48 protein-coding genes and 4 pseudogenes are annotated in these 53,161 nt (G+C 68.9%); 31 read left to right on the forward strand and 21 right to left on the reverse strand.

All coding sequences use genetic code 11. The features are described from left to right. The 6 genes from H7I87_RS04825 to fdxE all read right to left on the reverse strand — a co-directional run. Window positions 1-683, reverse strand: a 683-nt coding sequence (locus tag H7I87_RS04825; protein ID WP_264002598.1) for a PPE family protein, incomplete at its 3' end; no start/stop codon positions are given. Then, on the reverse strand, window positions 611-1,084 hold the full coding sequence (locus H7I87_RS28940; RefSeq protein WP_308205913.1) for a PPE domain-containing protein: 474 nt from the start codon (window positions 1,082-1,084) through the stop codon (window positions 611-613). The genes H7I87_RS28940 and H7I87_RS04825, both read right to left, overlap by 73 nt. A 99-nt stretch (window positions 1,085-1,183) precedes the next feature. Beyond that, window positions 1,184-1,471, reverse strand: coding sequence for a PE/PPE C-terminal domain-containing protein (locus H7I87_RS29305; RefSeq protein WP_033711287.1), 288 nt, complete (start codon window positions 1,469-1,471; stop codon window positions 1,184-1,186). Continuing rightward, window positions 1,384-2,526, reverse strand: coding sequence for a PPE family protein (locus tag H7I87_RS29125; protein ID WP_443677346.1), 1,143 nt, complete (start codon window positions 2,524-2,526; stop codon window positions 1,384-1,386). Before H7I87_RS29125 ends, H7I87_RS29305 begins: the two co-directional genes overlap by 88 nt. Next, the gene (locus tag H7I87_RS29130; RefSeq protein ID WP_372512407.1) at window positions 2,496-2,651 is read right to left on the reverse strand and encodes a PPE domain-containing protein; all 156 of its coding nucleotides are present in this window, start codon (window positions 2,649-2,651) and stop codon (window positions 2,496-2,498) included. Before H7I87_RS29130 ends, H7I87_RS29125 begins: the two co-directional genes overlap by 31 nt. Window positions 2,652-3,174: 523 nt before the next feature. Continuing rightward, complete coding sequence (gene fdxE / locus H7I87_RS04845) at window positions 3,175-3,369, reverse strand: ferredoxin FdxE (protein WP_003876470.1); 195 nt, start codon at window positions 3,367-3,369, stop codon at window positions 3,175-3,177. 271 nt (window positions 3,370-3,640) lie between these two features. On the opposite strand from fdxE, the gene H7I87_RS04850 reads away from it, so the two are divergent. Continuing rightward, window positions 3,641-4,804: a cytochrome P450 gene (locus tag H7I87_RS04850; RefSeq protein ID WP_019732454.1), complete on the forward strand. Its 1,164-nt coding sequence runs from the start codon at window positions 3,641-3,643 to the stop codon at window positions 4,802-4,804. Between the two features lie 43 nt (window positions 4,805-4,847). Here H7I87_RS04850 and H7I87_RS04855 read toward each other — a convergent pair whose 3' ends face one another. Both H7I87_RS04855 and eccB read right to left on the reverse strand, forming a co-directional pair. Beyond that, a complete protein-coding gene (locus H7I87_RS04855) occupies window positions 4,848-9,017 on the reverse strand; it encodes a type VII secretion protein EccC (protein WP_003877884.1) in 4,170 nt (1,389 codons plus the stop codon). Beyond that, entirely contained in the window at window positions 9,014-10,531 is a 1,518-nt protein-coding gene (eccB, locus tag H7I87_RS04860) for a type VII secretion protein EccB (RefSeq protein ID WP_003876467.1), read from the reverse strand. Before eccB ends, H7I87_RS04855 begins: the two co-directional genes overlap by 4 nt. Before the next feature lie 426 nt (window positions 10,532-10,957). Between eccB and malQ the strand changes: the two genes are divergently transcribed. The 5 genes from malQ to H7I87_RS04885 all read left to right on the forward strand — a co-directional run bounded on the left by malQ (window position 10,958) and on the right by H7I87_RS04885 (window position 16,977). Beyond that, entirely contained in the window at window positions 10,958-13,099 is a 2,142-nt protein-coding gene (gene malQ, locus H7I87_RS04865; RefSeq protein ID WP_063967179.1) for a 4-alpha-glucanotransferase, read from the forward strand. A gap of 25 nt (window positions 13,100-13,124) precedes the next feature. Further along, on the forward strand, window positions 13,125-14,018 hold the full coding sequence (locus H7I87_RS04870; protein ID WP_063967180.1) for an LLM class F420-dependent oxidoreductase: 894 nt from the start codon (window positions 13,125-13,127) through the stop codon (window positions 14,016-14,018). After that, window positions 14,015-14,485 (forward strand): nuclear transport factor 2 family protein, encoded by a 471-nt coding sequence (locus H7I87_RS04875; protein ID WP_033712509.1) that lies wholly within the window; start codon window positions 14,015-14,017, stop codon window positions 14,483-14,485. Before H7I87_RS04870 ends, H7I87_RS04875 begins: the two co-directional genes overlap by 4 nt. A 346-nt stretch (window positions 14,486-14,831) precedes the next feature. After that, complete coding sequence (locus H7I87_RS04880) at window positions 14,832-16,574, forward strand: molybdopterin-dependent oxidoreductase (protein ID WP_019733149.1); 1,743 nt, start codon at window positions 14,832-14,834, stop codon at window positions 16,572-16,574. Window positions 16,575-16,686: 112 nt separating this feature from the next. Then, complete coding sequence (locus tag H7I87_RS04885; protein WP_009977078.1) at window positions 16,687-16,977, forward strand: hypothetical protein; 291 nt, start codon at window positions 16,687-16,689, stop codon at window positions 16,975-16,977. On the opposite strand, the gene H7I87_RS04890 is transcribed toward H7I87_RS04885, so the two are convergent. Continuing rightward, the gene (locus H7I87_RS04890; RefSeq protein WP_023899884.1) at window positions 16,958-17,413 is read right to left on the reverse strand and encodes a type II toxin-antitoxin system Rv0910 family toxin; all 456 of its coding nucleotides are present in this window, start codon (window positions 17,411-17,413) and stop codon (window positions 16,958-16,960) included. The genes H7I87_RS04885 and H7I87_RS04890 overlap by 20 nt on opposite strands. 73 nt (window positions 17,414-17,486) lie before the next feature. After that, entirely contained in the window at window positions 17,487-18,047 is a 561-nt protein-coding gene (locus H7I87_RS04895; protein WP_003876460.1) for a hypothetical protein, read from the reverse strand. Window positions 18,048-18,278: 231 nt separating this feature from the next. Here H7I87_RS04895 and H7I87_RS04900 point away from each other — a divergent pair, with 231 nt between their 5' ends. Continuing rightward, the gene (locus tag H7I87_RS04900) at window positions 18,279-20,132 is read left to right on the forward strand and encodes a DUF4407 domain-containing protein (protein ID WP_063967181.1); all 1,854 of its coding nucleotides are present in this window, start codon (window positions 18,279-18,281) and stop codon (window positions 20,130-20,132) included. Between the two features lie 231 nt (window positions 20,133-20,363). Here the strand turns inward: H7I87_RS04900 and H7I87_RS04905 are convergent, their stop codons facing one another. After that, a complete protein-coding gene (locus H7I87_RS04905) occupies window positions 20,364-20,651 on the reverse strand; it encodes an ANTAR domain-containing protein (protein ID WP_003876458.1) in 288 nt (95 codons plus the stop codon). 287 nt (window positions 20,652-20,938) lie between these two features. Beyond that, window positions 20,939-22,171 (reverse strand): CaiB/BaiF CoA transferase family protein, encoded by a 1,233-nt coding sequence (locus H7I87_RS04910; protein ID WP_033719973.1) that lies wholly within the window; start codon window positions 22,169-22,171, stop codon window positions 20,939-20,941. Window positions 22,172-22,433: 262 nt separating this feature from the next. Here H7I87_RS04910 and H7I87_RS04915 point away from each other — a divergent pair, with 262 nt between their 5' ends. Genes H7I87_RS04915 through H7I87_RS04950 form a run of 8 tightly spaced genes read left to right on the forward strand, consistent with a single transcriptional unit; the run spans window position 22,434 to window position 31,156 of the window. Further along, window positions 22,434-23,306, forward strand: coding sequence for a mycofactocin-coupled SDR family oxidoreductase (locus tag H7I87_RS04915; RefSeq protein ID WP_019732374.1), 873 nt, complete (start codon window positions 22,434-22,436; stop codon window positions 23,304-23,306). Window positions 23,307-23,310: 4 nt separating this feature from the next. After that, on the forward strand, window positions 23,311-24,303 hold the full coding sequence (locus H7I87_RS04920; RefSeq protein ID WP_033726973.1) for a thiamine pyrophosphate-dependent dehydrogenase E1 component subunit alpha: 993 nt from the start codon (window positions 23,311-23,313) through the stop codon (window positions 24,301-24,303). A gap of 11 nt (window positions 24,304-24,314) precedes the next feature. Continuing rightward, window positions 24,315-25,325, forward strand: a complete 1,011-nt coding sequence (locus H7I87_RS04925; RefSeq protein WP_033726974.1) for an alpha-ketoacid dehydrogenase subunit beta — start codon at window positions 24,315-24,317, stop codon at window positions 25,323-25,325. Next, a complete protein-coding gene (locus tag H7I87_RS04930) occupies window positions 25,318-25,554 on the forward strand; it encodes a biotin/lipoyl-containing protein (RefSeq protein ID WP_023861697.1) in 237 nt (78 codons plus the stop codon). The genes H7I87_RS04925 and H7I87_RS04930 overlap by 8 nt, the downstream gene beginning before the upstream one ends. A 50-nt stretch (window positions 25,555-25,604) precedes the next feature. Then, a complete protein-coding gene (locus tag H7I87_RS04935) occupies window positions 25,605-26,477 on the forward strand; it encodes an enoyl-CoA hydratase-related protein (RefSeq protein ID WP_033726975.1) in 873 nt (290 codons plus the stop codon). A gap of 9 nt (window positions 26,478-26,486) precedes the next feature. Beyond that, window positions 26,487-28,010, forward strand: a complete 1,524-nt coding sequence (locus tag H7I87_RS04940) for an acyl-CoA synthetase (protein ID WP_033726976.1) — start codon at window positions 26,487-26,489, stop codon at window positions 28,008-28,010. Window positions 28,011-28,028: 18 nt separating this feature from the next. Then, window positions 28,029-29,414 (forward strand): aromatic ring-hydroxylating oxygenase subunit alpha, encoded by a 1,386-nt coding sequence (locus tag H7I87_RS04945; RefSeq protein ID WP_063967182.1) that lies wholly within the window; start codon window positions 28,029-28,031, stop codon window positions 29,412-29,414. Continuing rightward, window positions 29,411-31,156: an FAD-binding protein gene (locus tag H7I87_RS04950; protein ID WP_033712519.1), complete on the forward strand. Its 1,746-nt coding sequence runs from the start codon at window positions 29,411-29,413 to the stop codon at window positions 31,154-31,156. The genes H7I87_RS04945 and H7I87_RS04950 overlap by 4 nt, the downstream gene beginning before the upstream one ends. A gap of 32 nt (window positions 31,157-31,188) precedes the next feature. Here the strand turns inward: H7I87_RS04950 and H7I87_RS04955 are convergent, their stop codons facing one another. Then, window positions 31,189-32,040, reverse strand: coding sequence for an enoyl-CoA hydratase-related protein (locus H7I87_RS04955; RefSeq protein WP_003877871.1), 852 nt, complete (start codon window positions 32,038-32,040; stop codon window positions 31,189-31,191). A gap of 356 nt (window positions 32,041-32,396) precedes the next feature. On the opposite strand from H7I87_RS04955, the gene H7I87_RS04960 reads away from it, so the two are divergent. Beyond that, window positions 32,397-33,764, forward strand: coding sequence for a DEAD/DEAH box helicase (locus H7I87_RS04960; RefSeq protein WP_033719975.1), 1,368 nt, complete (start codon window positions 32,397-32,399; stop codon window positions 33,762-33,764). An 8-nt stretch (window positions 33,765-33,772) separates the two neighbouring features. Here H7I87_RS04960 and H7I87_RS04965 read toward each other — a convergent pair whose 3' ends face one another. Further along, entirely contained in the window at window positions 33,773-34,348 is a 576-nt protein-coding gene (locus tag H7I87_RS04965) for an SAM-dependent methyltransferase (protein WP_019734396.1), read from the reverse strand. 96 nt (window positions 34,349-34,444) lie between these two features. Between H7I87_RS04965 and H7I87_RS04970 the strand changes: the two genes are divergently transcribed. Continuing rightward, window positions 34,445-35,050 (forward strand): TetR/AcrR family transcriptional regulator, encoded by a 606-nt coding sequence (locus tag H7I87_RS04970; RefSeq protein ID WP_023899889.1) that lies wholly within the window; start codon window positions 34,445-34,447, stop codon window positions 35,048-35,050. A gap of 36 nt (window positions 35,051-35,086) precedes the next feature. Here the strand turns inward: H7I87_RS04970 and H7I87_RS04975 are convergent, their stop codons facing one another. After that, window positions 35,087-36,853 (reverse strand): N-acyl-D-amino-acid deacylase family protein, encoded by a 1,767-nt coding sequence (locus H7I87_RS04975; RefSeq protein WP_033711230.1) that lies wholly within the window; start codon window positions 36,851-36,853, stop codon window positions 35,087-35,089. Between the two features lie 184 nt (window positions 36,854-37,037). On the opposite strand from H7I87_RS04975, the gene H7I87_RS04980 reads away from it, so the two are divergent. Continuing rightward, window positions 37,038-37,709, forward strand: a complete 672-nt coding sequence (locus H7I87_RS04980; protein ID WP_033726977.1) for a TetR/AcrR family transcriptional regulator — start codon at window positions 37,038-37,040, stop codon at window positions 37,707-37,709. Window positions 37,710-37,914: 205 nt separating this feature from the next. Beyond that, complete coding sequence (locus H7I87_RS04985; RefSeq protein WP_033726978.1) at window positions 37,915-38,562, forward strand: cutinase family protein; 648 nt, start codon at window positions 37,915-37,917, stop codon at window positions 38,560-38,562. 33 nt (window positions 38,563-38,595) lie between these two features. On the opposite strand, the pseudogene H7I87_RS04990 reads toward H7I87_RS04985, so the two are convergent. Further along, window positions 38,596-39,495 (reverse strand): annotated as a pseudogene (locus tag H7I87_RS04990) (SDR family NAD(P)-dependent oxidoreductase). Between the two features lie 730 nt (window positions 39,496-40,225). On the opposite strand from H7I87_RS04990, the gene H7I87_RS04995 reads away from it, so the two are divergent. The 3 genes from H7I87_RS04995 (at window position 40,226) to H7I87_RS05005 (ending at window position 42,322) form a co-directional block, all read left to right on the forward strand. Then, entirely contained in the window at window positions 40,226-41,035 is an 810-nt protein-coding gene (locus tag H7I87_RS04995; protein ID WP_033726979.1) for an RNA polymerase sigma factor SigF, read from the forward strand. Between the two features lie 134 nt (window positions 41,036-41,169). After that, the gene (locus tag H7I87_RS05000; RefSeq protein ID WP_033726980.1) at window positions 41,170-41,805 is read left to right on the forward strand and encodes a hypothetical protein; all 636 of its coding nucleotides are present in this window, start codon (window positions 41,170-41,172) and stop codon (window positions 41,803-41,805) included. 25 nt (window positions 41,806-41,830) lie between these two features. Continuing rightward, entirely contained in the window at window positions 41,831-42,322 is a 492-nt protein-coding gene (locus tag H7I87_RS05005) for a DUF2231 domain-containing protein (RefSeq protein ID WP_011725164.1), read from the forward strand. A gap of 11 nt (window positions 42,323-42,333) precedes the next feature. Here H7I87_RS05005 and H7I87_RS05010 read toward each other — a convergent pair whose 3' ends face one another. After that, window positions 42,334-42,810, reverse strand: coding sequence for a nitroreductase family deazaflavin-dependent oxidoreductase (locus H7I87_RS05010; protein WP_033726981.1), 477 nt, complete (start codon window positions 42,808-42,810; stop codon window positions 42,334-42,336). Window positions 42,811-42,993: 183 nt separating this feature from the next. Here H7I87_RS05010 and H7I87_RS05015 point away from each other — a divergent pair, with 183 nt between their 5' ends. From H7I87_RS05015 to H7I87_RS05055, 9 genes and pseudogenes are all read left to right on the forward strand, one after another. Next, entirely contained in the window at window positions 42,994-43,728 is a 735-nt protein-coding gene (locus H7I87_RS05015; RefSeq protein ID WP_033726982.1) for a TetR/AcrR family transcriptional regulator, read from the forward strand. Beyond that, window positions 43,725-44,954: a cytochrome P450 gene (locus H7I87_RS05020; RefSeq protein ID WP_033726983.1), complete on the forward strand. Its 1,230-nt coding sequence runs from the start codon at window positions 43,725-43,727 to the stop codon at window positions 44,952-44,954. The genes H7I87_RS05015 and H7I87_RS05020 overlap by 4 nt, the downstream gene beginning before the upstream one ends. After that, entirely contained in the window at window positions 44,948-45,895 is a 948-nt protein-coding gene (locus H7I87_RS05025) for an SDR family oxidoreductase (RefSeq protein ID WP_033726984.1), read from the forward strand. Before H7I87_RS05020 ends, H7I87_RS05025 begins: the two co-directional genes overlap by 7 nt. Before the next feature lie 70 nt (window positions 45,896-45,965). Further along, a complete protein-coding gene (locus H7I87_RS05030) occupies window positions 45,966-47,195 on the forward strand; it encodes a M24 family metallopeptidase (RefSeq protein WP_033726986.1) in 1,230 nt (409 codons plus the stop codon). A 129-nt stretch (window positions 47,196-47,324) separates the two neighbouring features. Continuing rightward, on the forward strand, window positions 47,325-48,410 hold the full coding sequence (locus H7I87_RS05035; protein WP_033711221.1) for an IS630 family transposase: 1,086 nt from the start codon (window positions 47,325-47,327) through the stop codon (window positions 48,408-48,410). Further along, window positions 48,410-49,471, forward strand: a pseudogene (locus H7I87_RS05040) (M24 family metallopeptidase). The gene H7I87_RS05035 and the pseudogene H7I87_RS05040 overlap by 1 nt, the downstream one beginning before the upstream one ends. After that, window positions 49,392-49,966 (forward strand): annotated as a pseudogene (locus tag H7I87_RS05045) (DUF222 domain-containing protein). Before H7I87_RS05040 ends, H7I87_RS05045 begins: the two co-directional pseudogenes overlap by 80 nt. After that, the gene (locus H7I87_RS05050) at window positions 49,950-50,174 is read left to right on the forward strand and encodes a hypothetical protein (RefSeq protein ID WP_033711218.1); all 225 of its coding nucleotides are present in this window, start codon (window positions 49,950-49,952) and stop codon (window positions 50,172-50,174) included. Before H7I87_RS05045 ends, H7I87_RS05050 begins: the two are co-directional and overlap by 17 nt. Before the next feature lie 139 nt (window positions 50,175-50,313). After that, window positions 50,314-50,526 (forward strand): hypothetical protein, encoded by a 213-nt coding sequence (locus H7I87_RS05055; protein ID WP_033711216.1) that lies wholly within the window; start codon window positions 50,314-50,316, stop codon window positions 50,524-50,526. 147 nt (window positions 50,527-50,673) lie between these two features. Here H7I87_RS05055 and H7I87_RS05060 read toward each other — a convergent pair. From H7I87_RS05060 to H7I87_RS05075, 4 genes and pseudogenes are all read right to left on the reverse strand, one after another. Continuing rightward, a pseudogene (locus H7I87_RS05060) lies at window positions 50,674-51,121 on the reverse strand (hypothetical protein). Continuing rightward, entirely contained in the window at window positions 51,085-52,176 is a 1,092-nt protein-coding gene (locus tag H7I87_RS05065; protein WP_076221080.1) for a hypothetical protein, read from the reverse strand. The pseudogene H7I87_RS05060 and the gene H7I87_RS05065 overlap by 37 nt, the downstream one beginning before the upstream one ends. Further along, window positions 52,177-52,470 carry a hypothetical protein gene (locus H7I87_RS05070; RefSeq protein ID WP_033711214.1) on the reverse strand — a complete coding sequence of 98 codons (294 nt, stop codon included), beginning with the start codon at window positions 52,468-52,470 and terminating at the stop codon, window positions 52,177-52,179. Window positions 52,471-52,808: 338 nt separating this feature from the next. Beyond that, window positions 52,809-53,015 carry a hypothetical protein gene (locus tag H7I87_RS05075; RefSeq protein WP_033711212.1) on the reverse strand — a complete coding sequence of 69 codons (207 nt, stop codon included), beginning with the start codon at window positions 53,013-53,015 and terminating at the stop codon, window positions 52,809-52,811. Window positions 53,016-53,161 lie beyond the last annotated feature (146 nt).

Below are 53,161 nucleotides of genomic sequence, written 5' to 3' on the forward strand. Positions count from 1 at the left end.
GTCTGGCCGGTGAGCAGGAACCAGATCTCCGAGAGCGGATCGGTGCTGGTGGTCGAGGCCGCCGTGGTGGCCGCCTTGGTCGCCGTGGTCGAACTCGACGCCGGCTGGGCCAGCGACTGCAACGCCTTGGTGGTGTTGGTCGAGGTGGAATTGGCCGTCGCAGTGCTGACCGCCGCACTCTGGGCAGCCTGCCCCGACGGATTGGTCACCTGCGGCGCCTTCTGAAACGGCGTCACCTTACTCGCCGACGCCGACTGCCCCGCATAGCTATACATCGCCGCCGCATCCTGGGCCCAATACTCCCCATACTGCGCCTCCAACTGCGCAATCAACGGCGTGTTCTGCCCCAACACATTCGTCGCCTGCAACTGCGAGACCTGCATCCGATTCGCCGCAATCAACGGCGGCGGCACCGACGCCGCCAACGCCGCCTCATACGCCGCCGCCGCCGCCCGCGCCTGGCTGGCCGCCTCCTCAGCCTGCGCCGCCGTCGTACTCATCCACCCCACATACGGCGCCACCGCCGACGCCATCGACGCCGACGCCGACCCCAACCACTCCTCACTGGCCAGCGCCGTGACCACCTTGTCATAACTCAACGCCGCCGCATTCAACTCCGCCGCCAACGAACTCCACGCCGACGCCGCAGCCACCAACGAACCCGACCCCGGACCCGAATAAATCCGCGCCGAATTGAACTCCGGCGGAAACGNTCATAACTCAACGCCGCCGCATTCAACTCCGCCGCCAACGAACTCCACGCCGACGCCGCAGCCACCAACGAACCCGACCCCGGACCCGAATAAATCCGCGCCGAATTGAACTCCGGCGGAAACGCCCCATAATCCACCACGAATGGCCCCTTAATCTGTGACGTGCGAATCGATGCGTCGAGTTGCTGAAGACGGTAATGCGCTGGTGGCGGCCCCTTCGCCGGCCGGCGCGACGCTGGAGTGCTGCCGCGGTGCCGGGCCGGCCGTGGGGGCCGGCGGTTGCACCCCGCCCGTTGGCCCCGCCGCCTCCGCCAACACCGGGATTGAGCTGCGTAAACGAGCCCGGGCAGCAACCGGGTCGCGGCGCGCACCGGAACGCGGCGTCGGCGCCGGGCGGCCCGGGTGCGGGCGCGCCGGGAATAAAATCCGCCCGCGGGTAAAGGTGATGGCGTTCATGTGCGGTGGCGTCCTCATCCGGCCGAGGGTGGGCGGGTCAGGACGCTGTAGCGGAAGCCGTATTTGTTGACATAGCCCGCGGCCGCGCCGCGCCGGCCCAGCGCCCCCACCGGCATGCCGCGCAACAACCCGTTGGCCGCACCCCCCGGGGCCCCACCGGCCGCCGCCTGCACCGCGCTGCCCTCCTCGGAGACCGCCGGGCTGACCGCCGAGGTCAACGTCGCCCACTGCTGAGGCACCGACAACGCCCCCACCCGNCCCGCGCCGGCCGAGATCGCGCTGACATGGCTCGCCCCGCCCACACTGCCCAGNTTGCCCAACCCCAAGCTGGCGAACTGCGGCGTCGGATACCACGCACCCCCGGCACCCGCCGTGCTACCACCGGGACCCGACACCAGCTGCTGGGCGATCGATGACCAGAAGCTGGTGATGCCGTNTTGCCCAACCCCAAGCTGGCGAACTGCGGCGTCGGATACCACGCACCCCCGGCACCCGCCGTGCTACCACCGGGACCCGACACCAGCTGCTGGGCGATCGATGACCAGAAGCTGGTGATGCCGTTGGAGAAATAGGCAAGACCGGTGTTCTGNTTGAGCATCACCGTGTAGAAGCTGGGATTGAGGCCCAGCCAGTTGTTGGTCGGAGTCGGCAGGCCGGACTGCTGCAGGTTCTGCAACGCGCTCGTGAGCCAGGTGAACGGCCCNGGCTGCGANGCGGTCGTCGTCGACGCCTGCGCCACCGCCTGGGAACCGGTGGTCACCGCCTGTGAGGTCGCCAGCTGCGAGCTCGCCTGCGCCGCGGTCTGTGCGCTGTTGCCGGCCGGTTCGGCCGCCGCCTGAGCCACCGCGGCGGCCTGGTCGGATTCGCCCTCGGGTGCGGTCGTATTCGGCGGTGCCGCAAAGGGACTCAACGTCGACGCAGNCTGCGACGCCGCCGCATACCCATACATCGCCGCAGCATCTTGAGCCCACATCTCCATGTACTGCGCCTCAGTGGCCGCGATCGCCGGCGTGTTCTGCCCAAAGAAATTCGTCGCCACCAACGTCGCCAACAACACCCGATTCGCCGCAATCACCGGCGGCGGCACCGTCATCGCAAACGCCGCCTCAAACGCCGCCGCCGCCGCCCGACCCTGACTAGCCGTCTCCTCAGCCTGGGCCGCCACCGCACTCAACCACCCCACATACGGAGTAATCGCCGACACCATCGACAACGACGCCGGACCCACCCACGGCCCACTGGTCAACTCCGCAATCACCGAGTGATAACCACTGGCCGCAATCCCCAACTCCGCGGCAACCTCATCCCACGCCGCCGCCGCAGCCATCAACGGCCCCGACCCCGGACCCGCATACATACGACCAGAATTGATTTCGGGCGGTAACGCTCCGAAGTCNTGGCCGCAATCCCCAACTCCGCGGCAACCTCATCCCACGCCGCCGCCGCAGCCATCAACGGCCCCGACCCCGGACCCGCATACATACGACCAGAATTGATTTCGGGCGGTAACGCTCCGAAGTCAAACACCGTGTCGTCCTCCTCAGTCGGCCGTGATCGCAGGCGATCTCGGCTGGCGCATGGGAATCAGTGGTGGCCGTGGTCACGGCTCTGTAAGCGACGCCACCGGTCGGTCGCTGCCCCCGGAACCAGCCCGCGGCAGGAGCGGTCCGCCCCCCATCGGTCTAGCCGGCCGGCGCATGCTGACCAAGTGGCTGCGTCCGCAAAGGTGGTGGGCCACCACGCTTCTGCGACGTCTGGTCAGGAACGACATGCACCTTCTGCCTCGGCCAATCCCGTCATCAGCAACCGAGCGACAGCCCGTTTGTGTGCCCGAACTGCCGCTCGGCACTGAGATTAGTTCGTTATGCGGCGAACTCCGACACGCAAAGGCATCTGTTCATCAATGGCCAGCCACTGTTCATTCCCGGTCGGCAGGAGTTCATACGGGGCAACGGATTGTTCATTTTCCGTTTGCCTTCGACGGGCCTCGCGACCGGCGTTGTGGTCAGTCTTCTTCGAGAATCAGCGCCATTTCCGGGCAGGAGGCGACGCCGTCCCGGGTCGCTTGCTCGTCTTCGGGTTTGACCTCGTGCTCGGCCAGAATCGAGTAGCCGGACTCGTCGATGGGAAAAAGGTCCGGGTCGACGGCGTAACACTGCGCGTGGCCCACACATTTGGACTGCTCCAGACGAACCCTCACGGGCCTTCCTCCTTTGGCGAGCTTCGGCGAGCTTTGGCGAGCCGATCGGGACTTTGCGAACGACTGACAATGCGCTTGGCGCTCCGATATCGGCGCCCGATATCGATGTCCGATATCAAGGTTAGTCGGCCGGTAAAGTGGCGAAGGTGTTTGGCCGACCCGGACCGGGTGCGCGAATGCCTCGAATTGGTTCGGGCAGGCGAATTCGTGTTGGGTTGCCGCGCAGGCAATATGGACATGCACCCCGACAGATGACCGGAGATCCGAGCGCATGAGCGAAGGCCAATACGGCACCTTCCACCTACCCCGGCTGGATTTTGCCACGTTGCCGATGAGCGTCGATCGCGGTCTGGGGTGGAAGACGTTGCGCGACGCCGGACCGGTGGTGTTCATGAACGGCCACTACTACCTCACCCGCCGGGAGGATGTGCTGGCGGCGCTGCGCAACCCGAAGGTGTTCTCGTCGACGGTGCTGCAGCCTCCCGGGCATCCGCTGCCGGTGCTGCCGTTGGCATTTGACCCGCCGCAGCACACCCGCTATCGCAAAATCCTGCAGCCGTATTTCAGCCCGCACGCGCTGAGCAAGTCCCGGCCGGTGCTGGAGCGCCATGCCGCAGAGATGATCGCCGCGCTGGCCGACCGTGGCGAGTGCGAAGTGATGGCGGATTTCGCGCACCTGTATCCGTTCCAGGTGTTCATGGACCTCTACGGCCTGCCGCTGCAGGATCGCGACCGCCTGCTCGACTGGAAAAACGCCGTCGTCGGCGAGAAGCCGTTCGTCACCCAGTCCGACGTCGAGAAGTCCGAGCAACTGCTGGCCTATCTCGCGGACGCGATCGCCCAGCGCCGGCAGCACCCCGGCACCGACATGCTGTCGCAGGTGATGAGCGGCGAGGGCAACTTCACCGACATCGAATTGCTGGGAATGAGCCACCTGCTGATCCTGGCCGGGCTGGACACCGTAACCGCGGCGATCGGTTTTTCGCTGTTCGAGCTGGCGCGCCGGCCGCAGCTGCGCAAGGAACTTCGCGACAACCCAAAGCAGACAAGGGTTTTCATCGAAGAGATCGTCCGCTTGGAGCCGTCGGCGCCGGTGGCCCCGCGGATCACCACCGAATACGTCGAAGTGGGCGGCATGACGTTGCCACCGGGCACCTCGGTGCGGTTGTGCATGGCCGCGGTCAACCGCGACGACAGCGACTCGATGTCCACCAATGAACTGAACATGGACGGAAAAGTGCACCGGCACTGGGGTTTCGGTGGCGGCCCGCATCGCTGCCTGGGATCGCACCTGGCCCGCATCGAGCTGACCGTGGTGGTCGCCGAGTGGCTCACCCAGATCCCGGATTTCGAGCTGCCCGACGGCTACGAGCCGGTGATCAATTACCCCTCAAAGAGTTTCGCGCTCAAGGAGTTGCCGCTGCACTGGGGCTGAAAAGACCCGCCCCGGTGCAGCGGCACCGTCCCTGCTTGCCGAACTACTTGCGGAATTCGGTCGCGGCGACCTGAACGAACACGCCGGTGTCCTCGGCCATCAGCAGGCCACGGCCGCGGGGCAGCGGACCGCCCTTCATCTTGCCGCGGATGAATCCCTCGTCGGGGTCGGCGTCCATCACCAGCAGCGGCGCGTTGGCCTGGGCCAGCGCCCGCAGCATCGGGTCGCTGCCGGCCGAAGACCACCCACCGAAGGTGCGGGTGACGATGACGTGCAGGCCGACGTCGGCGGCCCGGGTCACCCAGGGCGCGGCCTTGTGCAGCGGCGAGTCGAATCCCGCCGGCAGCTGCTGGATGTCGTCGACGATCAGGAAGATCTCCGGCCCGCTCCACCAGTTGCGCGACAGCAGCTCCTCGGCGGACAACCCCGGCGGCGGCTCGCGGCCGGCCAGCGCCGCGGCGAGTTCGCCCATCATGGCCTGCACACCGTCCAGGTTGTAGGCGAACTTCTCGACGTAGTCCGAGCCGAGCGTGGTCAGCAGCTGGCGGCGCGGGTCCACCAGCCACACCTGCGCCGACGGCTGGCCCGCGGGCGGCGTGGGCGCGCTGCTCGCTCCGGGCGCGTACAGCCGGCCGATTTCCTTCATGATGGTGGCCAGCGTCGTGGTGCGCCCACATTCGCGGCGGCCGGTCACCATCAGGTGTGCGTTCTCGTCGAAGTTGAGGTACACCGGCGACAGGTCCAATTCCGAGATGGCCCAAGCGATTCCGCCCGCACCGACGCCCTGGCGGGTGTCCTGGGCGGCCAGCTCGCGCAGCTGGTCCAGGCCGAACGTGGCCGGCAACCGGCGCACCGGCGGCGCCTGGCCGGTGGCGAGCCGGCTCACGGCTTCCACCACGCTGTCGGACTCGAACCGGTTGTCCGGCGTGCTGGCCAGCGCGGGCCGGGCCACCAGGGTGTGCAGACCCGACTGCGGGTCGGCGTCCAGGCGGACGTAGTTGACCGCCACCATGCCGCGACCCGGCTTGACCGGAACGTCCTTGGCGAACCGGGACCGCACCAGCTTTGCGTCCTCCACGGCGGCCAGCCGCAGCTCGACCCGGGAGCCGAAGCCGCTGCGCACCGGCGGCCGCAGCTCGGATTCGCGATCGGCGGTGACCACCACGTGCACCCCGAACGAGGGGCCCTGGTTGATGATCACGTTGACCTGCTCGATCAACACCTCGTTCTCTTCGGCCAGCGCCCGGTAGTTGTCGACCACCAGGTAGACGTCGCCGAACCCGTCGTTGGGGACCGGGCCGGGTTCGCCGCCGAACTTGCGCCGCCGGAACACCTCCATCGAGGGGATCCCGTACTCGAGGAAGCTGCGTTTGCGCTCCCGCACCAACGCGAGCAGTTCGGCCACCGTGCGGCGGACGCCGTACGGGTCGGTCGGACCGACCACCTCGCCGACATGGGGCAGCCGGGCCACCGTGGTCAGCGCGGTGCTGCTGTAGGCCAGGCAGTAGAACTGGACCTGCTCGGGGGTGTGGGTCAGCGCCGCCGAACAGATCAGCGTCTGCAGCGCGGTCGTCTTCCCCGAGCCGCCGGCGCCCAGGATCAGCACGTTGGCGCCGGGCCCCGACGTGTCGACCGTCCACGGCGGCTGGTCGTGCTTGAACGGGCGGTCGATGATGCCGATCGGGAACACCAGGTCCCGCGCGGTGCCGTAGTCCTGCTGCCAGGGGTGGCCGAGGAACCGGTTCACCAGCTCGTCGATGGCGATCGGCTGGTCCAGCGGCGGCTGCCAGAGCCGGTACGGCTGGAAGTCGATCTTGCGCAGCTGGTCGATGATCACCGTGCCGACCTTGGGCGTGCGGATGCCTTCCACGTCGTCGTCGTCCGGCCCCTCGATCTCGGGCATGTCGGCGCCGGCGGCCGGGATGGCCGGGACGGTGACGTCGGGTCCCCCGACGCTGACTTCCAGAGGGGTGAACGAGTTGGTGAACAGCTGCGGGCGGACGTAGTCGATGCTGTGCACCAGCGCCGGAGCCTCTTCCCCGTCGTCGCTGATGCCGCGGGGGAAGTAGTCGCGCCACAGGAATTCGGCCTGGAACCGGACGATGTCCTCCAGGCTGCGGCGGAAGTATCCCAGGCCGGCCTGGGCGGGCAGGTTGACCGCGTTCGGCACCCCGGCCGCCTGGGCGGCACCGGCGGTGCGCGCCTTGAGCACCAACCGGTAACCCATGTTCTCCATGAGCTTTTCGGCGCGGCTTTCGATGGTCTGCGAGGCCATCATCAGATGGATCCAGTAGGCGCGGCCCTGCCGGCCGATCGAGTCGAGCACGTCCACGGCGGTCGGCATGATGCGGAACCACTCGTAGAACTCGTCGATGACCACCACCAGCATCGGCAGCGGCGGCATGTCCTGGCCGCGGGCCCGCATCCGGGCCCGGACCGCGTTGTACTCCTTGGCGTCGTCGACGCCGGCGCTGTCGCAGATGGCCTTGCGCCGGGCGATCTCGCCCCACAGCGCGTCCAGGAAGCGTTCCATCAGCGCCTGGTCCTCTTCCAGGTCGGTGATGATCCGCGAGACGTGCGGCACCCCGGCGAACGGCTTGACCGCCGACCCACCCTTGAGGTCGGCCAGCACGAACTGCAGCTCCTCGGGCGGGTGGCTGAGCATCAGCGATTCGATCACCGTGCGCACCAGGGTCGACTTACCCGAACCGGTGGTTCCGGACATGACGCCGTGCGGGCCGTCGCCGCCCTCGTCCAGTGACTTCATGTCCAAGAACAGCAGCTCGCCGTTGTCGGAGCGCACCCCGAACGGGGCGCGCAGCCGCGACCGGCCCATGGTGTCGGTGCGGCCGCCCCACAGCGCATCGAAGTCGATGTTGCCGGGGTCTTCAATCCCGTAGTAGGACAAGATGTCTCGGGCGCCGATGTGCGCCACCCGCTGGCCGATCTCCTCGTAGGCCTCGGCGAGCCGCCAGCGGGCCAGCTTCTGCGCGAACTCCTCCGCCTCGGCGACGCTGAGGTGGTCGGTCAGGGCGAAGAACCACGGCTTCTCGTCGATCACCATCCAGGTGTCGCGGTCGCGGGGCAGCGCCTCGATGACGCCCTTGTCGTCGAACCGCAGGGTGCGCTCCGGGACGCTGCTCCACATGGACGAACCGGTCAGGTCGAAGAATGTCACCCCGTCGACACCTTCGGCGCTGATCACGTATTCCCATTGCGGGTCAACGGCGTCGGCGATGATCACGGTGTGCGGTGTCGGGGTCTGGGCCGACGAGCTGGCGTGCCGGGGCGTGAATGATCCACGGCCGGCGAACAATTCGGCCTGTTCGGCGGCGAACTCGCGCACCGAGCTGTACACCATGCGGGCGTTGCCCGCGGCGTCCTGGCGGCGCGGATCACCGAAGTGGGGCAGCCATTTCACCCAGTCCCACTCGTCGAGGTCGGAGCTGACCACGATCATCCGCACATGGTCGGGCCCGTGCGAGAAGGTCAGCTGGCAGATGATGGCCCGCATCAATCCCAGCACCTGCTCGCGGTCTCCGGCCAGCGAGTACCAGGGCTCGACCAGCAGCGAGATCATCTTGGGCAGGTTGTAGACGACGCTCTGGTAGCGGCCGAACTCCTGCAGCGCCTTGCCGGTCACCGGCTCCAGCTCGATGTCGGTGGGCATGTTCTGCGGCTCACCCCAGGTCACCTCGGGGCGGGTCATGCCGACGCCCACCCGGACCACGCCGAAGTTGAGGTCCTTGCCGTCGGGCTTGCGTTCCCACATCCGCGGCGACCCGACCGCGGCGGCCAGCGTGGTGGGCGCGGGGTGGAACCAGCGGTAGTTGGCGTCCATGCTGTCGGCCGACTCGTGCGCGGTCTCGCGCAGCATGTCCAGCATCAGCATGAACTGGGCGCGCATCGAGTCCAGCTTGGGCCGGCTCATCTGCTGCTGGCCGCCGAACCGGCCGCCGAACATCATCATCGCGACGCCGCCGATCATGAAGATCGGGAAGATGGCGCCGGCGCCGCCGAACACGTGCGAGCCGCTGGCGAAGGTCATGCCGACCATGCCGATCAGCAGGCCGACCACCAGGACGCCGACCACCACGAGCCACCACGGCTTGCCCTCCGGCGGCGGGATGCTCAGCGGGGTGGGTAGGACGATGTTCTCCGGCTTGATCACCGGGGGCTTTTCCGGTGTGGGCCGGGCAAATCCACGTTTCACTTGGGTACCGCCAACTCTGCAGGGGACATGTCCATCGGTAGCGTGTCGTGCTGCACCAGCGCATCAGCGCGCGACAGGGTCGGACCCTGCGGCAGCAGCCGCAGCGCCACCCACGGCGCCACGCTGGGTTTGGTCTTCAAGCCCAGCGCCTCTCGCACGTCGCGGGTGTCGTCGACCCCGAACCGGGCGCCGGCATCGGTGAGCCACCACAGCGATTCGGTCGTCTTGGCGCCGGGATCGTTCCCGGTGACCGCCACGAAGTTCGCATAGTCGGGCCCGAAGAAGACCTGATCGGCCTCGCGGCCCGTGGTGTCGGCCTTGACCAGCGACACCACCTTATTGACGTCCTTCTGCGCGACCGGGATGGTCGCGCCGGACACCACCTGGACCCGGGCCCGGTTCTCACCGGAGGTCTTCTGCCACCACCAGCACGTCGCCGGGTTCTCCCGGATGTCCATCACGTTCAGCGGCGCGTCCGGGTAGGAGGACAGGTCCAGCTTGTTGACCACCGGCATCTTCGCCAGGGCCGACGGTTCCACGGTCACCGGTTTGGTGTTGCCCGGCCCGGCGTTCTGCAGGATCTGGGCCACCAGCGGCGGCAGCGTCTGCACACCGTCGGCCAGCACCAGCGAATACTGTTGCGGCCCACTGATTTGCGGGGTGACCAGCACGGTGCCGATGGGTCCGGGCGCACCGGGGAAGGAGGCCGCACCACCGGCGTTCTGGATTTGCGGCACCGTCAGTTCGGGGCCCACCGGCAGCGCGTCGTACAGCGCGCGGCTCATCGGCTTGGCCATGCTGACCTGTTCGGGCGTCAGCCCCAGCGGCAGCAGCACCGAACGGTTGGTGGCATCGATCCGGGACCGGCGGCCGTCGCGGATCACCCAGGCGTCCCCGCCGTAGTTCAGCACCACCGCGTCGGACCCGGTCAGCACCTTGCGGTGGTTGCTCAGGTCCGGGGCGCCGTCGATCACCGTCACCGTCACCCCGGACGGCGCGCCGGCGCCGGTCGAGTTGGACACGGTGTCGCAGACCAGCCACGACGAGGTGGACGGGCCGGTGGGATGGAAGTTGGACGGTGCGCCCGGGATACCCACCATCGGGCCGCGCGGCAGGCTGGCGATCTGGTTCGACTTGACCAGGTGCGGGTTGTCGGGACGGCCGGTGATCAGGCGCGCCGACGCCAGGTTCAGCGCCGGATACAGCCGGTCCCCGACCCGCACATACAGGGCGCCCGAGTCGCGGTCGGCGATGATCGGCGAGTCCCCGACCTGACCGGCCGGGCTGATGAACGACCACAGCAGCGCGCCCAGGCAGATCACGAGCGCCGCCGACACCGAGGCCACCACGGCGAGGTTCTGCCGCCGCCCCGGCTCGACCTCCATCCGCACCCGCCAGCGAGTCAGCGCCATCGCGGTCCGGCGGGCAAGGAACTGATAGCCGGTCACCTGCGTCCGCGTCGACAGCCCGAGGCCGTAACCCGACCCGCGCTGCCCGCGACTCTCTTCCGCCACTAATTCACCATCCGGTTTGCTAACACGCCTGGATATTGTCCATCTCGCGAATTACTTCCGACCACCCGTGACAACGGTAAGGCACCTGCACGGACCTCGCCACGCGGCGCCGAAGCGCACTCAGTTCCACATCTGTTCATGCACCCGAATCCGGTGCCGGTCACCGTGCCCGATCCACCGCCGCACCACCGGCCGACGGTGCGGTTGCGCTGGCGGTATTCCCTCCCCCACGGATCGGCCGACCGGATTCTCGTCAGTCTCCTCCACCGCATCGTAATGGGCCGCGGGCGTCTCGTCCTGTCGAACGACGACGGGCCCGCCCCCGGCCCGGCCGGGTGAACGGTCGGCGGCCGTTCAGCAAACACGACGCGAACGGGTGCCGCAGCCAGGTCGCCGGTGGACGAATCCGGGCAGCAAGATGGCGGTATGACAGAACTCGCGCCGTCGCTGATCGAACTCGCCCGCAGATACGGCATCGCGACGGATTACGAGGACTGGACCGGCCGCCAGGTGCGGGTGCCCGAGACCACCCTCACGGCGGTGCTGGCCGCGCTCGGCGTGGCCGCCGGCACCGAGCAGGAACGCAACGACGCGCTGACCGCCAAGCTGCGCGCGTACTGGGCGCGCCGGTTGCCCGCGACCATCGTCGGGCGGACCGGTGAGCAGATCCGGTTCTGGGCGCACGTCACCCACGGCGACCCCGCCGAGGTGTGGGTGCGGCTGGAGGACGACACCGTGCGCGACGGCGTCGAACAGGTCGACAACTTCACCCCGCCGTTCGACCTGGACGGCCGCTGGGTCGGCGAGGCGAGCTTCGTGCTGCCCACCGACCTGCCGCTCGGCTATCACCGGGTGTGGCTGCGCTCGGGCGGATCGGAGGCCAGCGCCGCGCTGATCGTCACGCCGGATTGGCTCGGCCTGCCGGAACGCCTGGGCGCCCGGCGCGCCTGGGGCCTGGCCGTTCAGCTCTACAGCGTGCGGTCCCGGCAGTCCTGGGGCGTCGGCGATCTCACCGATCTCACCGACCTCGCGGTGTGGTCGGCCTTCCGTCACGGCGCCGACTATCTGTTGGTCAATCCCCTGCACGCGGCCGGGTTCTCCGGCCCCGCCAACCGGATGGAACCCTCGCCCTACCTGCCGACCTCGCGGCGCTTCGTCAATCCGATTTATCTTCACGTCGAGGCGATCCCGGAGTTCGCCGAACTGACCAAGCGCAGCCGGGTCCGGCGGCTGCGCGCGGACGTGCAAACCCACGCCGCCGGCCTGGACGCCGTCGACCGCGACAGCTCCTGGGCGGCCAAGCGCACGGCGCTGCAGTGGCTGCACCAACAGCCCCGCTCGGCGGGCCGGCAACTGTGTTACGCCGCCTTCCGCGACCGCGAGGGCCGGGCGCTCGATGACTTCGCCACCTGGTGCGCGCTGGCCGAGGAATACGGCCCGGACTGGCATTCCTGGCCCGAGACGCTCCAGCACCCGGACGCCCCCGGGGTCGCCGATTTCGTCGAAAAGCATTCGGAGGCAGTCGATTTCCATCGCTGGCTGCAGTGGCAGCTGGACGAGCAGCTGGCCGCCGCGCAGTCCCAGGCGATCCGGGCCGGGATGTCGCTGGGCATCATGCACGACCTGGCCGTCGGTGTGCATCCCAACGGCGCCGACGCCTGGGCGCTGCAGGATGTGATGGCGCTGGGGGTGACCGCCGGCGCGCCGCCGGACGAGTTCAACCAGCTCGGCCAGGACTGGTCGCAGCCGCCGTGGCGACCGGACCGGCTCGACGAGCACGAGTACCGACCCTTCCGCTCCCTGATCCGCGCGGTGCTGCGACATGCCGGCGGGGTGCGCATCGACCACATCATCGGGCTGTTCCGGCTGTGGTGGATCCCGCGCGGCAGCGCCCCGACCGAGGGCACCTACGTGCGCTACGACCACGAGGCCATGATCGGCATCGTCGCGCTGGAGGCGCATCGGGCCGGGGCGGTGGTGGTCGGCGAGGACCTGGGCACGGTCGAGCCGTGGGTGCGCGACTACCTGTTGTTGCGCGGCCTGCTGGGGACCTCGATCCTGTGGTTCGAGTTGGACCGCGACGGTAACGGCGGCCCGCTGCCGGCCGAGCGGTGGCGGGAGTACTGCCTGTCCTCGGTCACCACCCATGACCTGCCGCCGACCGCCGGCTATCTGGCCGCCGACCATGTCCGGCTGCGCGATTCGCTGGGCCTGCTGACCCGGCCGGTGGCCGACGAGCTGGAGTCCGACCGAGCCGACCTGGCGGCGTGGATGGCCGAGCTGCGCCGGGTGGGGCTGCTCGCGGACGGCGAAACCGACTCGGAGCAAGTCATTTTGGCGCTCTACCGCTACCTGGGCCGGACGCCGTCGCGGCTGCTGGGTGTGGCGCTGACCGATGCCGTGGGCGACCGCCGCACCCAGAACCAGCCCGGCACCACCGACGAGTACCCCAACTGGCGCGTTCCGCTGACCGGTCCGGACGGGCGGCCGGTGCTGCTGGAAGACGTGTTCACCGATCGCCGGGCCGCCGCCCTGGCCGAGGCGGTGCGCGCCGCCATCGCGCCGTGACCGCCACCTGTTAGCTTCGGGTGCCATGAAGGTCTCAGTCGTGGCCCCGGTTGCCGACGGCGTCACCGCGGACCCGGACTGGATGGTGGCCTTCGCCCGTCACCTCGAGGCGTGCGGGTTCGAATCGATCGTGGCCGTCGAGCACACCGTCCTGCTCACCCGGTACGACAGCGTCTACCCCTACGACAACTCCGGGCGCGTCGGGCTAGCACCGGACTGCCCGATCCCCGACCCGCTGGACCTGCTGGCGTTCCTGGCCGGGCACACCACCCGCCTCGGCTTGGCCACGGGGGTGCTGGTGCTGCCCAACCACCATCCGGTGGTGCTGGCCAAGCGGGTCGGCACGCTCGACGCGCTGTCGGGCGGCAGGCTGCGGCTGTGCGTGGGGGTGGGCTGGCTGCAGGAAGAGCTGCGGGCCTGCGGCGCCGATTTCGACAACCGCGGCCGGCGGGCCGACGAGCAGCTGGCCGTGCTGCGGGCGTTGTGGGCGCACCGGCCCGACGGGGCGTCGTTCCACGGCGAATTCTTCACCTTCGACAACGTCATGTGTTATCCGAAACCCGTTGCCGCCGAGCGTTTTCCGGTGCATATCGGCGGCCACAGCCGGGCGGCCGCGCGCCGGGCGGGCCGGTTCGGGGACGGCTTCCAGCCGCTCGGCGTCACCGGCGCACGGCTGGCGTCGCTGATCGGGTTGATGCGTGACGAGGCGGTCGCGGCGGGCCGCGATCCCGCCGCCCTGGAAGTGTCTCTGGGCCATAGTGTTTCGAAGATCGACGCCGAGCGCGCGGCCCGCTTGGCCGATCAGGGCGCCGACCGGCTGGTGTTGGCCATGCCGCCGACCTCCGATATCGAGCAGGCCAAGGACATGTTGTCGGCGTGCGCGCAGCGGCTGTCGCTGCGCCCGGTGAGCGGGCCGTGACGCTTTCGGCCGACGACCGCGGCGCGCTCAGCGATCTGGTGCACCGCTACGCGGCAGGCGTCGACGATCGCCGATTCGATGCTGTCGCAGAGCTTTTCACCGCCGACGCCGAGCTGGTGGTGCCCGCGCCGCCGGCCGAGCTGCGGCCCGTGCACACCCATCGCGGCCGGGCGGCCATCGCCGCCGCCGTCGCGGCCGTCGCCGCGGTGGCGCGCACCGAGCACGCCATCGTCGGCGAGGTATACGACGCGACGGCGCCCCCCGGCGCCGCGCGGGGCCGCATCGCGTGCGTCGCGCACCACTGGAGCGAGCGCGGTGACGAGCTGGTCGACGTGGTGTGGCACCTGCGCTACGACGATAGCTACCAGCCGACCGGTGACGGCTGGCGGATCAGCCGCCGGGCGCTGACGGTCACCGCGATCGAGACGCACCCGGCGCGCCGGCTGCTGCCGCACGACCCCGCCTAGCGCCGCCCGGCCGCGCGCGACCCTCCGAACCCCGCCGGAAGCACGCTGGCAGCAGATTATGCGCTGACTCACAGCTAGCACCGGGGTGACGCAGTTGCGGCGGCATGACCGGCTTTCGTCTGGCAGGTGCGGCTAACCTCGCCGACGCCGGCGCGAATTTTGCGCGCCCCGCGCCGCCCGCCGAACGCCGCGCCCGGCCGCCCCGCGAGCCGCCCGGTCCTTTCCCGATCCGATCCAATTTATCCAAGTGCGTTCGTGTATTTTCGGGCGCGTGACGAACACCGTTGATTCCGCGGGCACCGGCGGAGGGCGGGCGGCACCGGGCGGCTCCGCATCGGCACTGGCAGTGGGCACGCCGCTGACCTCCATTCCGGACTACCGCAACGAAATACACACCGCCGAAGACGTCATCGACGTGGAGGCATACGGCGGCGGCTTCGATCTCACCCGGCGGGCGACCGCCCCCAAGCTGCGGGTCGGCCGCGACCGGTGGTTCAACCTGTTGTGGTTGATCCCCATCGGCTTTGCCCTGCTGATCGCGGGGGTGGCGGTGGGCAAAGGCCTGCACAACATGCCGGCGGTGCAGTCGTTCATCCAGCGCTACCCGGGCACCGACAGCGCCGGTGTCCCGCCCGGCCTGCCGGCGTGGATCGGCTGGACGCATTTCTTCAACCTGTTCATGATGATGTTCATCATCAGGACCGGCATCCAGATCCTGTGCGACCATCCCCGGCTCTACTTCAGCCGCAACGCCACCCCCGGTAAGGACGAGTGGCTGCGGGTCGGGCCGCCGGTTCCCGACGACGAGCTGTGGACCGCCAACGCCGACACCGTCGCCCTGCCACCGCAATTCGGGCTTCCCGGGTTCCGCCACTCGATCGGGTTGGCCCGCTGGTGGCACCTCGGCGTCGACGTGTTGTGGTTGTTCAACGGGGCCGTCTTCTACGTGCTGTTGTTCGCCACCGGGCAGTGGCGCCACATCGTGCCGACCAGCTGGGACGTCTTCCCCAACGCCGCGTCGGTGGCCGTGCAGTACCTGTCGCTGGACTGGCCCACCGACAACGGCTGGGTGGCCTACAACGGCTTGCAGCTGCTGTCGTATTTCACGACGGTGTTCATCGCCGCCCCGGCCGCGTTGATCACCGGGCTGGGCATGTCACCGGCGCTGTCGCAGCGGGTGCACTGGCTGAGCAAGCGGCTGAGCATCCAGCACGCGCGGTCGCTGCATTTCCTGGTGCTGGTCTACTTCCTGTTCTTCATCCTGGTGCACGTCACCATGGTGCTGACCACCAGTGCGCTGCGGAACCTCAACCACATGTTCGCCGCCCGCGACGACAACAGCTGGATAGGTTTCGGCATCTTCTCCGCGGCCATGGTGCTGACCGCGATCGCGTGGGTTTGGGCCACTCCCTTCACCATTCGCCATCCGCGGGTGGTGCAGCGGGTCGGCTACGCGCTGGTCGGCCCGTTCCAGCGGATGCTCGAGCAGCTGGATCCCAAGCCGGGCGCCTTCACCGAGAAGGACATCTCGCCGCACCACTGGCGCAACGGCCGGCTGCCCGAGACGGTCGAGTACAAGGAGCTGGAGGCCAACGACTTCAAGGACTGGCGGCTCAAGGTCTACGGGCTGGTCGAGCACCCGATGGAGTTCTCGCTCGAGGACCTGATGGCGCTGCCCTACCACGAGCAGATCAGCCAGCACTTCTGCATTCAGGCCTGGTCGGGTGTCGCCAAATGGGGTGGCGTGCAGATGAAAACGATCATGGACATCGTCAAGCCGCTGCCCGAGGCCAAATGGGCGGTGTTCTACTCGATGGGTCTCGGCGCCACGGGCGGCATCTACTACAACGCCCACCACATCGGCCAGATGGACCATCACATGACGATGCTGGCCTACAAGATGAACGACCAGCAGCTGCCCTACATGCACGGCCGGCCGCTGCGGCTGCGCAACGAGCTGCAGCACGGCTTCAAATTGGTGAAGTGGATCAAGGGCATCGAGTTCGTCGCCGACTACCGCGACATCGGAAGCGGTTACGGCGGCTACAGCGAAGACCACAAGTATTTCGGGCGCCACCAAACGCTCTGAGGCGCTCCCGGCCGCACACGCGGGCCGCGCCGCCCGAAGTCGTTTGTCCGACCGGCTTTTTGGGTAGCACCCAAGAATCGGCGCGAGCCAAGCGACAGCAGAGGAGACGCCCATGAGGCACAGCCCTGTGCAGCATGACCGGACCGTCGGGCGAGGCCAACCGGTCCGGTACCCGTCGGCGCGGGATGCGGCGCCCACGTCGGGCCTCGCCGCGGTCGGGATCGCGGCGGTGGCGTTCGTGGTGTGCGTGGCCAACTTCGCGTTGGGGCATGCCGGGGCCGGGGTGACGGCGGCGATCGTGGCGATGCTCGCGTTCGGCGCCGGGCTGGCGTGGCTTGCCATGGACCGCAGGCGGATTCGCCAGGAACAGCGCGACTGGACGATCAGCCGCCCGGCGCGCTAGGCCCGCTCGGCTGCAGCGCCGCGAGGTTGTGCACCGACTTGTGCACGTCCGAGCGCAGCACCCGGGCGACCAGTCCCCCGATCGGGCCGCTGAGCACGCCGCCGTCGATGTCGGCGGTGAGGTGAAAGACCGATCCCGGGTGGTCGTCGGTGACGGTCATCGCCACGGTGAGCCGGATCCCGCCCCGGCCGCGGCCTTGCAGCTCAATCGATTTCGGTTCGTCGTAGCGGGTGACGGTCCAATGGATGACGTTGCGGAATCCCTTGACATTGACGCACGAGGCGACGCGGGTGCCTTCCCCGATGGTGTCGGGGGCCGGGCCGCGCCAGCCGGCGAAGATCGTCATCCACTCGCCGAACCGATCCAGGTCCGAGGCCAGTTTCCAGGCGGTTTCGGGCTCCAACTCCGACGACACCGACACATCTACTCGAGCCAACGTGATCCTCCGCTTCTCCCCGGGTTCCCGGCTGGATACCCGCAGCGCCGCGGAGCTATTCGTGGCCCCGGGCTCAGCCGGGCCAGGCCTGTTCCAGCTGCTGGGCCACGTCGATCACCTGGGCGGCCTGCGAGTGCGGGGCGTCGATCTCGTCGGCGACGTACTGGGCGATGAAGCGGCGGATCTCGCCGTCCACCCCGGCCAGGATGCGCAGCACCTCGCCGCGGATGGACTTCGACGAGACGTTGACGGTGATGTCCGACGGCCGCGGCTTGGCGACGTCGACGATCAGCAGCAGCGGTTCGGCCGCCCGCGCCGTCGCGCGCAGGGCGATGTCGCCGGAGACCACGAAGCGCTGCTTGTCCAGCCACAGGTCGACCAGCAGGTCGATCGACAGCGGGATGTGGATGACGAAGGTGATGGTGTCACCGAGGCGCCGGGTGACGCGCGGTTCGTGGATCTTGACGTTCGCGCTGACCTTGGCGATCTTGCCGGGCCCCTGGGCGATCGGCTCCATGGCGAACTCGCTGCCGGCGATGTCGGCGAACGCGGCGGCGACCCGTTCGGGGGTGACCGCAACCTCGAAGAATCTGCGGCCGAACTCTTCGTAGGTGACATAATCGTGGTTCGACATAGGCTTATACCGTCTCACGTCACCTGCCCGAACGGCCGCTGATCCGCTCGCGTCGCAGGAATTGCGCATCGGATCCCGACCGTGGCCCCGGCCCACCCGCACCGGACGGTGATGAGCTGCGCCGATCACGCGGTGCTGTGAAGCACACCACAGGCGGTGGCTTGGATTCGATGTGTCGGGCGGTGGCCTGGGAGGCTGGACGGTGCTCGACGGTGGAGGTGTTTTCGGTTCATGCCCCAAGACGTAACTGAGCCCCGCCCGGGTCCGGCCCGGGTGGCGGGGGTGCTCATCTGGCTGGGCGGCGGGGAAGCCGGCGAGCCCGGGGAACGCCACGAGCGGTCCGCGCACGCCGTGGCCGGCGCGGTGGTGCTGCTGGGTTCCGCGCTGGCCTGGCTGGTCGCCGGGCTGGCGGCGGCGGGCCGTTGGCCGCTGCCGGCGCTGGTGCCGGCGACGCTGGTCTTCGGCTTGCTGGTGGGCGCGATCGTCCGCGGCACCGCCGCGCCGGCCGCCGGCGGGAACCGTCCGGTGGCACGCGGCGCGGTCGCGGCGGCGGTCGGTGTCGTCGTCGGTGAACTCGCCGCCCTGGTCATCCTTTCCGGCCCCATCGACCAGCGTCTGGACGAACGGGCATCGCGCACCGCGGATTCCGCCCCGGCCGTCGTCACGGCGTCGGCGACGCTGCGGCAGGCCGAGGAGGCGCGGGCGGCACTCGACGGCGCGGTGGCGCAGGCGCGCGACCGCCAGGACAGGGCGCTGGTCGTGGCCCGCTGCGAATATCACCCCACTCCGGGCTGTCCGCAGACCCGGATCACCGGTGTCCCCGGCCCGGGCCCCGAAACCCGCACGGCCAACGAGCTTCTCGCCGACGCCCAGCGCGAGCTGGACGAGGCGCTGGCGGCCCGCGACAGCCGCGCACCCGAATTGGACGCCGCGGTCTCGCGGGCCCAGCGGGCCGTGGCCGACGCCCGCCGCGCCGCGATGGCGGACGCCGGCCGGGGCCCGGGCGCGCGCTGGATCGCGATGAACGACGTCACCGCCGGCAACGCCGGAGCATTGGCCTTGCGGCTGTTGACGATCGGGGGCTGCGTGCTGCTGTACCTGACGCCCCTGATCCTGGGGCTGTGGCGCGGGGAGACGAGTCACGATCGCCACGCCGCGGCGCGCGCGCGGCGCGAGCGCGCCGAACTCGACGCCGACACCGCGATCGCGATCAAGCGGGCCGAGGTTCGCCGCGAAGCCGAAATCATGTGGGCCGAGCACCAATTGACGCAGGCGCGGCTGGCCATCGAGGCGCAGACCGAGATCGACCGGGAACACCAGCGCCGCCGCGTGTTGGACGCCGTCGCCGATCCGCCGTCGCCGCGGGCCTTTGAACCGACATCCGAACTCACATCCGAACTGACATCCGAGCCGGCCCGCGATGACGTCTATCTGCCGATCGCCGCCGAGGCCGAGGCGGCCAGCCGGGCCATCACCCAGGCGCCGCAACCGCGCGTGGAATGCGACCCCGGCCCGCAGCAGCTGCCCTCTTCCCCACCGCCGAACGACGTGGTCGAGCAGGATCGGAGCACGCCGTTGATCCCGTCGATCCCGGACGCGACCAAGGCCGCGGCCCGCTGGATTCGCCCGTTGGTGCCGCCGCTGGTGGCGCGGATGATGGACACGACGACCCATCGGCTGACCCATCCGCTGCGCACCGCGCGCCAGGTGTTCGAAGGCGTCGTCGAGGAGACCGAAGAGATCACCTTCGCGCTGCGCCGCACCCGCAAGGTCACGGTCAATTCGCAGGCCACCCAGACCGCGTCAGCGGACCCGACCGAAGACACCGAAACCCGCACCGAAAGCCGCGCCGCCGGGCCGGATTTCGTCACCTCCACGCGGCAGCAACCGGGGCCGCGGGCGCACCGGCGGATGACCGGCCGCGACGCGCGCTCGTCGTTGCCGCGCTCGTCGGCACCGGATGCGGGCAAGTTGTCGGTGCCCTCGGCCGCGGATGACCGCGCCGAATTGACCGAGCGGGACGGGCCGGCGGAACTGGAGCCGCCCGACGGCCCGCGCCAGCTGCCGCCTGCGCCTCCGCACTAGCCGCGCACCAGCGCGCAATTCAGCGCAGCGATCAGCGGACCAGGTTGATGCCGAAGTCGGTCTCGGGTCCGGGCGGGGTGCCCGCACGCCTGCGCCGGCGTGCACCCCGCCTCCGGGTCGGCCAGCGCAATTCGAGCCTTAACGCCTGGGGACCCGCCGGGGTCTCGAGGTGGTTGGAGACGGCCGGGTTACCCCGCGAGAACTCGGCCGTCCCAACGTCTTGATGCCCGCTCAACAGGGCACTGCGGCGGACTCGAACAGCGGTCCCCATTCGCGCCGGGCCGCCGATTGCGCATCGACGAAGCTCGGTGTCTGCTGCCCAGCACCGGCCAGGTGCACCAGAGCCCATGCCATCGCGAACACCGGCACCTTGTGACGCAATGCCGCGCTGTGCAATTCGTCCAGGGCGGCCTCGGAGGGGCAACGGCGAAGGCCGATCAAAATGCCCCGTGCGGTGTCGAGGATGCGGCCGGAGTGCGGGCCACACGAAGTCTGGGTGGGGACCCAGTTCGATGTCATGACGTGGATACCTCCTGCGGCGCCCTACCGAATCCGCCGCCGGAGGCAGCGGGCGAGGAATTCCTGCGCTACGCATCGTCGCGGCCGCAAACCTCAAAAGCGCCCTGTGCCATGATTTGTCGATCGGTGGCGATCTGCCAGACCGCTACCGGGATTGATATGCGCCTGTGACCGTTTCGGGATCGGCTGCTCACCAAGCAATCCGCGACGCGTGGTATCGAATCAGGTTGCGGTGAAACGCAATCAGGCACGCATCGGCGATAGCTGTGCAACCCGATCCCGGGTCGTTACAGAATTGCCTTGAGCGCCTTGGCCTCGGCGATGTCGTCCCAATCGACATCGAGCTCCAGCAGGATCTCCTCGGTGTGCTGACCGTGTTCGGGCGCACGCGCCGGTGCCGGTGGTGTCTCGTCGAATTGCACTGGCGCGGCGACGATCCGGTACTTCTCACCGTGGTCGTCGACATTGGTCACCACGTACCCGTTGGGCTCGACCTGCGGATCGTTGAGGGTCTCCCGTGGTGTCGCGAGCGCGCCCCATACCCCCGGTTCGTCCGCCAGCACGGTTTGCCAGTGCGAAAGGTCGTGGCGGGCGAACGTGTTCGCCAGCAGCTCGGTCGCCGCGGCCGCATTGGCGATCAGGTTGCTCGACGGGACGAAACGCTCGTCGTCGGCCAGTTCGGCCAGGCCGATGCGCCGGCAGAAGCCCGCCCAGTACTTGTCCGGCTGCAGGAACACCAGCTGGATCCACCGGCGATCTTTGGTCCGGTACCGGTTGACCAGCGGGTTGATGGCCAGGCCCGGCGGCGCCCCCGGGATGCCGTCGATGTCGAAGAAGTCGGCCGCCGAGATCGACGGTGCTATCGACCACATCGCCTGGGCCAGCAGCGAGGAGTCGACGATCGTCGGCTCACCGGTGCGTTCGCGATGGAACAGGGCGGCGCACACTCCGCCGGCGAGGGTGGCGCCGGCTTGCAGGTCACCGAAACCGGGGCCCTGCACGGCGGGTGTCTCGCTGCCGAACGGCGTGAGGGTGTATGCGACCCCGCCCCGCGCGAGGTAGGTGGCGGCGTCGAACCCGCCCCGATCCCGGTCCGGGCCCCGCACGCCCAGACCGGTGCCCCGGGCGACGATGATGCGCGGGTTGAAGGCGCGAATGTCGGCCACGGTCAGCCGGGCCCGCTCCAGGGCGCCCGGCAGCCAATTGGTCAGGAACACGTCGGCGCTGGCCAGCAGCCGGCCGAACAGCTCACGGCCGGTTTCCGACTTGATGTCGATGGCGATGCTGCGCTTGCCCCGATTGCCCAATTCGAGGATGAAGTCGGCGTCGGGCCGCGCCGCCTCCCGGGTGAACCCGCTGACCACCAGCGCCCGCCCCGGGTCACCGGAGCTCACGCCTTCCACCTTGATGACGTCGGCGCCCCAGTCCGCCAGGGCCGCACCGGCGGAGGGGACGTAGGTCCAGGACGCCAATTCGACCACCCGCACGCCCCGCAGGACACCACCGTGCACGCCTGACATCGCCAATCCCCTCGGTCGCGGCCATTCCTTGCTATTTTAGATATTCTAGTTAGTCTTGGGCGTAGTGATAGCCCATCTGCAGGTCAGCGCAGTTTCTCCGGGAAGAGACGCGATGGAGCCGACCGTTGGTCTGAGTCCGGCGCCCGCTGCGGTGGCCGGGCGCCCCGTCACAGCGCGGCCTGGTGTCCGGCCGACCCGTCACCGCGACCGCCGGACGCCCGAATGGCATTGGGCCCCACTAGGAGTCGCGAGGTAACGGGCGATGGGCAGGGTGACGGGCAAGGTGGCGGTGATCAGCGGGGCCGCCCGCGGTCAGGGCCGGTCCCACGCCCGGATGCTGGCCGCCGAGGGCGCCGACATCATCGCGGTCGATCTGTGCGCGGACATCGAGACCAATGAGTATCCGCTGGCCCGTCCGGAGGATCTGGACGAGACGGCGCGGCTGGTCGAGAAGGAGGGGCAGCGCGCCATCACCGCGGTCGCCGACGTCCGCGATCGGGTGGCCCTGTCGGCGGCCATCGACGCCGGTGTCGCCGAGTTCGGGCATCTGGACATCGTGGTCGCCAACGCCGGCATCTGCCCGCTGACCGCCGGCCTGCCACCGCAGGCGTTCGCCGACGCCGTGGACGTCGACCTGGGTGGGGTGCTGAATCTGGTGCACGCCAGCCTCAAACACCTCCGGGCCGGCGCGTCGATCATCGTCATCGGTTCCAACGCGGCCTTCATGTCGTCGCTGAACACCTCCGGCGCCGGGAGCGGGATCGGCGGACCCGGCGGCGCCGGATACGCGTTCGCGAAGCTGGCTGCCGCGCACTACGTCAACGACTTCGCCCTGGCGCTCGCCCCGTTCTCGATCCGGATGAACGCGGTGCATCCGACCAACGTCAACACCGACATGCTGCACAGCCCGCCGATGTACCGCGCCTTCCGGCCGGACCTGCCGGCCCCCACCCGCGAGGACGCCGAACCGGTGTTCCCTCTGGTGCAGGCGATGCCGGTGCCCTACGTCGAACCCGAGGACATCAGCGAGGCGGTGCTGTTCCTGGCCTCGGATGCGGCCCGCTACATCACCGGGCAGCAGTTGCGCGTCGACGCCGGCGGCTTCCTCAAGGTCAAACCCTGGTCGGGCGGGTAGCCGAATGACGCAGTCCGCCAAGCCTTCCCCCGACATCCAGCGTCGCCTCTACGCGCTGATGGTGTTGATGAAGACGGCCGACGACCGGCTGTCGCGGGGCATCGGCACCGGCGAGTTCGTCTGCGTCTACTGGCCGTCGCGGGGCCAGGAGGCGATCGCTGCCGCGATGGGGGTGAGCCTACGGCCCGACGACCAGCTGGTGACCACCTATCGCGGCCTGCACGACCTGATCGGCAAGGGGGTCGGGCTCGAGGAGATCTACGGCGAGATGATGGGCCGCACCATCGGCGCCGGGCGGGGCAAGGGCGGCACCATGCACATCGCCAAACCCGAAGTCGGCGTGATGCTTTCGACCGGCATCGTGGGCGCCGGGCCACCGGTGGCGGTCGGGCTGGCGATGGCCGCCCGACGCAAGGGGCTCGATCGGGTCACGGTAGTCAGCTTCGGCGACGGCGCCACCAACACCGGGTCGTTCCACGAGGCGGCCAACATGGCCGCGCTGTGGGACCTGCCGATCGTGTTCGTGTGCCAGAACAATCGGTACGCCGAGATGACGCCGACCACCGACACCATGAAGCTCGAGCACGTCGCCGGCCGGGCCGCCGGCTACGGCATGCCCGGGGTCCGGGTCGACGGCAACGACCCGCTCGCGGTGACGGCCGCGCTCGAGGACGCGCTGCGGCGCGCCCGCGCCGGCAGCGGCCCCACCTTCCTGGAATGCGAGACGTTCCGCTTCCGCGGCCACTATTTCGGGGACCGGATGCCCTACATACCCGCCGACCAACTGCAAGCCGCGCTGGCGGCCGACCCCGTGCCCCGGTTCCGGCGGCGGCTCGCCGAGACGGGGGTGTGCGGCGAAGCGGAACTCGCCCGCATCGACGACGACGCGGCGGCCACCGTGGAGGCGGCGCTGCGGACCGTGCTCGGCGCGGATTCGCCGGCGGCGGACGAACTCGACCGGGACGTGTACGCGGCGCCGATCCCCTTCCCGACCTGAGGACGCGAGCGATGGCCGACCAAGAGATGACGATGCGCGAGGCGCTCAACCTCGCGTTGGATCAGGCGCTCGCCGCCGACGAGCGAGTCTTCCTGCTGGGCGAGGACATTGCCGATCCCGGCGCTTCCGGACCGACCGCGGGTCTGTCGACGAAATACGGCCGCGACCGGGTGCTGGACACACCGATCTCGGAGGCGGCGATCGTGGGGGCGGCGATCGGCGCCGCCATCGACGGCCTGCTGCCGGTCGCCGAGATCATGATCATGGATTTCATCGGCATCGCCGCCGACCAGCTGATCAACAACGCCGCCAAGCTGAGGTTCATGACGGCCGGACGCATGTCGGCGCCGCTGACCGTGCGCACCCAGGTGTATGCCGGATTATCCACCGGCGCAACGCATTCGCAGAGCCTGGAGGCATGGTTCATGCACATCCCGGGATTGAAGGTGATCGTGCCGGCCACCCCGCGCGACGGCAAGGGGTTGCTGAGCTCGGCGATCTTCGACCCCGACCCGTGCCTGTTCATCGAGACGATTCGGCTGCAGGGCAAGAAGGGCCCGGTCCCCGTCGACCCCGGCTTCCGCATCCCGCTGGGCCAGGCCGACATCAAGCGGCCCGGCACCGACGTCAGCCTGATCGGTTACGGGCGCCCGGTGCACGACGCGCTGGCTGCCGCGGCGATGCTGCGCGATAAGGGCGTCAGCGCCGAGGTGGTCGACCTGCGCACCCTGGTGCCGCTGGACGTCGACACCGTCGTGGCGTCCGTGCGGCGCACCCGTCGGGCCGTGATCGTGCACGACGCGGTGCAATTCGCCGGTCCCGGAGCCGAAGTCGCGGCGATCCTGCACTCGCGGCTGTTTTCGGAGCTGGCCGCGCCCGTCGAACGGGTCGCCACCCGGTTCGTCCCCAATCCGGCCGCGGCCGCGCTGGAGGCGCAGGTGTACCCGTCCCCGGAGCGCATCGCGGCGGCGGCGCTGAAGACGTTGGGCAGGACGCTGACGGGGGCCACGGCGCATGGCTGACTTCGTCATTCGCATTCCCCGGGTGTCGGTGGCGGTATCGGAGGCCGAGCTCACCGGGCTGCTGGTCGGCGCCGGTGAGCACGTCGAGGCGGGCACCCCGATCTACGTGATCGCCACCGAGAAGGTCGAGCAGGAGATCGAGGCGGGAGCATCCGGCACGGTGCGGTGGACCGGGCAGGTCGGGACCACCTACCAGATCGGCGCCGAAATCGGGGTCATCACTGGTTGAACCGACATGACCAAGGTGAACCAACGTATACCAGGAAAGGTTGAACGCGTATGGATCTCAACGAGACCCGCGAGAGAATCATCTACCAGAAGGAAGGCCCGATCGCCCGCGTCACCCTGAACTGGCCGGAGAAGGCCAACGCCCAGGACCAGAAGCTGGCCGAAGAGGTCGACGCGGCGCTGGCCGACGCCGACCGCGACTACGACATCAAAGTGCTGATCATGAAGGCCAACGGCAAGGGCTTCTGCTCGGGTCACGCCATCGGCAACAACGCGGTCGACTACCCGGCGTTCGTCGAGGGCGCGAAGGTGATGGGCACCCCGTGGAAGCCGCAGACCGATCTGTTCGTCAAGCCGATCCTGAACCTGTGGGAGTTCTCCAAACCGACGATCGCCCAGGTGCACGGCTACTGCGTCGGCGGCGGCACCCATTACGGGCTGACCACCGACATCGTCATCGCCGCCGAGGACGCCTATTTCTCCTACCCGCCGCTGCAGGGCTTCGGCATGCCGTCGGGCGAATGTTCCATCGAGCCTTGGGTTTTCATGAACTGGCGCCGCGCCGCCTACTACCTGTACCTGGCCGAGGTGATCGACGCCCGCAAGGCGCTCGAGGTGGGGCTGGTCAACGAGGTGGTGCCGCGCGACCAGCTCGACGAGCGGGTCGAGGCCATCGCCCGCCACATCGCGCAGGCGCCCATGACGACCCTGCTGGCGACCAAGGCGAACCTGAAGCGGGCCTGGGAGTTGATGGGCATGCGGGTGCACTGGCAGAGCTCCAACGACCTCGTCGCGCTCGCCTCGATCAGCAAGGACGTCCAAGAGCTGATTCAGACCGTGTTCAAGGACAAGGTGCTGCCGTCCGAGCAGGCCCGCCGCCAGGCCGCCGCCGCTGCCCAGACCGACGGCGCCGCAACGACTTAGGCCGGCCGGGTGAACATCGCCGAGCACGCGCTCGCGGCCGCACAGTCGCCGGCCCTGATCACCGACGGCGGCACGATCTCGTACGGCGAACTGCACGACCGGAGCCGGCGGGTGGCCGCGGCGCTGCACGAGCTGGGGCTGCGCCGCGGCGACGGTGTGGCCCTGGTCTTGCCCAACCGGCCGGAGTTCCTCGAAATCACTTGGGGCTGCCAGCTTTCCGGCCTGTACTACACGCCGGTCAACACCCACTTCACCGCGGACGAGGTCGTCTACGTCATCGACGACTCGGATGCCAAGGCGGTGTTCGTCGACGCGTCGCTGCCCGGAATCGCCGCCCGGCTGCGCAACGCCAACCCGGCGGTGCACATCGGGGTCGGGGGCAAGCTGCCCGGCTGGCGCGACTACGAGGGGGTACTCGGCGCCGCCGGCGATGCCCCGCCGGTGTCGGACGGATCGGAGATGCTGTATTCGTCCGGCACCACCGGCCGGCCCAAGGCGGTCCGGCGGCCACTTCCCCAGGACGGCAACGGGTCCTGGGCGCAGTCGGTGCTGGAGCTGGCGCTGATCCACAAGTACGGCATGACGCAGCGCAGCGTCTACCTGTCCCCCGCACCGCTCTACCACGCCGCGGGCGTGAACTACACGATGGCCGTCAACCGGGTCGGTGCCGCGTCGATCATCATGAGGAAGTTCGACGCCGAGACGGTCTTGCGGCTGATCGAGACGCACCGGGTGACGCACGCCCAGTTCGTGCCGACGATGTTCGTGCGCATGCTCAAGCTTCCGGAAGGGGTGCGGGACCGCTACGACGTGTCGAGCCTGTGCTGCGTCATCCACGCCGCCGCACCCTGCCCGGTCGACGTCAAGCACCGGATGATGCGCTGGTTCGGCCCGATCATCCACGAATACTACGGCGGCACCGAGGGATTCGCGGGCACCACCATCGGCCCGCAGGAATGGCTCGCCCACCCCGGTTCGGTCGGCGTCCCGCTCGCACCGGTGCACGTGCTCGACGAGGACGGGCGGGAAGTCCCGGTCGGCCAGACCGGTGAGCTGTATTTCGAAGGCGGGCCCGACTTCGAGTACTTCAAGGACCCCGTCAAAACCGCGTCGGTGTACAACGAGCGCGGCTGGCGCTCGCTGGGCGACATGGGCCATCTCGATGAGGACGGCTACCTCTACCTCACCGACCGCTCGACGTTCACGATCGTGTCCGGCGGGGTCAACATCTATCCGCAGGAAGTCGAGAACCTGCTCGTGATGCACCCGAAACTTCTCGACGCGGCGGTATTCGGCGTTCCCAACGACGAATTCGGCGAGGAAGTCAAGGCCGTCGTGCAGCCCGCCGACGGCGTGCCGCCCGGACCCGACCTGGCCGCCGAGCTCATCGCATACTGCCGGGCCCACCTGGCCGGCTACAAGTGCCCGCGCACCGTCGAGTTCGACACCCTGCCCCGCGACCCGAACGGAAAGCTTTACAAGCGGCGTATCCGCGAACCTTACTGGCAGGGACGGGAATCCCGGATCGTGTGACCTGACGAGGATGGCGAGATGGCTGTAGAGACGAGCAAGCCGCACACCGGCGTGAACGCGACGCCGCTGCCGGTGCCGTGGGCGGTGCAGACCCCCGACCGGATCCCCAAGCAGCGCTACTACGACCCGGAGTTCTACGCGCTGGAGAAGAGGATGTTCTGGCCGCGGGTCTGGCAGATGGCGTGCCGGCTCGAGGAGATCCCCAAGCCCGGCGATTTCGTCGAATACGAGATTCTCGACGAGTCCGTCATCGTGGTGCGGCTGGACAGCCAGACCGTGCGCGCCTACCACAACGCCTGCCGGCATCGGGGCGTGAAACTGGTGGAAGGCAACGGGAATCGGCGCACCTTCGTGTGCCCGTTCCACGGATGGTGCTGGAGCCTGGACGGGCGCAACACGTTCGTGCTGCGGCCCGAGACCTTCGCGCAGGAGAATCTGGCGGCCGCCGACCTGCGACTGGTGTCGGTGCGCTGCGAACTGTGGGGCGGCTGCGCGTGGATCAACTTCGACGACGATGCGCCGGCGCTGCGCGACTGGATGGAGCCGTTCGCGTCGACCTACGACGCCTGGCGGGTCGAGTCGCTGCGGGTCGAGTGGTGGCAATCGTGCCGGCTGCCGGTGAACTGGAAACTGGCGACGGCGGCGTTCATGGAGGGCTACCACGTGCCGCAGACCCATCCTCAGCTGCTGCCGGGCGCCCAGACCGGCGAGCCTTCGGCCGCAGTACATCCCGTCGTCGCGAGCAGCCTGTACTTCATGCGCACGCTGGGCGAGGGCATGGCCGGCATGACGCACCAGAACGACATCCGCATCGCCGAGGGCCTGCAGACCATGCGGCTGCCGTCCGACCCGGCCGCCGCGATGGCGGCGTGGCGCAGCGCCCTCAACGACGCCGTCGTCGACTGGCATCGCGCCCGGGGCAGCGGCATGCCCGATCTCAACGAACTGGACCGCCGCGGGATCACCGATGCGATCGGATTCGCCTTCCCGCACCACTTCATCCTGCCGACCTACAGCAGCGCATCGTCGTATCGCATCCGGCCGCTGGGGCCCGAGGAAACCCTGTTCGAGATCTGGTCGCTGACCCGGCTGCCCGGCGACGCCTCGGCCGGCAAACCGACACCGCCGGAACCGATGGCGCCCGACGACCCGCGCTGGCCGCCGATCCCCGCCCAGGACTTCTCCAACCTGCCGCGTCAGCAGAAAGGCTTGCACTCCAAGAGCTTCGAGTTCATGCGGTTGTCCGACCGGATCGAAGGCCTGATCTCCAACTTCGAGCGGGTCATCGACGGCTTCCTGGCCGGGCTGCGCTACGACGCGCTGCTGCCGGCCATCCACAAGACCAACACCACCATCGACGTGCCGGTCGTCGACCTCGGCTTCGGCGCCGTGGAGGCGCGATGAGCGTGACGTGGGACCGCTCGGTGGATCTGCTCATCGCGGGCAGCGGCGGGGGCGGCATGGTGGCCGGGCTGGCCGCGCTGGACAGCGGGCTCGAGCCGCTGATCGTCGAGAAGCAGTCGCTGGTCGGCGGTTCGACGGGACTCTCGGGCGGCATCGTCTGGTTGCCGAACAACCCGTTGATGCGGGCCGAGGGCGTCGCCGACTCGCACCAGGACGGGCTGGCGTACCTGGCCGACGTGGTCGGCGACGTCGGTGCGGCGTCCTCCCCCGAGCGACGTGAAATGTTCCTCACCGCGGGCCACGAAATGATCAATTTCCTCACCCGCAGGGGCGTCGCGCTGATCCGCTGCGCCGGCTGGAGCGACTACTACCCGAATCACAAGGGCGGCAACGCGTCCGGCCGCGCCGTCGAGGCCGTCCCGTTCGATGCCGCGAAGCTGGGCAGCTGGAGCGGGCGGGTGCAGCCGCCGCTGGCCCGCAACTACGGATACGTGGTGCTGACCAACGAATTGCGTTCGGTGCAGTACTTCAACCGCTCGGCGCGCACGTTCGCCGTGGCGGCCCGGGTGTTCGCCCGCACCGCGGCGGCGCGGATGCGGCGCCGGCAGCTGCTCACCAACGGCGCTTCGCTGATCGCGCACATGCTCAAGGCGCTGCTGGACCTCAGCGACGGGCAACCACCGTTGTGGACGGATGCCGCGCTGACCGAGCTCGTCGTCGAGGACGGCCGAGTGGTCGGCGCGCGCATCCTGCGCGACGGCGGGGCGTGCGCCGTCGAGGCGCGCAAGGGAGTCTTGCTGGCGGCGGGCGGTTTCGGCCACAACAAGCAGATGCGCCGGCGCTACAGCGGTGACCAGCCCAATGAGGGGCAATGGTCGATCGCCAACGCCGGCGACACCGGTGAGGTGCTCGAAGCGGCGATGCGGCTGGGCGCCAAGACCGACCTGATGGACGAAGCCTGGTGGCTGCCTTCGGTTTTCATCGCCAACGGCGGGGCGGTCGCTGCCTCGCTCGGCTCGGGGCGGCAGCGGCCGGGCGCGATCTATGTCGACTCGACCGGGCGGAGGTTCTGCAACGAGTCGAACTCATACGTCGAGGTCGGCAAGGCCATGTACGCCAACAAGGCGGTGCCGTGCTGGATGATCTTCGACGACGGTTACGTGCGCCGGTACGTCACGAGCGCGAACCCGCTGAAAACCCTGCGGCGCCACCAGCCGCTGCCGGCGGAGCTGATCGAGTCCGGCGCCGTCAAGCGTGCCGCGACCATCGCCGGGCTGGCCGGCGAAACCGACCTTCCCGCAGGCGAACTCGCGCGCACCGTCGAACGCTTCAACCGGTTCGCGGCCAAGGGCCTGGACCCGGACTTCGGCCGCGGCCAGTCGGCCTACAACGACTGCCTGGGCGACCCGGGGTATCGGCCCAACGCCGCGATCGGACCCCTCGACACCGCGCCGTATTACGCCACCCGGGTGTTCCCCGCCGATGTGGGCACGTGCGGCGGCGTGATCACCAACGAGTACGCGCAGGTGCTCGACCAACAAGACCGGGTGATCGAGGGCTTGTATGCCACCGGCAACACCACCGCGACCGTGATGGGCCGCACCTATCCGGGTGCGGGGGCGAGCATCGCCAACTCGATGGTGTTCGGGTACGTCGCCGCCCGGCACGCGGCCGGCCGCAGGATCGCCGGCACGCCTCCACGCGCCATCGCCGGCGTGCCTCCGCGCCGAGTGTGCGACTAGTTTCACGCTCGGTCGCGAGCGTGAAACTAACTTCACGTTGGCGGAGAACCCTTTTCGTCCGGCTTGTCGACGAATTCGCGCGGCTTCATGCCCGACCGCATCAGCTCGGCCCGGCGCGCCTGCACGTCGGAGGCGGCGCCGACCATGTTGGTCAGGATGTGGCTGACCTGCAGGTGCACCCGCATGCCCATCAACTCCCACGCCCGCTTCACGTTGTTCTTGACCGCCATCAGTGTGGTCAACGGGATCCGGGCGATCTTGCGGGCCATCTCCTCGACGGTGTCCTCGAGGTCGTCGCGCGCCACCACCTTGTTTAGCAGCCCCCAGTCGAGGGCCTGTTGCGCGGAAAGCGTCGGCGCCAGCAGCAACCAGTCCATGGTGCGGTGCCAGTTCATCATCAGCCAGGGCTCGATCATGGTGTGCCCGCCGGGCTCGCCGAGGCTCTGGGCAAGGGGCATCTGGAAATACGCGTCCTCGGAGGCGACGCAGAAGTCGGTCAGCAAGCCGAGATAGATTCCACCGCCCATGCAGTAGCCGTGGATTTGGGAGATGGTCGGCTTGGGAAACTCCCACAGATACAGCGTCGGCCACAAGAACAGGTCGGCGGTGCCCTTGTAGAGGTCTTCGAAGGTCTCCCCGAAATCGGGATACGGGTTTTCGTCCGGGCCCCACCGGGCCACGTGGCCGCCGCAGAATCCCTTGCCGTTGGCCTTGATGATGACGACCTTGATGTCCTTGTCCCGGTCGGCCTCGTGCAGGCAGTCGTCGACCTCGGTGACCAGCACCGCGTCCTTGGTGTTGGCCTTGTCGACCCGATTGAGCACGATCCGCGCGATCGGCGGTTCCCGCTCGTAGATGACCGCTTCCAGGACGCGCCGCTCCATCAGGCAGACATTACCGGAGACCGGCCCGGCCGAAATCGGCTTTGCGCTGCTCACCGTGCTCGGGTTGCGGCCGTTTAGCGGTCCGGGGCGGCGATAGGCTAGGCTGGTCGCAACGTTGGCGTCACTGTCACGAGCACAGTCATGAACACTGACATGAACCGCCAACCCGTCGTGGAAAGTTTCTCATCCCACCGGTGCCGGCGCCGTAGACCGCGCCCGGCACCCGGATGATCCGTGCATCCCGCACTGGCTTGTCTCGCGGCGATCGATTTTGCCAGCCGGCAATCTCGCCACCTCGCGCCGGTCCGCGGGACGTCCTCGTCTCCCACCCGGCGCTGCCTGAAAGGCACCGAAAAGTGACCACCCCCAAGACTTTTGCCGATCTCGGCGTGCCCGCCCGGATCGTGGATGCGCTGACGGCGCGCGGTATCACGAGCCCGTTCCCCATCCAGGCCGAAACCCTGCCCGACACCCTTGCCGGGCGAGATGTGCTGGGCCGCGGGAAAACCGGCAGCGGCAAGACGCTCGCGTTCTCGATTCCGCTCGTCGGCCGGCTGTCCACCGGAAACCGCCGTCCCGCCCGGCCAACGGGTTTGGTGCTGGCACCCACCCGGGAGCTGGCGACGCAGATCACCGCGACGCTCGAGCCGTTGGCGGCGGCGGCTGGCCTGCGGGTCAGCACGATCTTCGGCGGCGTCTCGCAACACCGCCAGGTGGCCGCGCTGAAGGCCGGAGTGGACATCGTGGTGGCCTGCCCCGGCCGGCTCGAGGATCTGATGCGGCAGCGTTTGATCACCCTGGAGGCGGTGCGGGTGACCGTGATCGACGAGGCGGATCACATGGCCGATCTCGGCTTTCTGCCCGGCGTCACCCGGATTCTGGCCGCCACGCCCAATGATGGCCAGCGGCTGCTGTTTTCGGCGACGCTGGACAACGGGGTGGACAAGCTGGTCACCCGGTTCCTCCGCGACGCGGTGCTGCACTCCGTCGACGAGGCCAATTCGCCCGTGTCCGAGATGACCCATCATGTGTTCCATGTCGACAGCGTGCAGGCGAAGAAGGAGTTGGTGCACCGGCTCGCTTCGGGCACCGGGCGCCGAATCCTGTTCCTGCGCACCAAACATCAAGCGCGCAAGCTCGCCAGGCAACTCACCGAATCGGGGGTTCCCTCGGTCGACCTACACGGCAACCTGTCCCAGCCCGCGCGGGAGCGCAACCTGGCCATGTTCGCCGCCGGCAGCGCCCGGGTGCTGGTCGCGACGGACATCGCGGCGCGCGGCGTGCACGTCGACGAGGTCGAGCTCGTCGTGCACATCGACCCGCCCAGCGAGCACAAGTCCTATCTGCACCGGTCCGGGCGCACCGCGCGGGCCGGCAGCGCCGGCGACGTCGTCACGGTGGTGCTGCCCGAGCAGCGCGAACACACCCGGGCGCTGATGCGCAAGGCCGGTATCGACGTCGCACCCCAGCGGGTGACCGCCGGCTCGGAGGCGGTGCACGCACTCGTCGGCCCGATCGCGCCCCCGAAGCCGCCCGCGGCCGCCGGTGTGCCGTCGCACCCGGCCGGGCCGCATCGGCCGGCTGCCGCGGGACAACGGCGCCGGCGCAGCGGCCGGTCGGCGAGGACGACCGCGGCGCACGCCGCCGTCCCGCACCGGCCCGCCGCACCGGCCCGGCGACCCGACCGTCGCCGCGCCAGCCGCGCCCAGGGCAGCGCGGGATAGGCTGCGGCTCAACGCCTCTCAACCATCGGCTCGGATTGACAGGCCCGGGCCAGCAGCCACGCCTGGCCGTCCGCCTCTCCGGCGGCGATCGGCTCCAGATCGGCGAACGCGGCGGTGAGTTCGCCGGGCGCCGCGCGGAACGGGCCCGGGCCGGCTCCCACCTCGCTGAGCACGGCGATGGCCAGCAGCCCGCCCGGCGCCAGCCGTTCGACGATGGCCCGGTCGAGGCGGCGGTCGCGGAACTTGCAGCAGACGATGACGTCGGCGGGTGGCCCTACCGGCAGCCCGCGGTCGAGATCGGCGACGTCGAAGCGGCACCGCTCGCCCACCCCGGCGCGCCGGGCCAGGTCCCGCGCCTGGCCGATCGCCACCGGCGAGACGTCCAGGCCCAGCACGCGCAGCCCGCGCAACGCCAACCACACCGCCGAGGTCCCCTGCCCGCAGGCCAGGTCCAGCGCCCGCCCTGCGGCCGGGAACACGTCCGCGTGGCGCGCGAAAACACCGGGCGGCGCAACCGAACTCAGCGGCGGCGGGCCGTTCGCCGCGTACCGCTCGTCCCAGCGATGCCGGTCGGCTTCGCCCATCCGCATCTCCTCCGCCCAGCCACTCTAGGCCCGGCCGCCGCGTGCTGACCGGACGGCACTCGCTGTCGGCGGCGGGCTCATTCCTACACTCGACGGGTGCCCGAAGATGCGTCATCGCCGGTCATCGCCGGCGGCGCCCCCACCGGACCGGCGCGTCGATCCGACCGCCGGCCCGGACAGACGATCCGCAAAGTGCTCGACGCCGGGTTGCAGGAGTTGCGGGAATCGTCCTACGCCGGCTTGACGATGCGCGCCGTGGCGACCCGCGCCGGGGTATCACCGGCCAGCGCCTACACCTACTTTCCGTCGAAGAGCGCCCTGGTGGCGGCGGTGTACCTGCGCTTTCTGCGCGACCTGCCGGTGCACACCGACGTCAACGAGACGGCCCAGAGCAGGGTCAGCGCGACGCTGCGGGACATGGCGGTGGTGGTCGCCGATGAGCCGGAGTTGACCGCCGCCTGCGGTGCGGCGCTGATGGCCGACGATCCGGCGGTCAAGCCGCTGCGGGAGCAGATCGGCGAGGAGGTGTCCCGGCGGATCGCGGCCGCGTTGGGGCCGGGCTGGCCGCGCGCCGTCAAGTCCACCCTGCAGATGACCTTCTCGGGTGCGCTGATGACAGCCCGGTTCGTCAGCTTCGCCGAGATCTCCGGACAGCTCGACGAGGCCGTCGGCCTCATCCTGGGCGCCGCGCGGGCGTCATGAACACACGAAATCGACTGTCCTGCAGGCTGGTTCGCGCTAGCCGGTGCTGACCAGGGTGCGCGACGGCCGGCCGGCGCGAAGGAACTGACCGTATCGCTGCTTGCCCAGCTGCGGCGCGGCCCGACCGGAGCCGAACGCGAGCTTCCCGGCCACCAGCACCGCGGTGACCGTGTCGTCGTTGCGGTTCACCATCCGCGACAACCCGCCGTAGGACGCAACCGGATGCTCGGCATAGCGGTCGAGCGACTCGTCGAGTCTGGCGGGATCGATGACGACGATGTCGGCGCGGTCGCCCACGCGCAGGGTGCCGGCGTCGATGCCGTACCACCGCCCGAGTTCGCCGGTGAGCCGGTGCACGGCGTGCTCCATGGAGATGAAGGGCTTACCGGCTTTCTGGGCGTCGTGCGCGTGCCGCAGCAGCCGCAGCCCGGAGTTGTAGAACGCCATGTTGCGCAGGTGCGCCCCGGCGTCGGAGAACCCCATCTGAACGGTGGGGCTCTGGGCCATCTTCCGCAGCACCTCGGGGCGATGGTTGGAGATCGTGGTGCGCCAGCGCAGCCGCTCGCCGTGCTCGACGACCAGGTCCAGGAACGCGTCGACCGGGTGAAGGGCGCCGCGCTCCAGGCCGACCTGCCCGAACGACTTGCCGACGACGGCCTGCTCGGGGCAGGCCACGATCTCGGCGTCGAAGAAGTCGCGGTGCCACACCCGGGGCCCGAATCTGCTGTCGTAGTCCTTGCGGAACCGGCGCCGGTATCCTTCGTCCCGCATCAGCCGATTGCGCTCGATCTCGGTCTGCAGGTGCAGGGCCGCGGCGCCGGAACCGAACTCCTCGAACACCACCAGCGAAATCCCGTCCGCGTACACCTCGAACGGCACCGGCAGGTGCTGCCAGCGGAAGTCGCCGCCAAGGGCATTGACGACCCGGGCGAGCCGGTCCATCACGTGGATCACGAACGGTATGGCCTTGATGTCGGCCGCCGACAGCAGGCTGGTCTTCAGCCGCGGCCGGCCGATCCCGAGGGACGTCATCAGCTGCGACAGCACCGACAGCGGATTCGTGATGTCCGGCCCCGACTGCAGGATCTTGTCGCGCCGCCGCAGGATCGAGTTCAGCCGGCGCAGCTCGCGCGGCGCGGCGTAGGTCGAGGGCAGGGTGCGCGACCGGCACACCTCGCCGTCGAGCTTGTCGAACAACAGCTGCTGCGAGGACATCCCGACGAACCCCTCGTCGAGTGCCTCGTTGAGCATCGTCTCCATCCGGGCCAGTTCGGCCGCGGACGGCCGGACGTCCTTGCGGGTCGCCCGGTCCAGTCCCATGGTGGCGGCGCGCATGTCCGAATGCCCGATGAACGCCGCGACGTTCGGGCCCAGATTGCGCCGTTCGAGTTCGGCCACGTACTCCTTGGGGTTGGTCCAGGACCGGGCCGCCTTTAGGTGCTCGATGACGTAGCGCCGCGGGATCGCCTCCACCCGGCCGAAGATGTCACCCGCGTCGACGTTGTCCAGGTAGACCGTCGACAGCGAGCACGAGCCCAGCAGCACCGTGGTCACACCGTGCCGCAACGACTCGGAAAGCTCCGGCTCACAAAGTATTTCGACGTCGTAGTGGGTGTGGATGTCGATGATGCCGGGGATCACCCATTGGCCGGAGGCGTCGATGACGGTCGCGCCGGCGGTGTCCAGCGGCCCCGCGGCGATCGTGACGACGCGGCCGTCGCGCACGCCGATGTCCCGCATTGCCGACGGTCCGCCCGTCCCGTCGAACCAGCGCCCGTTGGTGATCACGGTGTCGTAGCCCATCGGTCGGCCTTTCTGTCCAGCCGGCACGCCGGAAGAGATTCGCAGTGATCATACACAATGGGGATAGTGTCTTGCCGGGTTGCGGGCGCCCCGACGCGTGGGTTAGCCAGCGACGATCCGGCGGTGACGGAGGCTAAGATCCAGCTGTGGGGATCACCGGCTACGAGTTTGCCATCGGGTAATCATGCGCAGTCATGGCTGGGCGGGAAACACGCCGGCATCCGATGCGGAGGCGATCGAGCGCATCCTCGACGCCGCCGACCGGATCATCGCCGAACGCGGGTCGGCGTTGCGGATCGCCGACGTGGCGCGGGCACTGGGCGTGACCCGGCAGACGGTCTACCGCTACTTCCCGGGGACGCAGGCGTTGTTGGTGGCCTCGGCGATGCGGTCGGCCGACGGCTTCCTGGACCGGATGGCGGCCCATCTCGACGGCGTGACCGATCCGGTGGTGGCGATCACCGAGGGGATGGCGTTCGCCGTCGAGGAGCTGGCCTCCGACCACCAGGTCGAGTTCGTCCTCAACCAGCGCCACCGCGGCGGCCAGAAGGTGTCGATCATCTCCGACACCGCGTTGGCGTTCGGCCGATCCATGCTGCACCGTTACGACATCGACTGGGAGAGTTACGGTTTCGACGAAGCCGGGCTGGAAGAGCTGAACGAGTTCTCGTTGCGGGTGCTGCATTCCTTCCTCACCGACCCGGGCCGTCCGCCGCGCACCGGTGCGGATCTGCGGCGCTACCTGACCCGCTGGATCGGGCCGGCGATCGCCTACCCGCAGTTGCTCCGCGCGATGGACGCGCTGGGCGCCGCCGAGCAGCAGCGCCCCCGCCGGCGGGCGTCGAAAGCGTCCTGAGCACCCACGCCGGCATTCCAGGGCCAGGCCCCCAAGGCCCCGGCGCGGTGACCATACATGTGCACCAATATGTCCGTCGCGGGTGCCCGCAAGGCCGGGCGGTGGTTGTCTTCGTCACAGCACGATCGCCCGGCGCGCGCCGGCGGCCGTGCTGTGGCAGGATCGCGATGTGAAGGCGCGTCCCCTCGCTGGCTTGAGTTGTGCTGTGCTGTCGCCGTTTTCGGCGCTGCTCCTCGGTCCGGCGCTCGTCGGCCCGGCCGCGCCGGCAGCCGCGGATTCGTGCCCTGACGTCGAGGTGGTGTTTGCTCGCGGCACCTCCGAACCTCCCGGCGTCGGACGGATCGGCCAGAGCTTCGTCGACACGCTGCGGTCGCGCCTCGGCACGAAGTCCGTGGGCGTCTACCCCGTCAACTACCCCGCCACCACCGACTTCCCCACCGCCGCCGACGGCATCAGCGATGCCGGCGCCCACGTGCAGCAGATGGCCGCGAACTGCCCCCGGACCAAGATGGTGCTGGGCGGCTACTCCCAGGGCGCCGCGGTGATGGGCTTCGTCACCGAAAGTGCGGTGCCGGACGGGGTCCAGCCGGTGCAGTCGCTGCAGCCGATGCCGGCGGCCGTCGCCAACCACGTGGCGGCCGTTGCCCTGTTCGGCAAGCCGTCGGCGCAGTTCATGAGCATCATCAACGAGCCGCCGGTCACCATCGGGCCGCTGTATGCCGCCAAGACCATCGAATTGTGCGTGCCGGGCGACCCGATCTGTTCCGGGGCGGTGAACCCGGCCGCGCATCGGCAGTACGTCGAGGCGGGGATGGTCGATCAGGCGGTCGACTTCACCACCGACCGGGTGTAGGCCGCAATCGTCGGCACGTCCGGATCCGGCGGGTCATGGTGTCGCTGCCGCGCCGATCATCGTGTGCACCTCCTCGATCGACCACGGCCCGGCCCGATGATGATCGCGGTAGCCCAGCAGGCGCGGTGTTTGACGGTCGAAGCTGCCTACGAAACCGCCTGCGGCGACAAGGATCTGGCCCGTCACGTCGCGCGCCAAGTCGCTGACGAGGTAACCGTAGACCGGCGCCACGAAGACGGGCGGGGCGCTGTCCAGCTAGGCCCGCTTGGTCATGTCGTCGAGCAGCCCGCGACGGTGCAGGTCCTCGATGTGTCGTTCGTAGTCGGCGCCGGTGGACAGCCGTGTCCGGGCGCCGGGACACACCACGTTGGCCCGGACGCCGTATGCCTTCAATTCGGCGGCGATGGCCATGGTCAGTGCGTTGACGGCACCCTTGCCCGCCGGGTAGCCGGTCCCGCCGTAGTCGCCCAGGAACGCCACCGAGCTGGTGTTGACGATGGACCCGTGCCGCTGCTCGACCATGACCGGGGCGGCCGCCCGGCAGGTGTGGAAAGCGGTGCCCAGGTGGGCGCCGATGAGGTGGTCGAATTCGTCGGCGGTGATGTTCAGGATCGACGAGCCCGCGGGTTCGGCGATGCCGGCGCAGTTGATCAAGGCGTCCAGCCGCCCGAACGCGCCGATGCACTCGTCGACGAGGCTTCGGGCGATGCGCTCGTCGTCGGCGGCGCCCACCACCGCGGTGGCCCGCCCCTTGGCCGCGGTGATCGCCGCAACCGTCTCCTGCACGGCCTGCGGGTCGCGGCCGTTGACGACCACCCCGGCGCCCAGGCCGGCCAGCAGTTCGGCGACCGCGCGCCCGATGCCGCGGCTGCCGCCCGACACCACCGCGCCGCGCCCGGACAGTAACGCGTCGGCGCCGCTCACCGCGCCCACCGCCCAGCGCCGGCTTGCGGGCGAGGTAAAACCTTGCGCGCGAACGATTTTCGCGATTGGATGCCGGCGAGCCGCCCGGCAGGAATGTCGAACATTAGCCGAACAGTACCGAGCCGTCGCGAAAATGAGAACAGGCGCTCCCGGCCAACCGGATGGTCGGGCACCTACGCGACCGCCGGGTGCGCGGCCGCGCCGAAAATCCGAACGGATACGCCCCCGTGCACACCGGCGTGAAACGGGTCACCGAGGGCCGTCGGGACCCCACACCAGGCTGCGACGCTGTTTGCTCACGGCCAATCCGGACGGCACGGAGCACTGGTGACGCGGCCGCCGGGCCATCCCCGAGCCTTGCTGGGCCGGCGCTGATACACGTCGGAAACTGTTAAGAAAAGCCCGCAATCTGCTGCCGTGAGCGATCGCCGGGTGCGGCGATGGGGCGTATAGTCGCCACTGAAGTCCGATATGGACGCGTCGCCGTTTAGCTAAAAGCGGCCCGGTCAGCCTCACGGCTACTGAGCTTGGTATGGCTCCGGCGATCCACGATCCGAGTCATCTTCCTGCTAGTCCGTGCGACGGGTAATCGACCGTCCGGCGGATAAGGATGCAGTGGAGGCGACCGTGCGCATCGCTGCGAGGTCCCGCTGCACGACTCGAGGAGTGAGTCAGCAATGCAAACTTGTTCCCGCGCAGTTGTTTACCCGATTCGTCGAGTGAAGAGGTACGCCAGCCTATGACCAACGCAATCGCTCCGACACCTACAGCTGCCCGGCCCACCAGCCAATCCGACGATTCGTACGAAGACGTCGTCGAGATGTTCCTGGAACTGCGCCGGATGCCCGCGGAATCGCACGAGTATTGCCGTCAGCGTGAGCGCATCGTGGCCCGATGCCTGCCTCTGGCCGATCACGTGGCCAGCCATTTCGCCCGCCGCGGCGAGGGTCTCGACGACTTGGTCCAGGTCGCGCGGCTGGGGCTGATGAACGCCGTCAACCGCTTCGATCCGGCGAAGGGTCCCAGCTTCATCGGGTTCGCCGTGCCCACCATGATGGGCGAGGTCCGCCGCTATTTCCGCGACTACAGCTGGGGGATGCGGGTGCCCCGGCGGCTGCGCGAGTTGCACGTGCAGATCAGCAGGACGACCGCCGACCTCGCCCAGCAGCTCGGCCGGGCGCCGAACGCCGGCGAGCTGTCGCAGGTGCTCGAGGTTCCGCGGGAAGAGATCGTCGAATGCCTGGTCGCCGGCGACGCCTATCGCCTCGACTCGTTGGATGCGCCGCAGGGTGCGGACAGTTCCGGGACGCCGCGCTCGGTGGCCGACTCGGTGGGCGACATCGACCCGCAGATCGAGCACATCACCAACCGGGAAGCGCTGCGGGTCCTGGTTGCCACCCTGCCGCACCGCGAACGCGAGGTGTTGCGGATGCGGTTCTTCGAATCCATGACGCAGAGCCAGATAGCCGAGCGGATCGGCGTCTCGCAGATGCAGGTCTCGCGCATCCTGGCAAACACCCTGCGCTGCCTGCGCGACCAGCTCGAGTAAACCGTTCATACCAGGAGTGCTCCGCGGCATTCGCTGCCGCGGAGCACTGTACTGTGCGATGCGGAAGACGAACCCGACTGTGTCGCCGGGAAGGTCGCCAGGAAGCCTGCAAGCCTGGAAGGGAGCTCGATGCGATGAGGACTTCACGTGCGGTGATCGCGGGAGTGGCGGCGACGACGGCGCTGGCCGTGTCGGTCGCGGGGTGCGGCAGCAACAACAAGTCGCAGCCTTCGACGTCGAAGACCGGATCCGCCACCTCGTCGACCTCGGCCACCAGCCCCGCTGCGGCACCGCCCTCGTCGCCGGCGCCGGCGACGCCCAACGAGTACGCCAAGCTGCTCATCCAGGCGAGCGACATCAATGCGCCGGTCGCCTTCACCGGCGCTCCACCGACCGACAACCCCAACGGCCAGCCCGGCGTGTCCACCACCTTCAAAGACGAGGACGGCAGCCACGCCATCAAGATCACCATCGGCATCTACGACGACCCCGGCGCCGCGACCAACGAGTTGAACGCGGCGAAGGGCCAGCAGGGCGCCGTGGTCAAAGACCCCAGCACGCAGCCGTCCAACATCGGCAGCGGCGGCACGATGCTGATGGGTAACGCACCCGACCGCAGCAAGGGTGTGGTGGTACTGCTGTTCACCGAGGGCAAGGCGCTGGCGACGCTGGAGTTCGACGGTCCCACCGACACGCTGGCCCCGCCCGAATTCGTCAACGACGTCGGCCAGAAGCAGGACGCGGCCATCAAGAAGGGGCTGGGCGGCTAGCTAGCAGCTGCGGAGGGGGCGCGACGTGAACGTCATCAACGGGATGCCGGCCCATGCGCTGCTGGTGCATTTCGTTCTGGTGCTGGTGCCGCTGACGGCGCTGCTGGACATCGTGTGCGGGCTCTGGCCGGCGGCGCGGCGCGGGCAGCTGATGCTGCTGACGGTGATCCTGGCCGTGGTCACGATGGCGCTGACGCCGATCACCATCGACGCCGGCGGATGGCTGTACGACCAGCGGGCCAACCCCAGCCCCATCCTGCAGGAGCACGCCACCCTCGGCAGTGCGATGACCTACTTTTCCGCCGCCCTGCTGGCGGTCGCGATCGTGCTGGCACTGCTGGGCCTGATCGAACGCCGGTCGGACAAGCGGCGTCTGCTGACCCGCGGCGTCGTCGCGGTCCTGGCGCTGGGCATCGGCATCGCCTCGATGGTCCAGATCTACCGGGTGGGTGACGCTGGGGCCCAATCGGTTTGGGGCGGCGAGATAGCGCACCTGAAAAAGGCGCACCCGGGATAACGGTCCCCGGATCAGCCGGTCGGGGTGAGCAGAAACAGCCGAAATCGCCGCGCACCCGCGAGTTCTTGGGCCAGACCGTAATTCGGCCAGTGCGCCAGCGCGGCGGCCCAGGCCGCGTCGCGCTCTTGTCCACTGAACAGCTGCACCGCCGCGACGAAACGATGCCCCCGCCTGCGCACCGTGACCCGTTGTGCCGCTTCGAGATTCGCCGACCACGACGGGTGCCGCCGGCGTCCCCAGTTCGAACCGACCAACAACAGACCGTCACGAAAAGGGACGTACTGCACCGTCGCGCTTCGGGCGAGGCCGGTCTTGCGTCCCGAGACGGTGATCCGCACATTCGGCAGACCGGCGAGGTCGAGCACTCCCAGCCGCCCCTTCGTGGCGAACCGCAGCAGCGCCTCCAGACCCTCGACGATCGGCCGCCCGCGGCCCATCAGCAGGCGGTAGACCGCCCGGCTGCGGGCCAACCGCTGCAGCGAATTCATGCCACGACTGTATTCGCCGTGAGCCGCCTGCAGGCGTCAGCGCGATGAAATGCCGTCGACGCGCCCACCTTTGACCGAGGCAGCCCGCCCCACCCGGGTCCGCCTGGCGTCGCCCGGGGTGCGACGCCTGCCCTCGCCCGCGGTGCGACGGTAAATAAATTGCTTGATTTAACACGACGGTGGGTGTTCACTGAGGCGATGATCGCCGAGCGCATCGCTCGTTCCGACAGATCGACGGGCACCCGAGAGGCCATCCTGTCGGCCGCCGAGGTGTTGTTCGCCGAGCGCGGGATGTACGCCGTGTCGAACCGGCAGATCAGCGAAGCCGCCGGGCAGGGCAACAACGCCGCCGCCTGCTACCACTTCGGCACCCGGGTCGATCTGCTCCGGGCCATCGAGGGCAAGCACCGCGAGCCGATCGAGAAGCTGCGCGCGCAGATGTTGGCCGCCGTCGGCGATTCCACCGAGCTGCGCGACTGGGTGGGCGCGCTGGTGCGCCCGCTGACCGACCACCTGTCCGCGCTGGGCACCCCCAGCTGGTATGCCCGGTTCGCCGCCCAGGCCATGGCGGATCCCAGCTACCGCCACGTGGTCACCAAGGACGCGCTGAGTTCGCCGTTGCTGGTGCGCACCCTCGACGGCATCAGCCGCTGCCTTCCCGAGCTGCCCCGGCGGGTGCGGGCTGAGCGCATGGTCATGGTGCGCAACCTGCTCATGCACACCTGCGCCGAGCACGAGGGCGCGCTGGCCGAACACGGGCCGCGGTCCCGGTCGGCGTGGCCGGTCGCCGCGGAAGGGCTGATCGACGCCATCGTCGGGCTGTGGCGAGCGCCGGTGCATGTGGCGGCCGCGGCCGGTCCCACGGGGCAGACCACGGCACCGGCCACCGGGCAGACCGATCACCGAGGAGCACCATGACGCAGCCGTCGACCGACGCCGACACCGACATTCCGGACTTCCCGATGACGCGGGCCCCGGGCTGCCCGTTCGCCCCGCCACCGAAGGTGTTGCAGCTCAACGCCGACAAGCAGCTGAGCAGGGTGCGGATCTGGGACGGCAGCACCCCGTGGCTGGTCCACGGCTACCAGGCGATCCGCGCGTTGTTCGCCGATGCGCGCACCAGTGTGGACGACCGCCTGCCCGGTTATCCGCACTGGAACGAGGGCATGCTCGCCACGGTGCACAAGCGGCCGCGTTCGGTGTTCACCTCCGACGCCGAGGAGCACACCAGGTTTCGCCGGATGCTGTCCAAACCGTTCACCTTCAAGCGGGTGGAGGCGCTGCGGCCGGCGGTGCAGAAGATCACCGATGACCACATCGACGCGCTGCTGAGGGGTCCGAACCCGGGCGACATCGTCAGCACCGTCTCGCTGCCGGTCCCCTCGCTGGTCATCAGCGAACTGCTGGGGGTGCCGTACGAGGACGCGGAGTTCTTCCAGACCCAAGCCCAGCGCGGCATGGGCCGGTACGCGACCGAGGAGGACACCGCTCAGGGCGCGGCCTCGTTGGCGAAGTATCTGGCCAACCTGGTCCGGGCCAAAATGCAAAGTCCCTCAGAGGATTTGGTGTCCGACCTGGCGGAGCGGGTCAACGCCGAAGAGATCAGCGTGCGCGAGGCCGCGCAGCTGGCCACCGGCGTGCTGATCGCGGGCCATGAGACCACCGCGAACATGATCAGCCTCAGTGTGGCAGCGTTGCTCGAGCATCCCGACCAGCGTGCGCTGTTGTGCGACACCGACGACCCCAGGGTCATCGCCACCGCGGTCGAAGAGCTCATGCGCTACCTGAGCATCATCCAGACCGGGCAGCGGCGCATCGCCATCGAGGACATCGAGATCGGCGGTGAGACGATCCGGGCCGGCGAGGGCATCATCCTCGACGTCGCTCCCGCGAATTGGGATGCCCGCCAATTCCCCAACCCGGACCGGCTGGACCTGCGCCGCGAAGACGGGCCCCACGTCGGGTTCGGCTACGGTCGCCACCAATGCGTGGGTCAGCAGCTGGCCCGGATGGAACTGCAGATCGTCCTGCCCACGTTGCTGCGCCGCGTCCCCACGCTGCGCCTCGCCGCGCCGCTGGACGAGCTGCCGTTCAAACACGACGCACTGGCCTACGGCCTCTACGAGCTGCCCGTGACATGGTGAAGCCCGACCTGACTCTTGAAATACCCGATCTGCGAGGCAAATTCGCCGTCGTGACGGGGGCCAACAGCGGCTTGGGGTTCGGACTGGCCAAGCGGCTTGCGGCGGCGGGCGCCGAGGCGGTGTTGGCGGTCCGCGACCCGGCCAAGGGCGACCAGGCGGTCGCCGCGATCCGGCGGGAGGTCCCCCAGGCCAAGCTCACGATCCGCCAGCTGGACCTGTCGTCGCTGCGCAGCGTGGCCGCGCTGGGTGAACAGCTGACCGCCGAGGGGCGTCCGATCGACATCTTGATCAACAACGCCGGCGTGATGGCCCCGCCCCGGCGGCAGCAGACCAGCGACGGATTCGAATTACAGTTCGGCACAAACCATCTCGGGCACTTCGCGTTGACGGGACGCCTGCTGGCGCTGCTGCGCGCCGCGGACTCCGCCCGGGTGGTCACCGTCAGCAGTATCGCCGCCACCCAGCGCAAACTCGACTTCGCCGACGTGAACGCCGAACACGGCTACCAACCCATGTACAGCTACGGGGTGGCCAAACTGGCACAGCTGATGTTCGCCGTGGAGCTGGACCGGCGCAGCCGGCTCGGCGGTTGGGGTCTGATGTCCAACGCCGCGCACCCCGGACTGGCCAAGACCAATCTGCTCAGCGGCGCCTCCTACGGCCGCAGCGCGCCGACTTTGCAGGCCCGGCTCACCCGGCTGACGTGGCGGCTGCTGCCGTTCATGTGGCTCGACATCGACGAGGCCGTCAAGCCGACGCTGTATGCCGCGGTGTCACCGGATGCGCAGGGCGCTCGCTACTATGGCCCGCGCGGGTTCTACGAAACCGCCAGGGGCGGCGTGACTTTCGCGCGCGTGCCGCCGCTGGCGCGCAGCGAGCCCGAGATGGCGCGGTTGTGGCGGCTCTCCGAACAGCTCAGCGGCGTCGACTATCCCGGCTGAACGGCAGCAACGACCACGAAGGGACGATGGTGCTGATGCCGGGGCGAAAGCAATTCCTGGGGATTTCAGCGTGACGGCCTCAGCGCGCGGATCGGTGATCGACATCCCCGACGAGCCGGACTGGGCGCGGATGCGCGCCGAGACCGGGGTCCGGTTGCGCGGCGCGATGGCCGACCACGGCGTCGACGCGTTGATCCTGCTGATGAACGGCTACGTGGGATATGCGACGGGAGCCAGCTGGCCGTTGCTGGACGCGGGCCTGTCCCACGTGGAGCGCCCGGTCGCCGTCGTGCTCGCCGACGACGAGCATCCGCACCTGTTCATGCCGTTCCGCAGCGGCGCATCCGCGGCATCACCGGTACCCGACGACCACCTGCACGGACCCGCCTACCTCGAATTCGACCACGGCGTCCAGGATTTCGCGCGGACGCTGGCCGATCTTGTCCCGCCACGGGGGCGCATCGCCGTCGACGAACTCACCGGGGCGATGCGCCGGGCCGCGGCCACCCTGTTTCCGTCCGGCCCGCCGACGGATGCGGCGACGGTGCTCGGCGCCGCGCAACTGGTGAAGACCCGCGACGAGTTGTCGTGTCTGCGCCGGGCCGCCCGGATCACCGAAGAGGCCATCGTCGACGTGCAGCGGGCGCTGCGGCCGGGGGTACGGCAGATCGACCTTTCGGCCACCTTCGTCCGCCGCGCATTCGAACTGGGCGCCACCACCAACATGCTGGAGGCGATCTGGCAGGTGATGCCGAGTTCGCGGGAAGCCGGGGTATGGACGACGCATGGCGATCTGGCGCTTCCGCTGCTGCCCACCGAGCGGGAACTGGCCGCCGGCGATGTGTTGTGGACCGACATCAGCATCACCTATGCCGGATACTGTTCAGACTTCGGCCGGACCTGGCTGGTGGGCCGGGAGCCCACGCCGCGGCAACAGGACCAGTTCCACCGCTGGCGCGACATCCTGGACGCCGTGCTGGCGGTGACCAAAGCCGGTGTCACGTCGGGTGATCTGGCGCGTGCGGCGATCGCCGCGAACGGCGGGCGCAAACCGTGGCTGCCGCATTTCTATCTGGGCCACGGCATCGGCACCTATCCCGCCGAAGCCCCGATGATCGGCACGGATCTCGGTGAGGAGTTCGACGACAACTTCGTCTTTCCCCCGGGCATGGTTCTGGTGCTGGAACCCGTGGTGTGGGAGGACTGGACCGGAGGCTATCGCAGTGAGGAGATCGTGGTGATCACCGAGGACGGCTACCTGCCGATCACCGACTACCCCTATGCGCCCTATGGCGACTGAGGTTCTGCCCGATGCCCCGGCGCTGCGGTCGGCACGCCGGCAACGGGCGCTGGCGGCGATGGATGAGCACGGCCTCGACATGCTAGTGTCGTGAGTTGTTAATCCGCGATCACTGGGTAGACTTGGGCTGTGCCGAGTCCGATTGCTGTGCCTGTGGTGTTGACCGATGACGAGCGTGAACAGTTGCAGGGGTGGGCGCGACGTCCGAAGAGCGCCCAGGCGTTGGCCCTGCGTTCACGCATTGTGCTTGCCTGCGAAGGGGATTCGAGTAACACCGCGATAGCACGTGATCTGGGTATCACGCGGGGGATGGTGACCAAGTGGCGTAATCGCTTTGCCGCTGACCGCATCGAGGGGCTGCTCGACCAGCCGCGCCCGGGCCGGCCCCGGGTGGTCGGTGATGAGCGGATTGAAGCGTTGATCACCGCGACGCTCGAGACCACACCGCCTGATGCCACGCACTGGTCGACGCGCTCGATGGCCGAGCATCTGGGGTTGAGCCAGTCGATGGTCTCGCGGGTGTGGCGGGCGTTCGGATTGGCTCCGCACAAACAGGATTCGTGGAAGCTGTCCAAGGATCCGCTGTTCGTCCAGAAGGTCCGTGACGTCGTCGGGTTGTATCTGAATCCGCCCGAGCGCGCGGTGGTGTTGTGCGTGGATGAGAAAACCCAGATCCAGGCGCTTAACCGCACCGCACCGGTGTTCCCGATGCTGCCCGGCACCCCGGCGCGCGCCAGCCACGACTACGTCCGCCATGGCACCTCAAGCCTGTATGCCGCCCTGGATCTGGCCACCGGCCAGGTCATCGGCGCCCTGCACTCGCGCCACCGCGCCCAAGAATTTCTGGCCTTCCTGAAAAAGATCGACGCTCATGTCCCCGCCGACCTGGATTGCCACGTCGTACTGGACAACGCCTCCACCCACAAAACACCGCAGGTCAAACGCTGGCTGACCGCGCACCCACGCTTCGTCTTGCACTTCACCCCGACCAGCTCAAGCTGGCTCAACCTCGTCGAACGCTGGTTCGCCGAACTGACCACCAAAAAACTACGCCGCGGCACCCACACCTCGGTGCGCCAACTCAACACCGACATCCGCACCTGGATCCAAACCTGGAACGACAACCCGCGCCCCTACGTCTGGACCAAGACCGCCGATCAAATCCTGGAATCCATCGCCAACTACTGCAAGCGGATTAACGACTCACAACACTAGTGCTCGGCCGGCAGGCCAACGTCCGGTACGTCACCGGCGCGCCGCAGCTCTGGATAGCCGGAACGCGACCGTTCGGCCCGATGTGCGTGCTGGTGCGCGCCACCGGGGACATCTATCTGAACAGCACCGACGACGAGGGTGTCCCGGAGGAGATCGACCACGATCACCTGTACGGCCTGGCCTGGAATCCGGTGACGCTGATCGACGTGCTCAGGAAGGTCGAGGGCGCCGAATCGGCGCGGCGGGTCGGAACCGACGCGCTCACACCGACTTTCGCCGCCTTGCTGCCCGAGGCGTTCCCCAATGCCGAACTCGTGGACGCCGAGCCGGCGATGCGTGCGGCGCTGCGCATCAAGACGCCCGACGAAATCACCGCGATGGGTGCGGCGCTGCGCGTCGCCGAGCACGGATTGGCTGCTGCGCTGGCCGAATTGGCGCCGGGCGTGGCGGAGCGGACGCTGGCCGGGGCCATGATGGCGGCGATGGCCGCGGGTGGGGTCAGCACGCCGGCCACCCAGGATGCCGCGTGGGTGACGTCGCGGGAACGGCTGTGGCGGCGGGCCTTTTCGGGCGAGGTGCGCCCGGGTGACCTGGTGGCGTTCGCCGCCGGGGCGCTGGCCGACGGTTATGTGGCCGAGGTGGGCCGCACCTGGCCGGCCGGTGATACGGTCGGCGGTCAGGTTCGCGCGCTGTTCGGCCGGTCGAATGCGTTGTACGACAGGATGCTTGCCGCCTGCCGCCCCGGTGCGTCCACCGGTGATCTGCTCGCCGCCTATCGCGCTGTCGATGAGCCGGTACCGCCGATGCCGGTGGCGCACGGGCTGGGCCTCGGTTTCGATCCGCCGGTGGTGTCCGAAACACTGGCGGCCTGAGGAGAACGGGATCGGCTGGAGGCCGGCATGGTGTTGGCGATCACCGGCTACGTGTGGCAGCGCGGGATCGGCGCGGTGTTCCGCCGCGACACCGTCCACATCACCGAGGGTGGGGTGCAGGGAAGAGATCGTCGAGGTCTTCGATGCGCTGGATGCTGCGGTCGACCGCCTGGGCGAGTTGAGTTTTGACGCGTTGACACCGCGCGAGTGTCTATCGTTGTTGCAGCGTTGCGAGACGGTGCGCCGACGCCTGCCTGTCCCCGAGCATCAGCTGATCAATCATGTTGCGCGGCAAGCCAGCCCGGCGGAGTTGGGTGGCCGGCTTTCGCATGCGATCGCCGAGGCCACCCTGATCAGCCGCGCCGAGGCCGCCCGGCGGGTACACACCGCCGCTGACCTGGGCCCCGCGTCGGGTTGACCGGCGAGCCGTTGCCTCCGCTGCTGGCGGCCACCGCGGCCGCGCAACGCGCGGGGTGGTTGGGTCTCGAGCAGGTGGCGGTGATCCGCAAGTTCTGCCACCAGTTGGTGAGGGATGACAGCAGGGGAACAGCTACGCGCCGCGCTCGCCGCCGCGCTGGCCCGCGAAAGCGTCAAGCGCGGCGAAACCATCCGGTGGGACGAACGCGAGCAACAGCACATCGACGCTGCCTGCCGAGCTGCCGACGCCGTGCAGCTGCTCGATGAGCGGATCGAGGCTGAGCGCGCCGGCGAGGGCAATGGTTCGCTGATCGTGAAATACCTGGCTGAGCGTCGGCTGCAAGACGACAAGGTTTCCGAGCACCTAAAGTGGTTGCAGCTCGAGGAGTTTGCGCCGCTGAAGTCGCCGCAGCACGTGGCGGCTGGCCAGAAGCGCTGGGAAGGCGTGTACCGCGGACGGAAGGGGACGGCCTGATGCCTGTTGTGGTGAGCGATGGAAACAACCGCCAAGGCGGCGTTTACCAGGCTGTCCGCGCGGCGGTCGGGGGGACGCCCGCCTCCACGCCGAGCGCATCGCCGGGTGGTCGGTTGACTCCGCCGACTACCCATACCCGTTGCAGCGGATCCTCGACGCGCTGCGCGCGGGCGAACCGACGGACGTGCCCGGGTGGATGCTCCCGGAGGCTGTCCGCGGCATGGTCGGGACACGCAATACCGAGAATGCGCGGAACGCCACCTGTTTCTACGTCGCGGTGCTGCGGCCCGATGACACCGTCATATTCGAGCCGGACGACGGCTCCAAAATGGTCGAATACCTTAAGGTATGACCATTCTGCGGTGGTTGTGGCGGCTGCGGTGGCGGGTCGGTGCGGCGGCCCTGGCCGCCGTCAGGCGCGGGTCACGGCGCTGGAACAGCAGCGGCCGGTGATCGTGCGCGTAGGCGGGAGCAGCGGGTTCCGCTGGAAGTGAAGTGTTTAGCGTGGGGTGCCGCTGCGGTCATCTGCGTTGCCAGCGCGACTATCCAGCGCTTTCGACGTCCACGCTATCGCCCACAATAAGACGACGTATGAGAGTGCATAGCTTGGCGCCATGGCCCACACCGACCATGCTACCCAGTACGTCGCCGGCGAAAAGGGACGCCATTACGCCGACGAGAAGCGCTATGTAAGCGTGCTCGCGTTTCTGTGAAATCTTGCCGCTAGCCCGTTGAGTGAAGTACCAGATCCCTACGGCAACTACGGCTATTGCAGAGGCAATAAAACCGACGACTATCCAGACTGGAACAGACTTGCTGGGGTTGAGGCGAGTTGAATGGAACACCATGTCGACGGCAGTAAGCGCGGCGACATACAGCGGCAGAATGAGCACGGCCCGTTTCATGTTAATCACTTCATCCACCCCGGTATCGGTACATCGGCGCATTCGGCTGCGCCTTCTAGGGCCGCTTTGACAGGGGCTTCCTCTACCCCCTTCGCGAACCCGCCGACAAAGCCGAGGACGGCCCCGGGCAACGCCCCTGCGCCGGCGAACTCGGGAGTGGCTATTCCGCCACCTGCCGCACCGACGATCGCACCCTTGATGCCTGTCTCGAATCCGCCTTTAACCATGTCCTTGCCGACGTTAGCTTTCACCTGACCCCCTACACACTGCCCGAAGCTCGGTTGAGGCGGCACGCTAGGCATCGGTCCTGGCGCTGGCTGAGGACCGGAGTCTGGTCGCGGACCGAATGCCGGCATAGGTGTGGCAGACGGCTGCGCTTGCTGGCCGGGTGACGTCAGAGCTTGCTTGTACTGGTCCAAGAAGCTGGGCTGCGGTCCCGCGGGTTGCGGCTGCGGCTGCGGTCCCGCGGGTTGCGGCTGCGGTCCTCCGTCTTGTTTGAAGTAATCGACTAACTTCGCGCCGTTGTTGCGGTTCGATCCCGGCGTGGTGCGGTTGTCGGCCGGTGTGGCGTGGCCGGAGCCCGGTGTCGGCGCAAAGCCGCCGCCGCTGAGACCAGCGGTAGCGGCGGTGAGTTGGCCTGAGACCTTGGTGTCCGCCGCGTCGAGTTGCTCGGCGCGCAACCGGAGGTCAGCGGCGAACGCTTCGGCCTGGGCTTGGCGTGCGGCGCGTTCTGTCGGGCTGGTGCTGCGGGTATCGGTGACCGAAAGGTCTTCTCCGACAGTGAATCCCGCGTTCTGGGCGTCTTCGACGCCGTACAGGACTCGCCGTTGGGCCGCGCTGATGTCGCTGGCGCCGTTACGGGCTATCCCAGCTGCCTGCCGTAGCAGGTCGGCTTTGCCACTGACGACAGATAGGTCGGCTCCGGTGCGTTGCCGCAGCGCGTCGCCGCCGGCGCCGTGCCAGGTGATGGATTGCGCCTGGTTACGCATGGTGAGGAAGGCGTCTTCCCAGCGATCGGCGGTTTGCGTCCAGAAGGCGGCCGCGTCGATGAGGTGCTCGGTGCTCCACGCCTGGATTTGCGACAGGGTTGCTGGCATCTACACCACCGTCACTCCGGCGATGTTGGACATGTCGGCCGCCGAGGTGGCCTCCTGCGCCGTGTATCCGTCGGCCGCGGTCGTGACCCCGCCGACCGTTTCCTGCGTCCGCGCGGTGAAGGCCGCTGCGGTGACACCGATCGCCGCGTTGACGGCGTTCACGGCCGCCGTCGTGGCCTGGAACGGTTGCCCCGGCGACGGCGGCGCCCCCACGAGCTGGGAGGTGAGCGCTTCCCACTGGCCGGCTGTAGCTACCAGCTCGGGCGGGAGAACCTGCATTGAACCTTGCCCCATAACCGCCTGAGTTTATGCGGGTCACAGGTGGATTGCTATGCACAAGGCGGCTGGCGACACGTACCCCGGGGCGGCGCCGGCGGTAGCGGGCGGGGGGCGGCGGCAGCGGCCGGCGCCACCACACAAACGGCGGCCATCGCGGCGACGCCGGCCAGCCACCAGCGGATCATCGGTTCCGCTCCCCGAGTACTGGCCCAGCAGCACAGCGCCGAACAGGACAGCGGTTATCGCGCCGGCGGCGAGACCGACCGCCGCAGCGACATAGACGGCCGCGCAGAAGGTCACTGCGGCGGTCACTGCAACCGCTGCGGCGATGCGTTCGGGCCAGCTACGGCGGCTCACAGTGCACGCCCTGCGGGGTGGCGCTGCTTGGCCGCGTCGATCGCCTGGCGGCGTTGCGCGGAGCGCAGCGCGTTGCCGGACTGCATGAGGACCGACGCCGCGTCGAACAGCCTGGCGTGGTCACCGCACGACCCGAGGTCGACACCGACGCTTGCGTACACGTCGTAGCGGGCCTCGCCGGCCGCGAAGTCGTGCCGTTGCAAGACAGCTCGCGCGAGTCCGGCCTGGGCTTGACCCCGTTTGGTGGACACAGGGTTAGGCGGCTTGTGCCGTCTGAGTGAATCTATTCTCGTAGTCGACGGGGCTGATCATACCGAGGGCCGAGTGACGGCGGCGTCGGTTGTAGACC

It is taken from the genome of Mycobacterium timonense, assembly GCF_025821985.1.
Classification (GTDB): domain Bacteria; phylum Actinomycetota; class Actinomycetes; order Mycobacteriales; family Mycobacteriaceae; genus Mycobacterium; species Mycobacterium avium.

Excerpts from the sequence above, each read along its gene's own strand:
- H7I87_RS04850 (WP_019732454.1), top strand. The coding sequence starts at position 3,641 with ATGAGCGAAGGCCAATACGGCACCTTCCACCTACCCCGGCTGGATTTT.
- malQ (WP_063967179.1), top strand. The coding sequence starts at position 10,958 with ATGACAGAACTCGCGCCGTCGCTGATCGAACTCGCCCGCAGATACGGC.
- H7I87_RS04870 (WP_063967180.1), top strand. The coding sequence starts at position 13,125 with ATGAAGGTCTCAGTCGTGGCCCCGGTTGCCGACGGCGTCACCGCGGAC.
- H7I87_RS04885 (WP_009977078.1), top strand. The coding sequence starts at position 16,687 with ATGAGGCACAGCCCTGTGCAGCATGACCGGACCGTCGGGCGAGGCCAA.
- H7I87_RS04895 (WP_003876460.1), bottom strand. The coding sequence starts at position 18,047 with ATGTCGAACCACGATTATGTCACCTACGAAGAGTTCGGCCGCAGATTC.
- H7I87_RS04900 (WP_063967181.1), top strand. The coding sequence starts at position 18,279 with ATGCCCCAAGACGTAACTGAGCCCCGCCCGGGTCCGGCCCGGGTGGCG.
- H7I87_RS04905 (WP_003876458.1), bottom strand. The coding sequence starts at position 20,651 with ATGACATCGAACTGGGTCCCCACCCAGACTTCGTGTGGCCCGCACTCC.
- H7I87_RS04910 (WP_033719973.1), bottom strand. The coding sequence starts at position 22,171 with ATGTCAGGCGTGCACGGTGGTGTCCTGCGGGGCGTGCGGGTGGTCGAA.
- H7I87_RS04915 (WP_019732374.1), top strand. The coding sequence starts at position 22,434 with ATGGGCAGGGTGACGGGCAAGGTGGCGGTGATCAGCGGGGCCGCCCGC.
- H7I87_RS04920 (WP_033726973.1), top strand. The coding sequence starts at position 23,311 with ATGACGCAGTCCGCCAAGCCTTCCCCCGACATCCAGCGTCGCCTCTAC.
- H7I87_RS04925 (WP_033726974.1), top strand. The coding sequence starts at position 24,315 with ATGGCCGACCAAGAGATGACGATGCGCGAGGCGCTCAACCTCGCGTTG.
- H7I87_RS04930 (WP_023861697.1), top strand. The coding sequence starts at position 25,318 with ATGGCTGACTTCGTCATTCGCATTCCCCGGGTGTCGGTGGCGGTATCG.
- H7I87_RS04935 (WP_033726975.1), top strand. The coding sequence starts at position 25,605 with ATGGATCTCAACGAGACCCGCGAGAGAATCATCTACCAGAAGGAAGGC.
- H7I87_RS04945 (WP_063967182.1), top strand. The coding sequence starts at position 28,029 with ATGGCTGTAGAGACGAGCAAGCCGCACACCGGCGTGAACGCGACGCCG.
- H7I87_RS04950 (WP_033712519.1), top strand. The coding sequence starts at position 29,411 with ATGAGCGTGACGTGGGACCGCTCGGTGGATCTGCTCATCGCGGGCAGC.
- H7I87_RS04955 (WP_003877871.1), bottom strand. The coding sequence starts at position 32,040 with ATGGAGCGGCGCGTCCTGGAAGCGGTCATCTACGAGCGGGAACCGCCG.
- H7I87_RS04965 (WP_019734396.1), bottom strand. The coding sequence starts at position 34,348 with ATGGGCGAAGCCGACCGGCATCGCTGGGACGAGCGGTACGCGGCGAAC.
- H7I87_RS04975 (WP_033711230.1), bottom strand. The coding sequence starts at position 36,853 with ATGGGCTACGACACCGTGATCACCAACGGGCGCTGGTTCGACGGGACG.
- H7I87_RS04980 (WP_033726977.1), top strand. The coding sequence starts at position 37,038 with ATGCGCAGTCATGGCTGGGCGGGAAACACGCCGGCATCCGATGCGGAG.
- H7I87_RS04995 (WP_033726979.1), top strand. The coding sequence starts at position 40,226 with ATGACCAACGCAATCGCTCCGACACCTACAGCTGCCCGGCCCACCAGC.
- H7I87_RS05000 (WP_033726980.1), top strand. The coding sequence starts at position 41,170 with ATGAGGACTTCACGTGCGGTGATCGCGGGAGTGGCGGCGACGACGGCG.
- H7I87_RS05010 (WP_033726981.1), bottom strand. The coding sequence starts at position 42,810 with ATGAATTCGCTGCAGCGGTTGGCCCGCAGCCGGGCGGTCTACCGCCTG.
- H7I87_RS05020 (WP_033726983.1), top strand. The coding sequence starts at position 43,725 with ATGACGCAGCCGTCGACCGACGCCGACACCGACATTCCGGACTTCCCG.
- H7I87_RS05025 (WP_033726984.1), top strand. The coding sequence starts at position 44,948 with ATGGTGAAGCCCGACCTGACTCTTGAAATACCCGATCTGCGAGGCAAA.
- H7I87_RS05065 (WP_076221080.1), bottom strand. The coding sequence starts at position 52,176 with ATGCCAGCAACCCTGTCGCAAATCCAGGCGTGGAGCACCGAGCACCTC.
- H7I87_RS05070 (WP_033711214.1), bottom strand. The coding sequence starts at position 52,470 with ATGGGGCAAGGTTCAATGCAGGTTCTCCCGCCCGAGCTGGTAGCTACA.